Here is a 57,671-nt window from a genome sequence, read left to right on the forward strand (position 1 = left end):
ATGCTGTTTCTGTTTTATCTTCTGCTGATGTTTCTGCTGGTTTTACTACTGCCCTAAACTTAGGCACAAAGGCAGGTTTGGGCTTGGGTGCGGTTTCCTCTGCCTTAACAGGCATTTCCAACTCAATATCTTCTGCTTTAGCCTCAACAGATGGTACTATATCAGCCGCTGGCAATGCTGTTTCTGTTTTATCTTCTGCTGATGTTTCTGCTGGTTTTACTACTGCCCTAAACTTAGGCACAAAGGCAGGTTTGGGCTTGGGTGCGGTTTCCGCTGCCTTAACAGGCATTTCCAACTCAACATCTTCTGCTTTAGCCTCAACAGATGGCACTATTTCAGCCGCTGGCATTGCTGTTTGTGTTTTATCTTCTGCTGATGTTTCTGCTGGTTTTACTACTGCCCTAAACTTAGGCACAAAGGCAGGTTTGGGCTTGGGTGCGGCTTCTTCTACCTCTGCCTTAGCAGGCATTTCCAACTCAACATCTTCTGCTTTAGCTTCAATTGTTGGCACTATTTCAGCCGATGGTAGTGCTGTTTCTGTTTTATCTTCTGCTGATGTTTCTGCTGGTTTTGCCACGGCCTTAAACTTAGGCACAAAGGCAGGTTTGGGCTTGGGTACGGCTTCTTCTACCTCTGCCTTAGCAGGCATTTCCAACTCAACATCTTCTGCTTTAGCATCAACAGATGGTACTATTTCAGCCGCTGGTAATGCTGTTTCTGTTTTATCTTCTGCTGATGTTTCTGCTGGTTTTGCTACTGCCCTAAACTTAGGCACAAAGGCAGGTTTGGGCTTGAGTGCTTCCTGCGTAACTTCATCAGGCGAAATGCTTTCAGGTTCTGAAGTTTCAGGCTTTGAAACCGCCTTAAACTTAGGTGTAAACGCCGTCTTGGGTTTAGGCGCTGCTTCCTGTGCTGCTTCTTCCGGTGCAATACTCTGTGGGGCTTCTGATTCCGGTTTAACAGCCGGTTTAAACACAGGCTTAAATGATGTCTTAGGCTTCGGCGTTTCTTCCTGCTTTCCGTCTTCCTGTATTACATTTTCCGCATCGGCAATTTTCGGTTTCATTACAGGCTTAAATGCCGGTTTGAAGGCCGGTTTCGGGGCATCTGCTTTTGTTTCAGGCTCTTTATCTGAATCTTCTTTTTCTGCGGCGGGTTTCACAACCGGCCTCATGGCAGGCTTAAAGGTTGTTTTAGGCTTTTTCTCGGGCATTTCAACTTCCGGAATACTCTCTTTGGGTATCGCCTTAAACGCCTCTTTAGCAGCCATATAGTCGTTATATAATTTCTTCTTCTCTTCTGCCTGCGCGGGCGAAAGATTTGAAAAAGCAAAGTTCATATCGGCCACATCTACCACGCTGAAATTGTACTCGTTGGTCATGGTCAGGCATTCTGTAGGGCATACAGTTGTACAAAGACCACAGAAACAACATTTGGCCATATCGATATCAAATCTTCCGGCATATAAACGTATCGGCGAGCCGTCAGAGGCATAATCAATAATGCCGGCTGATTTAATGGGTTCAATATCAATACAGTCAACCGGGCAAACTTTGGCACACTTATCGCACACAATGCAATCATCAATCTCACAATCCAACTGATATCTGCCGTTATCAGGTACTGCAATTGTTTCGTGCGGAAACTGAAGCGTTGCAATGCCCACATCCTGCTTAAAATAATCAGGGTCCTGTACAGATATAGGGTTTCTGCTCTGGCGTGCATTCAAGAAGTGACGCAACGTCAGGCTCATGCCTTTCACGGTGGTCTGTATTCCTAATTTTATATCTTTAAAATATCCCATTTCTATATCCTTCCTATCGGCTAAATCCTTACGCAAATATAAACTCAAATTTGCCATTTAATCTTTAAAACCCTAATTTTGACAAAAAGATTTACACATAAGGGTTTACTGCCAGCAGAAGACCTTATTTTTTTTGACATTTAAAGGATAAACACCTTTCAACCATGCGCAAATTACTCACGCTTACCCTTGAGCCGGAGGTGGCTCTTGATGATACCTCCCTACGTCATTTTGTTCTTCAACAGGTTTCTTTTCCTGCAACTACCGAAGACGTACACATTCAGAAACTCCGCCAGTCTATTGATGCCCGCAACCGCCAGGTGAAAGTAAACCTGGATCTGGAATTATATATAGGAGAAAAACCTGCTCCGGTAATGGAGTTTCAGAAGAATTATGCAGATGTGAGCAGCCACAGGGAGGCTATTGTAATAGGCGCCGGGCCCGCAGGTTTATTTGCTGCCTTGCGACTGATAGAACTGGGTATTAAACCAATTGTACTGGAAAGAGGCAAAGACGTACAGGCACGCAGAAGAGACCTTTCGGCCATTAATAAGGAACACATAGTTAATCCGGATTCTAATTACTGTTTTGGAGAAGGCGGCGCTGGAACTTATTCTGACGGCAAGCTATACACCCGCTCTAAAAAGCGTGGAGATGTGAGGCGTATTCTTGAAATACTGGTTGCGCATGGGTCTACCCCTCAGATTCTGGTAGATACGCACCCGCACATTGGTACCAATAAGCTGCCCAATGTAGTAGCCGATTTACGCAACAGTATTCTGGCTGCAGGTGGCGAGATTCATTTCAACACCAAAGTAACTGATTTAAAGATTGTTAACGACCAGATAAAAGGAGTTACCACTGCCGATGGACAGGAGTTTGAGGGCATTGCGGTGATTCTGGCTACAGGCCATTCGGCACGAGATATCTTTGAGCTGCTGCACCGTAAAAACATTCTGATAGAAGCCAAGCCCTATGCTATGGGGGTGCGCATTGAACACCCGCAGTCATTGATAGACCGGCACCAGTATCACCGCCCCGAACGAGGGATACTACCGGCTGCCGCTTATAGTCTGGTAGCGCAAACCTATTATAATAATGTACAAAGGGGGGTCTTTAGTTTTTGTATGTGCCCCGGTGGTTTTATTGTACCGTCGGCAACAGACGAGGGCGAGCTGGTGGTTAACGGGATGTCACCCAACCGCCGGGATTCAAAATATGCTAATTCAGGCATTGTTGTAGCCATCAATGAAGCCGATTGGCATAAAAATAAAAACCTGGGGCCTTTGGCCGGACTTGAACTGCAAAAAGAAGTAGAACAACGGGCTTTTGATTTTGCGCTGAAAAGCAAATCATTTGCTTTAATGAATGAAGAAAACAAGTCTGACACCGAAAATCGCCATTGCCAGTTAGCACCTGCCCAGCGGCTTTCTGATTTTCTGAATGGCAAGATTTCAGCCTCCCTGAATCCTACCTCCTACCAACCCGGATTAGCTTCATCAGATATGGCAGAAGTGCTGCCTGATATCATTGCCCGACCGCTTCAGGATGGATTCCGGCAATTTGGCAAGATGATAAAAGGGTATGTTACCAACGAGGCACAATTGATTGGTATTGAAAGTAGAACCTCTTCTCCGGTCAGGATTCCTCGTGATAAAGAATCATTGGAACATCTGCAAATTAAAGGACTTTTCCCTTGTGGAGAAGGGGCAGGTTTTGCCGGAGGGATAGTTTCAGCAGCTATGGATGGCGAAAGATGTGCCGAACAATTGGCCCGACTTTATGGTAATTAAGGTTAAATGATAGAGATTTTTGCTTATATTGCAGAAACTAAATATTAACCTAAAGTCTATTTACCCCCGTGACCTTCGCTGAATTCATTAGTAAACTCTCCGACAGATTAAACAATCAACCCTTGCCGGGTCATGATGAAATCGTAAGAAAGATGTCGCCCAACCGTATGCGTTTGAAAGGAGAGCCTAATGATAGCACCCGGCGAAGCGGCGTTTTAATATTGTTTTACCCCAAAGGAGAAGACATACTGGTTCCGCTTATTTTACGCCCACAATATGACGGTGTGCATGGCGGACAAATGGCGTTTCCGGGTGGACGTGCCGAACTGAAAGACAAAAATATTCAGCATACGGCTTTAAGAGAAGCGCAGGAAGAAATTGGCATCAAGGCATCTGATGTAAAAGTTCTGGGTAATCTGACAGAACTATATATAGTACCTTCAAATCTGCTATGCCAGCCTGTACTTGGATACATTAATTATAAGCCCGATTTTTATCCGGATGCCCGCGAAGTAGCCGACATACTTGAAATACCGCTTTCCGTTTTTATCAATCCTGAAACCGTGCAGACGCGACAGGTAGAAACCAGAGGCTATAAATTTGAAACGCCGGGTTTTGTGGTAGATGACCAAATTGTATGGGGTGCAACTGCCATGATGATAGCCGAATTGGTAGAAATTATTAATCTTCTGGAGTCATAAAAAAACGAGAGGCATTAATCCTCCCGTCCTTCTTTTCTGGTGGTTTGAGCATCAGCCATTCTTACAATTTTTGGGGTAAACCTAGCCAATACGTCAACTAATTCAGTTTGCGAGGCAATCACGGCTTCAATATTCTTGTAAACCATAGGTGCTTCATCTAAATCTCCGCCAATCAGATAAACATTTTTTTCGGCCAGCACTTTCTTTAAGGCACTGTTGGTAACAGAGCTCAAAGCTTTTTTTCTCGACATCAATCGCCCAGCCCCATGCGAAGCCGAATTGAGAGCCTCTGCCTCTCCTTTTCCTCTTACTACAAAGCCGGGGTCTGTCATAGAGCCGGGGATAATCCCCAAATCGTTACGACCCGCAGGAGTAGCTCCCTTTCTATGCACTATTACTTCTGTACCATCGGCCAATACCTCTTTCCATGCAAAGTTATGGTGGTTTTCAACCATTTTTATAGGCTTCTCACCTAAAGCCTTTGCTATCTTCTTATGTATTTCATGATGGTTAGCCGAAGCGTAATCACCAGCCAGATTCATGGCTATCCAGTATTCCTGCCCTTCTTCGGTATTCATGTCTAACCACGCCAGATGCGCCGCTTCTTTGGGCAGCCTTGTTTTCTGTCTGGCAATCTGTGAGTAATGGTTAGCAACTGCTCCACCAAACCCTCTCGAACCTGAATGAGACAACAAAGCCAGATATTCACCTTTGGGTATTCCCATCAAATCATCGTCGGCAAATACCTCAACAATTCCCCATTCCACAAAGTGATTACCTGTGCCCGATGTACCCAATTGTCTGTAGGCTTTATCTTTTAGGTCTCTGATTACCTTTGTGGCTTGCCATTCGGCTTTATCCATTATGGTTTCATCAAATTTATGCGCGGTTTCTCCACCCATACCGAATTTTGTGTTTTCAACCAATGCTTTTTTTAGCAAGCCGGGCTGGCGTTTTAAAAAATCACCGGGTAAATCAAATACTGAAAGGCACATGCGGCAGGCAATATCTACGCCTACTGCATAAGGTATAACCGTATTGGCATTAGTAGCCAGTACGCCCCCAATAGGTAAGCCGTAACCCTGATGCGCATCAGGCATTAATGCGCCTGCTACTGCCACAGGCAGGCTCATGGCTGTTTCCATTTGTGCAACGGCTCCTTCTTCTATATGTTCTGCGCCATATATCTTATATGGTATTGTGGCTGTTGCTAATTGAAACATGCCTTCTTTTTGTTTCTCCTTTCTATCTATTGCAAAATGAGGAATTTCTTCAGGCAGGTAGTTTTTTCCTTCTTCTGAAAGTTCCACTTTATTGCCTTGCTTTTGCAACAGATAAAGCTCTTTTGCCAGATTCGTTACTTTGTTTTTTGAGTTGGCAAATTTCTTAGGATTTGCCAGCATCTCTGCAAAGAGTCTTAATACCTTTTCTTTAGGGTATTCAGCTTTTTGAATGAGTCCATTGGCGATTCTCATAAAAACCCCATGCAGGTTTTCAGGGATGTTTCCGAGTACTAATATTTCATCTAATGAAATAGTTGTTTCCATTTTAATACTTTTTATGTAGGGGCACCATTCATGCCCCTGTTCTATTTTCAATTCTTAACGAAAATCTGCTTTAATTGATCCAAGATTTGACCGTTACCAGAAACAGAAATGTTATTGATTTTGTCTGCGATTTTCTCCACATACTCCATCTCTTTCAATTTCCACAAGGTTTCGTTTTCTTCCATCAATTTGGCAGTGTTCAACAAGCTACGCATCGAAGCGGTCTCTTCTCTACGCATAATGATGTTCGCCTGCGCTTTTTTCTCAGCCATCAACACCTGATTCATGATGTCTTTCATGTCTCCGGGTAAGATAATGTCACGGATACCAAAGCTCCTGATCTCAATACCTAAATCTGCTACTTTTTCAGATGCATTTTTCATGATGAAATCACCGATGCTGTCTTTTTTATCCAACAACTCATCGAGGGTCAATCCACCAATGTATTCCCTCAAGGCTAATTGCAACAAAATATAAACTTGCCTATCGCAGTCCTTGTTTTCATACAAGGCCTTTACAATATCAGTGATACGGTATTGAACAACCCCATTCAACCGGATGTTGGCTTTGTCTTTAGTGAGAATCTCCTGTCCGGAAACCTCTAATTGTAAATTCCGCATATCAGCTTTGGCAACCTGAATACTGATGCTGTTTTTCCACCAGTAGTAAGTACCCCCTTCAAGAATGCCTGCAAATTTTCCTCCTACAATCAATACCGCTTTCTCATAAGTCTCTACTACATGAACTCGTACATAAGGCAATAATTGAGTGCTGATTAATTGGATACTGAGTGGCTCGGTAATTTCAATCTTGCCGGTATCTATCATGGTGAAGGTATAGTTTTTAATACCTTTCCAGAAGGCATATTTTCCGGCTCCTAATACCGTTACGAAACGATTGTCTTCAAACTGAACGGCCAACTCATTATCTTTTACCTCTACTACCTCTAAAGCATCGGCCACTTCGGCGTGTTGCAATAAGGCGTTTAATTCAATAGGGGCGTTAAAAGCAGTTCCTTTATTATAGAGGTAGAGTTTTTCCCTTCCCCAGAAGGTGTATGCACCTTGCTCAAGCAATTGCATGAAAGCGTCGTCTTTCAAAACCAATCCAATCTGATTGGCATTTACTCTTATCCTTTTCATTTTCTTAAATAATTACATGGTTAAAAAATCAGTCCTACGTTATTCCATTCATCGAAACGGAAATCAGATTGAGATAAACTTCAATAATTGGTTTGTTGACCCTAGACCCGGAACGGGTGGTTATTCCTTTCAATCGGTGCATCAATCCGGCTGGTGAGTGATGGTCATCAGACAACAAAGCAATTAATTCTGCTTATCGGTATCCTCCTCTTTTCTGGCTTTTCTGAACTGCGTTTTCCAAAGAAAACGCCAGAATAATTTCAGACTGATGGTTTTGTTAGTAGGATAAATTATCCATTGCGTTACCACTTCGCCTCAAGCCCTTGTGGACCCGGCAGGATTCGAACCTGCATTTTAGTCTGTTGCTCTACCACTGAGCTATTCCTTGCGAGGAAGAAGGATTTGAACCTTCGGCCCACAGATTTTACGGTAATAGAAACTTAACCGACAGCATATTGGTCTTCGTCACCAATACTATGGGGCTATACAGAAACCCTCATCAGGTTCAATTTCATTTCTATCGCGAAACATACGGGACTCGAACCCATAACACTACCCTGCCAGGGTAACGTGATAACCATTTCACCAATGTTCCACCAATCACAGCTAATTTTGAGAGATTTAAAAACAAAAAGCCCGACCTCGTTGGTATCAGAGGCCGGGCTTATGCTATTGTTCCATTCAGAACAAATCTATGTGCATAAACACTTATACCTCAGTCTTTTTGCTTTACCAAAACTTCTATCACGCTTATCAAAAAACCCGCTACCGACATTTTTATTTGGGCATAGAAATTCCTCGTTGAATCGTTGCGGATTCTGTGAATTGATATGCTGCGGATATGTGTTTCTGATTGCCATAATAAAATTTCTTTACTGGTTATTTTGCATTAAAAAAGCCCGACTTTCCAGGAACGTCGGGCTTTGTATATTTCGGTGTATGAATTCTACCTCAATTTACTTATTACCCAACATGTATGTATATCAAACGGAAGCACTCTTGTGCTACTGCCCTTTGCTATATTTAGTTTCAATAGATACATGTTTGTCTTTGTTTTTTGCACTGCAAAGATAGCGGATTTTATTTTCTATTATCCAAATATTTTTTCAGTTTTTTTTAAAGAAATCCATAAAACACTATCTATAAGTATTTTACATAATAGAAATTCTTAAAAAAAGCTTAAAAATAAAACCCTGCCGAATACACAGTGCTAATTTGTTACCCGAAGATTTTACAATGAATTACTCTTGCTATCTTGTCAATTGCTATAATTAATTATATCAGTTTTTGCACTATAGCATTTGGTAATTTTAACAGCAGACTACTTGTGTTGAACTTCAGGAAAATTGTACTTTTCTAATATTCACTACATCAAAAAAAACTCTCAATCAAGCATAAAAAATGGGGCTTTCTAATGCCTTTTAAAGCATCATAAAGCCCCATCGTTTATTGCTATTACTTAATTATTTCTCACGATACAACACCTCGTCAATCAAGCCGTATTCTTTGGCCTCTTCGGCTTTCATCCAGTAGTCGCGGTCAGAATCCAACTCAATTTGCTCCAAAGTTTTACCGGTGTGGTTAGCCAGAATCTCATACAATTCTCTGCGTAGTTTAATGATTTCTTTCACCGTAATTTCCATATCGCGCGACTGGCCTTGTGCACCACCGCTTGGTTGGTGAATCATGACACGGGCATGAGGTAAAGCAGAACGTTTACCTGCTGCACCACCTGCCAACAACACCGCACCCATAGAGGCCGCTAGTGATGTACAGATAGTAGCTACGTCAGGACGTACATACTGCATGGTATCATACATACCCAACCCGGCATATACCGAACCACCGGGGCTGTTGATATACATTAAAACATCTTTTTTGGCATCAACCGACTCCAGAAACAACAACTGAGCTACTACTACGTTTGCAACGTAGTCGTCTACCGCCGTACCTAAGAAAATGATTCTGTCCATAATCAGACGCGAAAACACATCAATGGCTGCAAAACGCATCGGGCGCTCTTCAATGATGTTGGGCGTCATGTTGGTAACGTTATGTTTCATGTAGTCATCAAGCGCCAGACCACTCATACCCATGTGGTTAACAGCATACTTACGAAATTCTTCTCCAAAATGCATAGTACAATATTCTATTAAATTTCTGATTATATAATTCTTCAACACGAAACCATAGCACGAAGTTCGGTTTTAAGAACTTTCTATATTTTCGTTTTGTTCGATACAAAGATGTAATTTCTTTCAGTAAATTGTTGTCAGAAATACAGATATTTTATCAGAAATTCCGATTTTACGGCTGCCCGGGTTTTAAAACTGCCATGGCAACCCTAAGCAATATAACATCGGAGCTGTTTTGAACACATTTCAATACAAAAAACGTTTATCTATAAAAGACCGTTTTACCGCACTATTATCACTTTACGTTTTGTTTGCAATTTATAACTATGAATATCGGAGAAAAAATTCGTCAGGCACGCCAGAAAAAAGGTTTTTCGCAAGAAAACATGGCCGATATGCTGGGCATTTCTACCACAGCCTATGGCGATATTGAACGCAACAAAACCGAACTGACCATTGCCAGGGCCACTGAAATAGCAGGCCTTTTGCAGGTAAATATTATGGAGCTGATGGGCATAGACTTGCAGCCGGTAGATTTCAGTATGGAGAAACTGCAAATGGAAAATGAAAAGCTGAGATCGGAAGTAGAAAAATGGCAACTGGCAGCCCACTACTGGCGTGAAAAATTTGAACAGCAACGTTTGCTGGGCGATTTACTGCGCATTGGCACGCAACAACCACAGGAAGAACGGCAAAAGATTGGCTTCTGAAAAATTCATCACATTTTCGGGTAGTTTCGTAACATTATTATTTTCAGCGAATGATTGAGCCATAGTTTTGTTGAAAATTTATGAAAAAGCTATGCAATCATTTCGAAAGTTCAGAAATTACGAGTTTTGGTTTATCCTTCTGGCATTTACCATTTACATTACCCGTAGACTATTTGAAATGGCCGGTGGGTTCGATAGAGATATCGAACTCGCCGAATCTTCAATGTTTGGCGCTACGGTATTTTCCAATTATACGCATAACATCTGGAATGACCTTGCCGGGTATAATCATGAAATTAATACTATTTTCCCTACCATAGCCGGTGGCGTGCTATCTTTTGCAGCCTGGGCGTGTTTTCATTACCTGGCATACCCGCGATTAAAGTCAAAAGACCACAAACAAGATGAAATAATTGCCTATTTATTTCTTACGATTCTACTTAGTGCGGCCAGTGTTTTTTTCTATGATTATTTTAAACTTTACTGGCGTTTCAGAACAGACGACTACGAACAAATTATCGGTTTCAAAGTTTATTCGCTTTTCCGCAAGGTAAATTTGGTAAGCAATACCATTGCCTTGCTAACCCTGATTGGCATTTACGAAGCGGCTTCACAGTTTTATTACTTTCTTAAAAACAAACTTTACGAAGAGCCTGAGAAGAATTATCAGTATTTAGATTTCCTGCTGGTGGCTTTCGCTGTTATAGCCATTACGGGCTTTGCATTTTGGGGGCAACTGCCGGTTAGTTTCTGGAACAGCGATTTGAGAGAAGGTGTTTTTATACCACTTTTTCTGGCAACTGTTTACATAGCCCAGAATGTATTTATTGAAAGAATTATACCCAACATTTCCGATTTCGGCTCTAAAGGATTTTCAGCCGGTATTATTCTCTTCGCTATTGTATGTATCTTAGGCACATTCGCGCTTCTGGTTGTCAATCAGATTTTCTGGTTGTCAAACGGCCATCATGGGTTTTATCTCAGCGCACGCGATTTTCTGGTGCCGTTTTTTTTAATCGTATTCCTATCGGCCATTGGCGCGTTTCTCAGAAGTATATTTTTTAAGGAGAAGTTAAAATTAACCGAACTTTTTACCCGTAAAACAGCCGAGCTTTCTTCACTCAGATCCCAGATTAATCCGCATTTTCTGTTCAATGCCTTAAATACACTCTACTCGGTTTCGCTGAAAGAAAATGCAGAAAAAACCGCTGACGGCATACAAAAACTGGGTGATATGATGCGCTTTATGCTTAACGAAAACAACCAGGACCGGATTCCGCTCTATAAAGAGATAGAGTATCTGCAAAACTATATTGAGATACAACAGATGCGCATTGCGGAGTCAGACAATATTGAGATAAAAGTGAATATTCAGCCCACAGACCGGGAAATATTTGTGGCCCCGATGCTGTTGAATCCATTCATTGAAAATGCCTTTAAACACGGCATCAGTTTCCGGAATCCTTCCTGGATTTATATTACGCTCACATACGACGACACCCGTTTATATTTCAAGGTTCATAACTCGCTTCACGCCAGGTCAGAGGCAGACCCTGAAAAGAATAACAACGGCATAGGCCTTGAAAACGTCAAGAAACGCCTGGAACTGATTTACAAAAACCGCCACACACTCGACATTCAGCAAAGCGAACAAGATTTCTTTGTGTCTCTTACTATTACCTACTGGTGATTTAACCTTACCACAATTATGAAAAAGCTAACATTAACAACTGTTATTTGTTTTACCCTGGCGTGTGCACAGGCGCAAAACAACATAACTACCAGATTAGACTCGCTGTTTACCTGCATAAGCCAAAACGGAGACTTTAACGGAGGAATATTGATAGCCGAAAAAGGCAAAATTGTTTACCAAAATGGGTTTGGCTATGCCGATTTCACAAACAAAACACTCAATACAACTGATTCTCGTTTCAACCTGGCATCTATTTCAAAAACGTTTACATCTGTGGCTGTTTTACAATTGAAGGAAAAGAAAAAACTTAAGTTAGAAGACCCTTTTATTAAGTACTTCCCAGACTTTCCCTTCCCCGATATCACTATCAGGCACATGCTTTCGCATACCTCGGGGCTGCCCAATTTGGAGCTGTACGAGTCCACAGTAGCCACTAAACACGATACCGTAATTCGTAATAAGTCTATCATAGCCATACTTAAAAGCCGGAACAAGTCTTTGTATTTTACGCCGGGCGAAAAATGGAGCTATTGTAATACAAATTATGCCTTGCTGGGCCTGCTGGTTGAGAAAATAAGTAAAACGCCCTTTAGCGCTTATCTGCAAAAAAACATTTTTGAGGTAGCCAAAATGCCTGATACCTATCTGAAAATGGATAAACCCGATAGTGACCCCAAAAAAGTACTCAGCCACAGAATGGTAACCTGGTTTGATAGCCAGTTTAAAAATGCAGATTCTATAAAAACCGGCAGTATATACTATTGTACTTACAATTGCGGCGGCACCTATGGCGACAACAATATAATAAGTACTACTGCAGATATGCTTAATTATGACCAGGCTCTTTACAGTGGCAAGCTACTCAGCCAAAGTAGCCAGGATGAAGCCTTTGCCCTTACCAAACTCAATAATGGCAGCACTTTTTATGATACCTTCGGTTCAGAATATACACAATTGGGTAAAAATTCATACGGTTTGGGTTGGGAGATTTATGAAAGTGAAGACTTAGGTAATGCCGTAGCTCACGGAGGTCGCCTGTTTGGTTTATCGACGTTCTTTTATAGAAACCTGAGCAAAAACCAGACAGTGATTATTTACGAAAATCTGGAATTAGAGGGGCATGCCTTCTACGATAAAATAAAAGCTGCTTTAGATATTCTGAATGAAAAAACACCTGCCAAGATACAATACAAAAAATCATTGGCGCGCAAATTTGGGTCTGCTATAATGCAGGAGGGCATTGATAAAGCGGTAGCCACTTTTAATGACATGAAAACCGATAGCATCAATTATTATCTATCAGAAAAGGAAATGAACTGGCTGGGTTACGACCTTCTTCATAGAGCTAAACAACAACAATATGCACTGGAAACATTTAAAATTAATACATTTCTGTTTCCGAAAAGCTTCAATGTGTATGACAGTTATGCCGAAGCGCTCAATGCTAATGGCAAACGTGAAGAGGCTATTATAATGTATCAGAAATCAATTGCCATGAATCCGAAAAACGAGGAGGGCAAAGAAAAGTTGAAACAAATTTTAATCAATAAAAAATAAAATGATGAAAAAGCAATTTAAAACACTTTCTATTACAGTTTCAGTTATTTTTGTTGTTATGGTTATTGGTGCTTTTTCAGCCAATAAGTATTATGAGTCTCACCTTGAACCTGAAATAAACATAGAAGAGGCCAAAGATGTAACAGAGTTAAAACAGATACTCGACAAACATAAAGGCTCATTGCTTTATATCGACCATTCCTCGGTTAATTGTGGAGCCTGTTTTGTTGAATTGAAAAATTATGTTCCTCAACTGCAAGCACGTTACAAAAACAAACCTATTAAGTTTGTCTATATCTGTTCTGAAAGCAACTATCCGTTAAAAACAGTGAGCAACAGTGTGCTATGGCGCCGGAAGTTAGCTGCTGCTAAAGCTAAAGGGCATCATTATCTGGTCAGCAATGAATTCAGCATGAAGCTATTCAACCAGACAGTGAGCAAGAACGAAATGCCTTATTATCCCTGGCAGTTTATTGTAGATGAAAACGGTAAAATCATTAACAGGCATGCCATTCGCCCTAGTAATCTGCCTCAATTGTATCAGCAATTAGACAGTTTGCTATTGACAAGACAGAAGAAAATGATTTAATTTCAGCAGTATTTTAACAAACCTACATGCTTACCGCCATAGCCATAGATGATGAACCCCATGCCCTGGAAGTAGTGCAGATGCACGCGGCCAAAGTACCCTTCCTGGAGCTGAAAGCCTCTTTTACAGATGCGTTTGAGGCAATACCTTACTTGCAGCAAAACAAAATAGACTTATTATTTCTGGATATAAAAATGCCCGACATTTCGGGCATTGAGTTTATCAATATACTGCAAAAAGCGCCAATGGTGGTGTTTACAACGGCTTATTCTGAATACGCCGTAAAGGGCTTTGAATTAGATGCCATAGATTACCTGCTGAAGCCCTTCTCGCTGGCAAGATTCACCAAAGCCTGCAATAAGGCATTGGAGATTAGCCAGCCAACCCGCGAAACCACCATAGATTTTATATTTTTAAAAACAGGCTATGAAGAAGAAAAAGTCTTTTTTGATGACCTGCTTTACATAGAGGCCGAGGGCAATTATATGGCCTATGTGCTTAAAAGTAAAAAGCTGCTGAGCCGACAGAACATCAGCGAAGCGCTCCAGCTATTACCAGCCGGGCAATTTATCAGAATCCACCGCTCTTATATCGTTAACATTAATAAAATACAAAAACTTACAAGGCAGTCGGTCTGGATTGCCGACAGAGAGATTTTCATTGGGGCTTCTTATGAAGACCGTTTACCAGAAATAAGAGAGAAGTTAAAAAAATAGAACAATAGATTTGCGACCAATTACAACTTTTTAAGGCAATTCTTCATGCCTTTTTCAATAATGGCGTAGTCTTCAATTTTCTTGCCTACATAAATAAATGCAATGTAATATTGCCCGGGCAGCTGTACTTTATGAAGCCGGTAGGCTTCTTTCATGCGTCGGCGAATCAGATTTCTGTCAACCGCATGCTTAAATTGTCTCTTGGGTACCGAGAAAAGCACCTGAGTAGTTTCTTCTTCCGAATGCCGAAAAACAGCCCTTACCGGATACGCAAAAACACCATCATTGGCAGAATCTTTTCTGTCAAAAAGGCCGCCAATTACCTTGGTGCTGCATAGTCTTTCGTTCTTTCTGAAAGTTTTCTTAACCATTCAGTAAAAATAATTACCCGTAAAGCTAATAAAAAAAGCCACCCAGAGGTGGCTAAATATCTTGATTACGTCGGGTTTACAAATTGTAAAATCGAACTATCAAACTGCTGCAAACGAGATTATTTGTGTTTTTTCTCGTCAGAAACAGTCAATTTCCATCTGCCACGTGCACGACGTGCAGCCAATACGCGTCTGCCATTTGCAGATTCCATACGCTCACGGAATCCGTGTTTGTTACGACGCTTTCTGTTTGATGGTTGGAATGTACGTTTCATTATATTTATTTATTTTTGTTCTTTTAATTCGCAATAACCCGCACCTTTCATAAGGGACTGCAAAAGTACGCAATAATTTTAATAAAGCCAACAGCACAACAAAAAATTGTTTCATGCACTACAAAATTTATTCTAAAAACTGCCATATACATTTTATTGATATAGAATGCTTTATCACTGATATTCAGGCCGATACACTTGAGCTGCAGTTGCCTGCATGGCGCCCGGGCCGATACGAACTACAGAATTTCGCTAAAAATATTCAGCAATTTGAGGTTACCGACACAAACGGCGAAACACTGGCCTGCAAAAAATTAACCAAAGACCGCTGGCTGGTAGAAACAGAGGGCATCAGCAGCGTTATTGTGCGCTATAACTATTTTGCGCATATAATTAATGCCGGTAGCAGCTACGTAGACGAACACATATTGTATGTAAATCCGGTAAATTTATGCCTGTATGCGGAGGGTAGAATAAATAGCCCCTGCACCATTGAGCTGGAACTAAGCGAAAACCAGAAAATTGCCGGCATCAATACGATTACCCATCACCCGGGTTCATCAGTACACCTCTTACATTTTGACGATTTTTATCACCTGGCCGATAGTCCTTTTATTGTAAGCGCCAGCCTTAAACATGATTTCTACGAGATTAACGGTGTGAAATTCAATCTATGGTTTGAAGGCAACATTGACCCGGATTTTGAACGTATCAAAACCGATTTCAGCAAATTTACACAGGCACAAATAGCTATTTTTGGAGAGTTCCCTCTGCCTGAATATCATTTTCTGACCTGGGTTCTACCAGTACCTTATTATCACGGGGTTGAACACCGTAGCTCAACCATGCAGGTGCTTGGGCCTGATAATCAGAACTTTGAAGAACTGTATATTGACTTACTGGGGCTGGCCTCGCATGAATTATTTCATACCTGGAATATCTGCCGCATTCGGCCGGTTGAGCTTCTGCCTTATGACTACACCCAGGAAAACTATTTCCCGACCTGCTTTGTGGCCGAGGGCGTTACTACCTATTACGGAGATTTGATATTAAGCCGTTCCGGAGTTTTTAATGAAGCGCAATACCTGAAAGAACTGGAAGTTTGCTGTAAAAGACATTTCGACAACGCCGATAATGCAGCACAATCTTTGGTTGAATCATCGTGGGACCTCTGGCTGGACGGCTACACACCAAGTATCCCCGGCCGTAAGGTGTCTGTTTATCATAAAGGTGCCATTGCTGCCCAGATATTAGACCTGCACATCAGAAAAGTTTCAAGCCACACCCGCTCGCTCGACGATGTGATGAAACAAATGTGGGAGCAATTCGGCAAACCCTTCAAAGGCTATTCGTTTCAGGATTATCAAGTCATTTGCGAAGAAGTAGCTAATGAAAAATTAGACTGGTATTTTGATGTCTGTATCAACGGCAGAGAGTCATTATCTGACTTACTGAACCGGTACCTGCAATTAATAAATCTGGAGATGGTCAGAAACGAAGAAGGTATGCTTTGCCTTATTAAAACAACAACCTAAGGCATTTGTATAAAATAAGGCAAGGCTTTAAGTATATTGCAAAAAATAAACATCTATGAAACTCAATTTATCTACTCTTGCACGCGTGGCATTTATCTGTATGGCTTTTGTGTATAGCAGCTCGCTGGCACAAAAAAAAGAGGCAGACCTCATAGTGCATAACGCAATTGTGTACACAGTTAATAGCCAGTTTGTTGTGGCAGAAGCCTTTGCCGTCAAAAACGGCAAGTTTGTTGGTATTGGCAGCTCTAAAGATATACTGGCGGGCTATACAGCCAGACAAACCGTTGATGCCGGCAAGAAGCCGGTTTACCCGGGTTTTTATGACCCCCACAGTCATTTCCTGGGTTTGGGGCAGATGCTGGGACAATGTGACCTGGTAGAGACGAGGTCGTACGAAGAAATAATTGAGCGACTAAAAAAGTTTGCCGCCGAGCACCCTGAAAACCAATGGATTATTGGCCGGGGCTGGGACCAGAACGACTGGGATGTAAAGGTTTTCCCGACTAAAGATTTGCTCGATAAGGCATTTCCGGACAAGCCCGTTCTGCTTACGCGCATTGACGGGCATGCAGCGCTGATTAACTCCAAAGCCATTCAACTGGCAAAAATTTCGCCCGCCAGTAAAGTAAGTGGTGGTGATGTAGAAGTAATGGATGGCCAGCTGACAGGTATACTGGTAGACAACGCCATGGGATTAGCCAGAAGGGTGATTCCGTCAGCCACAGAAAAAGAAAAGCAAACCATGCTACTGGCTGCACAAAAAGAATGTGTAAAATATGGGCTTACCACGGTTTCGGATGCAGGGTTGAATCAGGATGATATTGAACTGATTGATAAAATGCAGAGACAGGGATCTTTGCAAATACGTAACTATGTAATGGTTTCATTGGGTATCCGCAATCTGGAATACTTCATCAAAAAAGGGATTTACAAAACCGACCGCCTGAATGTGCGCTCGTTTAAATTGTATGCTGATGGAGCATTGGGTTCAAGAGGCGCCTGCCTGCTGAAACCTTACAGCGACGAACCCTCAAAAACCGGATTTTTACTACTTAGCCCTACCGAACTGGAACGCAGCCTTACAGCCATTTATAATTCAGGCTATCAGGCCAATACACACTGTATCGGCGATTCGGCCAACAGACTGATTCTGAATATTTATGGCAAGTTACTGAAAGGCAAAAACGACCGCCGCTGGCGTATTGAACATGCGCAGGTGGTTTCAACTGAAGATGTACCCAAATTTGGGCGATATTCAGTCATTCCGTCAATTCAGGCTACTCACGCAACTTCAGATATGTACTGGGCAGGTGACCGATTAGGCAAAGAGCGGGTAAAGACCGCCTATGCTTTTCAGGACCTGTTGAAACAAAACGGTCTTATTGCCAATGGCAGCGATTTTCCGGTAGAATACGTCAACCCCTTGTTTGGGTTTCATTCAGCCGTTGCCCGCCATGACGATAAAAACTACCCCAACGGCGGCTTTCAGATGGAAAATGCCTTAACCCGCGAACAGGCCCTGAAAGCCATGACTATCTGGAGTGCCTTTGCCAATTTTGAAGAGAAAGAACGGGGCAGTATTGAACCCGGCAAAATGGCTGACTTTGTGATTCTTGAAGCAGATATTATGAAAGCGCCAAAAGAAAAACTTCGTAGTATTAAAGTTATTAATACCTTTATAGGCGGCCAAAAAGTCTATTAAATATTGATTAAAAAGGGCTTGCTGAGAAACATTCTTCAATTTTAAACGCTTAATAACTGTACAAATTCATTTTAAAACTATGGTAAAAGTATTATTCGTTTGTTTGGGAAATATCTGCCGCTCACCAGTGGCTGAAGGTGTATTTAAAGACTTAATACAAAAACACGGGTTGGAAGATAAAATAGACTGCGATTCGGCCGGAACTATGGGCTGGCATGCAGGCCAGGCGCCTGACCACCGGGCTATTAAAAGTGCGCTCAACCACGGCATTGCGCTTATCCACAAAGGCAGAGAGATTACAACTGCCGATCTGGATGATTTCGACCACATTGTAGTAATGGATGAAAAAAACTTTAAAGATGTGCATGCACTTTACTACAAGGTAAAGCAAATACCACCACCTGCCGAGAAACTCTTTTTAATGCGCGACTACGACCCAAACGTAAAGGGTGTTTTTGAGGTACCAGACCCCTACTATGGCTCTGAAAAAGACTTTGAAGAGGTTTTTCAGATTGTAGAAAGAAGCGGTAAAGAATTGCTCGGGCATCTGATTGAAAAATATAAGCTTGTAAAAGAAAAGGAGCTGTAAGATTTGCTGATAGAATGAATATCGAAAAAGAGCTTACCCTTCAGTTTTCAAAAGCCAGGGTTAAGCATATTGCCGATTTAATAGGTGCCAATGAAGAAAGATTTGCCATATTAATGCGAATCTTTCTTCAGGGTAGCTACGTGCTTACACAAAAAGCTGCCTGGGTACTCAGCGAATGTGCCGTCAGACATCCTTTTCTCATTATTCCTTATTTCAGAAAGTTTATTGATAAACTTCATGAGGCCGATGCTTCTGACGCCGTTAAAAGAAACGTTATACGGGTTTGGCAGTATACAGATATACCGGAAGAATATACAGGTGAAGTGTATGATATCTGCTTCGGTTACCTGAATAGTAATGAAGCCATAGCGATAAGAGCCTTTTCTATTACCGTTTGCTATAATATAGCCCGTAAACTGCCTGAACTAAAACCTGAGCTACGATTAACCCTTGAAGACCTGTTGCTGAAAAACCAGGATGGCTCGCCGGCAATTAAAAGCAGAGGAAAGAAGATTTTAGCAGAGTTGAAGAAAAAATGAGTAAATTTGCCTTGCAAACAAAGCTAAGAAATTCATGAAACTTTCATGCCATTAACCCTACCCCAAACATGAAAAGTTTCTAATACAAACCTACTTATACAGGTGCCGGGGTAAAACATTATGAACAAGAAAGTAATTTTGATAATCCTTGATGGTTGGGGGATTCCTAAACCGGGTGAAGAATGGCGCTCGGCCATTGATGCAGCCAACGTACCCTATTTCAGAAAATTAATAAAAGAGTATCCGCACAGCACATTGGAAGCCTGTGGACGCGCCGTAGGATTACCTAACGGACAGATGGGTAACTCAGAAGTAGGACACATGAACCTGGGCGCAGGGCGCGTGGTTTATCAGGAATTAGAAAAAATCAATATAGCAGTAGAAGAAGGACATTTAGCTAAAGAACCAGCTTTGGTTAAGGCTTTTGAATACGCCAAAAACAATAATAAAAAAGTACACTTTATTGGTCTTGCATCAGACGGTGGCGTTCATTCGCATATAGACCACCTCAAAGGCCTGTGCACCGCCGCTGCCGACTTCGGCTTAAAAGAGGTGTTTGTGCATGCGTTTACCGATGGCCGTGACTGCGACCCAAAAAGTGGTAAGGGTTTCCTGGCCGACTTGCAGGCGCATCTGAGCAAATCAACCGGTAAAATTGCCAGTGTGATAGGCCGTTATTATGCAATGGACCGAGACAAACGCTGGGAGCGTGTAAAACTGGCTTATGATGCCATGGTGAAAGGTCTTGGTGAAGCCACCCTTACCATTGAGCAGTTGCAGGATGCCATTCAGATTTCTTATGAGCAAAACGTTACCGACGAGTTTCTGAAACCCATTGTAATTACTGAAAACGGCGTACCGGTTGCAAAAATTGAAGAAGATGATGTAGTGATGTGTTTCAACTTCCGTACTGACCGTGGTCGTGAAATAACTGAGGTATTGACACAGCATGATTTTCCTCAGTATGAAATGAAAGCTTTGAATCTGTATTATCTTACCATGACAAATTACGATGATTCGTACAAGAACGTACACGTAATTTATGACAAAGATAACCTGACCAATACACTGGGTGAAGTACTTGAAAGAGCAGGTAAAAAACAGATTCGCATTGCCGAAACAGAAAAATACCCGCACGTAACCTTCTTCTTCTCTGGTGGCCGTGAAGAACCGTTTGCAGGCGAAAGCCGCTTGTTGTGCCCCTCTCCAAAAGATGTGCCAACTTATGACCTTAAACCACAAATGGCGGCATTTGACATAGACAACACCATTCTGCCGGAATTGAAAAAACAGGAAGTTGACTTTGTTTGTCTCAACTTTGCAAACCCCGATATGGTAGGCCACACAGGTGTGTTTGAAGCCGTAATAAAAGCGGTAGAGGCCGTAGATAAATGCCTTGAACAAGTAGTTGATACCGCCCTTGAAAATGGTTATACATCAATTGTGATTGCCGACCACGGAAATGCCGACTACATGATTAACGACGACCAATCGCCTAATACACAACACTCGCTGAATCTGGTGCCATGTATAGTTGTTGATAAAACAGACCGCTATGAGGTGAAAGACGGCAAGCTGGGTGATATTGCGCCAACCATACTTACTTTGTTGGGCGTAGAAATACCCAAAGAAATGACCGGAAACGTGTTGATTTCATAATCAACACCCCGTATAAAAGCAAGAATCCCCGTAGTGCAATACCTCGGGGATTCTTTTTATGTACTTTTTGCAAAAGCTCAGGCATAAACCTCTTCTGCAATTTTGTTAAATTCGTCAACCTGTACGGTTTTCTTTTCAACTGTCAGATTTGCCTTCAGGAATTCGCGAACTTTTTTACCAAAGGCACGGTCGGTATATTTACGCACAGCGTTGTCTTTGTTCTCCTTAAGGGTTTTACGAGCCATGTTGTCTATGATATCTTCCAGGCCTTCGTACGAATAAGCTCCGAAATAATTACGCATTTCTGCTTTTACTTCATCCACTATATCGTTGTACTCCAGTTTGATTTCATTATTAGCAGCCACTTCGTTACGGATTAAATCCATACGTAAACCACGTGCAAACGCATCATAATCTTTATCAATATCTTCTGCAGTAAATTTACCTTCGTTGATAATCAACAACCAGTCTTTCAGGAATGCATCAGGTAATTCAATATGAATATTGTTCAGAAGCGTTTTCTCTACTTCAAAATCAAGCAGATAATTGCTTTCACGGTCGTAGTTCTCTTTTACAATTTTCTTTATTTCAGCTCTGAACTCCTCCTCGTTAGTAACCTTACCTTCACCCAAGGCTTTATCAAAAAACTCCTGGTCAATATCAGCGGCAGCCACTCTGGTTATTTTCTCAACAGTAAATTCAAACTCGCCAGCCATAGCAGCTGCTTCTTCTTCACTTTTACCGGTAGCATAACCAAGGTCTTTTACATTAGCAAAAATTGACTGAATATCAAATTTCACACTACTGCCTTTTTCCAATCCTTTAAAAATATGGAATGCATCTTCGTTTACGCGGCCGGTAGAAATGGTAGCATCCTTGATTTCAATTTCAGAAGCCTCTTGTTTTAAAGTACCAAAAACCAGATCTTCTTTTTCTACTTCTTCAGCTTCTGCGTCTTTTCCGAAACGACGACGGATATCTTCAATGGCTTCGTTTACTTTATCTTCAGTTGGCTCAATGTCGTAATTGGTAATGGCAGGAATTGCGCTCAAATCAACCGTAAAATCAGAAGCCAGACCTAAATCATACGCAAAAGTAAACTGTTTACTGTTATCCCAGTCAACATTAGCTGAAAGCTCATTATCAGGCTTAGGGTCGCCTACTACGCGCAACTTATTCTCAGTAATATAGTCGTTAGTTGATTTTGAAACCAGATTGATTACCTCATCAACCAGAATACTTTTACCGTATAATTTCTGAATATATTCTTTAGGAACCATACCCGGGCGGAAACCTTTCACCTGAGCTGTTTTTGTGTATTGCTTAATTTTTTTATCAACTTCCGGCTTGTAGTCTGCTTCTGTAACATTAACTGTAAGTCTGCCGGTGGTTGCAGAAGTTTTTTCAAATATTGTTTCCATTATGTCGGAATATGAGGTTTAAGAATTAAAATCGCCGCATTCGGGGCGAAGCCGGAATGAAGCGAAGAAATAAAGTCTGAAAACTGCTATTATTAAAAAACCCCCTGACCGGGTGAGGTTCAGAGGGTTGTCTGTACGGGCGGAGGGACTCGAACCCCCATGCCTTGCGACACCAGATCCTAAGTCTGGCACGTCTACCAATTTCGCCACGCCCGCATCTCAATTTTTACGTCCGTTTATCATTGAACGGGCTGCAAAGGTAGTAACGATTTTAACTCTTGTCAAGAGTTTTCTCAAAAAAAATTAAAATTTTTAAAACTTTTTTTTCTGGCTCTAAAAAAACAGAAATTTACACCCCGCCTTAAAAATAATTTGCTGGTCAGTCGGCAATTAATTATATTAGTCTTTAGGAATACAATAAACCATAAGAATGACAGCAGACGTTGCAGAAAAACCGGAAACCAGAAGTCAGTCTGAGCCAATGATAAATCTTGAAAAAGAACGAGCCGAGATATTAACCAAGTATCGCAGATTACTCAGGGCTGCCAAACCTACCCTGAAAGGCGACGATGCCAAGCAAATAAAAAAGGCGTTTACTATTTCGATGGAAGCCCATAAAGATATGCGGCGGAAATCCGGGGAACCCTACATCTATCATCCGCTTGAAGTGGCTCAGATATGTGTTGAAGAAATTGGTCTGGGGGCTACATCTATTATCTGCGCTTTGCTGCACGACGTGGTTGAAGACACCGATATGACGCTGAAAGAAATTGAAAAAGAGTTTGGTAACAAAGTAGCACGCATTATTGACGGCCTTACCAAAATATCAGGCAATTTTGAACAGGGTACGTCTGCCCAGGCAGAGAATTTCAGAAAAATGCTGATAACGCTTTCAGAAGATGTAAGGGTGATTCTGATCAAACTTGCCGACAGGCTGCATAACATGCGCACACTGGGCAGCATGGCGCGTAACTCTCAGCTTAAAATTGCGCATGAAACTATTTTTATATATGCGCCTCTGGCACACCGCCTGGGTTTATATAAGATAAAATCTGAACTGGAAGATTTATATCTGAAATACACCGAACCGGAGATGTTTAAAGAGATAGCGCACAAACTTAAAAGTACGAAATCTACCCGCGACCGATTCATTGATAATTTTATTAAACCCCTTAAGAAAAAACTGCTGGAGGCAGGTCTTGAGTTTGTTATTAAAGGCCGGCCGAAACATATTTATTCAATCTGGAACAAGATAAAAAAACAGAATACACCATTTGAAGAAATATATGACCTCTTTGCCATCAGAATTATCCTGACGCACGTACCTACCGAAAAGGAGAAGTCGGCCTGCTGGCAGGTTTATTCTATCGTTACAGACCAGTACAAGCCTAATCCGGACAGGCTCAAAGACTGGATATCTATTCCAAAGGCCAATGGATATGAATCTTTACATACCACAGTTATGAGCCATACGGGGCAATGGGTGGAGGTGCAGATTCGTACCGAACGCATGGACGAAATCTCAGAAAGAGGTTATGCGGCACACTTTAAATACAAAGGCAACGATACGTCTATGAATGCCCCGCTCGACCGCTGGATTAATCAGGTGCGGGAAACCCTTACTTCAGGCGACAAATCGGCAATTGAATTTCTTGAAGACTTCAGAGGCAATTTCTATAACGAAGAAGTTTTTGTTTTTACTCCTAAAGGCGACCTCAAGGTGCTCAGAAAAGGAGCCACCGTGCTTGACTTTGCTTTTGAAATACATACCGAAATTGGCAGAAAATGCACAGCCGGTAAGGTAAATAATCAGCTGGTACCCATCAGTTATGTGCTTCAGAACGGAGACCAGCTTGAAATTCTTACCACCAAGAGCCAGAAGCCGTCAGAAGACTGGCTCAGATTTGTAACCACAACCAAAGCCAAAGCACGTATTAAGGACCTTCTCAAGGAAGAAAACAGAGTTTATTACAGCGACGGCAAAGAAATTATAACTAAAAAGCTGAAAACCCTGGGGCTTGAAAACAACCTGGAAACCCTGAACCAGCTGAGGGCTTATTTCAACAAAAAAGATTATAACGACCTCTACTATGCTTTTGGAAAGGCATACATAATGCCCGATGAGATTAAGAAGTTTAAGCATGAAAGAGACGTAAGGCTTAATAAAACAGCAAAAATTGAGATTGACAACAAGGCTTTTATTGATGCCAAAAGCTTTGAGAAAGAATTTAAAAAAGTTAAAGGTGATGATACCCTCTTTATTGGAGACGACCTGCAGGAAATTGATTTCACCCTGGCCAGATGTTGCAACCCTATACCGGGCGACGACGTGTTTGGTTTCCTGACTGTTAATGAGGGCATCAAAATACACCGGAACTCCTGCCCTAACGCACAACAGTTGTTGTCTCAGTACGGCAACCGGGTTATTAAAGCCAGGTGGTCGTCGCAGGTAGCTAAAGCATTTGTTGCTACCATTCATCTGGATGGCATTGACCGCATGGGCATGATACAGGATATCTCTAAGGTTATATCAAGCGAACTCCATATTAATATGCGCTCTTTGGCAGTTGATACAAATGATGGTATCTTTACGGGCGTTATCAAACTGTATGTTCAGGATACCAGACACCTTGAAACCCTCATGAAACAATTGGGCGAAATAGAGGGCGTTCATCAGGTTACCCGTGTGGATGTTGAATAAAATCTGAAATTACCCAAAAGTATCACCCAATCAAACCTAAAACTTAATGAAACCCATTGCTGTTATAATAATCTTATTTTTTACAGGTTTTCATTGCTTTGCACAGACAACCGATACCCTTGTTACCAAAAGAGTATTTGTTACTACTGTTATTTACCGAAACGGCTTTAAACTACCCCACAAAAGAGTAAAGAGTTTATTTAAAGATACCTGGCAACCCAGGGTAAAGTATAATTGGGGCATCTTGGTGGCTCCGGTTGGTACTGCAGTAACCGCCGCCGGATTAGGCCTGACGGTAGTTGCCCTGAAAGGCACCCCTGCTACTACTTTTGCCGAAGGCCGGGATGTAAATTATACAGTGCGGAGCCTGCCGAAAGTATTGATGGGCATCGGAATCGTGACGGTAGGTGTTTGCCTGATTGAAGCCTCTAATGAGTGGGTACAAAGTTCAGTAAATATATACAATGCGCGCCAGAACAACCTCCGAGCCAGAACTTCGGTTATACAGAAAGTTAATCTGGGTTTTACTGATAGTAATGGCCTGGGGTTAAGCATGAGGTTTTAGAGTAAAACTCCTGCTTAACAGACCAAACCTGCTGTTTAATGCGAGCTATGTATTCCGGTTGCTGTGTATCTGTTAAGATTTCAAAACCTGCGCCAATTGCCATTATCATTACCGGCTTCTGAAAATGTGCATTTATCAGTTTTACTACCTGCAACACCGAAGGCCTGATGCCGGGGCTTGGGCTATTTTACAATCCCATTTTCAGAAAATTAATCAATGATGTGTTCATTTTCGGGTTTTATCTATTTTCTTTGTAACTTGATTGCTAAACAATAGTCAAACACAGCGGATATTATGGTTCCTAATCCATCAAATTTTGACTCAGCCAAGCGCATATTTACCGCCTATCTGGAATCTAAACAACTTAGAAAAACGCCGGAAAGGTATGCTATACTGGAAGAAATATACTCTCGTGACGACCACTTTGAGGTGGAAGACCTGTATATTTCAATGAAAAACAAAAAATATCAGGTAAGCAGGGCAACCGTTTACAATACCCTTGATTTGCTGGTTGAGTGTGACCTGGTAACCAAGCATCAGTTTGGTAAAAACATGGCTCAATACGAAAAAGCCTACGGTTACCGCCAACACGACCACCTGATTTGTGTTGACTGCCATAAGGTTATGGAGTTTTGCGACCCCCGTGTGCAGAACATCCAGAGCATGGTTGGCGAAATGCTGCAGTTCAGAGTAATGCACCATTCGCTTATATTTTATGGCAACTGCCAGCGTGAAAATTGCGAAAACAGAAATTAATTTTATCAGTTACAATACAAGACATATTCTTTTTACAAATAATGATTGACATACTTTTAGGTTTACAATGGGGCGATGAAGGCAAAGGAAAGATTGTTGACGTACTTGCCCCTGAATATCAGGTTGTTGCACGTTTTCAGGGTGGCCCCAATGCCGGCCATACACTTGAATTCGACGGTATTAAACACGTTCTTCACCAGATTCCCTCGGGTGTTTTCCGTAGCGACTGCCTCAATATCATTGGCAATGGTGTGGTGCTTGACCCTATCGTTTTCCGTAGAGAAATAGAAGGCTTGGCCAAATACAACCTTGACCTGAAAAAAAACCTGATTATTTCAAAAAAGACAGCCATTATTATTCCATCGCACCGCTTGCTGGATGCCGCTCTTGAAAAATCAAAAGGTGATTCAAAAATCGGCTCTACCTTACGCGGTATCGGCCCGGCGTATTCAGACAAAGTATCACGCCAGGGGCTTAGACTGGGAGACATTCTGTCGCCAAATTTTGAAGAGAAATACCAATCACTGGTTGATAAACACAAACAGGTATTAGACTTCCATGAATTTGCTTATGACCTCTCAGAGGCTGAGCAAGAGTTTTTTGCATCTATAGAATTCCTGAAAGGATTTAATATCCTCGATACTGAATATATAGTAAACGATTCTCTGAAAAAAGGACAGAAAATTCTGGCAGAGGGCGCTCAGGGTTCTTTACTTGATATTGATTTCGGTTCTTATCCGTTTGTAACCAGCTCAAATACCACAGCAGCAGGTGTTTGCTCTGGCCTGGGTGTTGCACCAAGGCAGATTGGAGAAGTGTACGGTATTTTTAAAGCCTATTGCACCAGAGTAGGCAGCGGGCCTTTCCCTACTGAATTGCACGATGACCTCGGAGAAGCCATACGTCAGGAAGGCAGAGAATTTGGCGCTACAACGGGGCGTCCACGCCGCACTGGTTGGTTAGATTTACCAGCGCTTAAATACAGCATCATGTTGAATGGCGTTACGCAGTTAATTATGATGAAGGTAGACGTTCTGAATTTCCTTGACGAAATTCAGGTATGCACGCATTACCGCCTGCCAGATGGCACTTTAACAGAGCAAATGCCTTTTGACTTAACGGATATTGCAGTTGAGCCGGTTTATAAATCATTTAAAGGATGGAAATGCTCATTGGCCGACTACCATACTTATGATGAGCTTCCGGCTGAATTATCGGCATACATTAATTACTTAGAAGCAGAATTAGAGATTCCAATCAGTTTCATCTCAACAGGCCCGGACCGTGAGGCCATTATCCTGAGAGAAGCCATTGCATCTTAATCAAACATAGTTCAAAAGTCTCACGGCCTTCAAAACTGTGAGACTTCATTTTTTTTTCAATGAACAGCATTCTGGCACAGTATCTTTTCAACAAAGAAATCATTTACAAAAACCCATCGGTTCAGGAAGCTCCTGTATCGAAAGAAAGCGTAATGACCAAAGAAAATACCCAAGCCATTGCTGTTGCCCCCGCACAGGCAGTGAAAGAGAATCTGCAACCGGTTGTTTCAAAACCTGCTGCTTTGCAGCTGACACAAGAGGTACTGATATTAGCCGAGCGGATTTCGGAAGATGAAAAAGCGTTTCTTGGTAAAATCCTTTCGGCAGTAGGTTTATCTCTGGCACAGGTAGACCTGATTGATGTTCAGGTAATGCCCACTATTGATTACCCCTCTTTTCTGGCTCAGAAAACAACCAGTAAATTAATAAGCTTTGGCGTAGGGTTTAGCAAGCTGAACTGGGATGTGGTACTGACGCCGTATCAGCTAAAAAGCCTTTCGGGTATTACCTTTTTGCTTGCCAACAACCTGCAAACCATTTCAACTGATACCGCACATAAAAAAAACCTTTGGGCTGCCTTACAGGTTATGTTCAATAAATAAATCAGCTTCCAGATTTCTTTTGCCTGCTTTACTCCGGCTTCTGTCATACTTTTAACAATTTTGTCAGGTAATACTGAAAATTTGTCAGAAAACCTTACCTTTGCGGCTCCTTGGCAAAAATCTTGTTCATAACAGAACAGTCTCAATATCAGACATTACTGTCTGGTTTTCACAAGTACAATTATTAAAACCATAAAAATCAAAAATAACTATGTCAGTAAACGTAAAGCCATTAGCAGACAGAGTATTAATTGAAGCTGCTCCGGCGGAGGAAAAAACGGCATTCGGTATTATCATTCCCGACACTGCTAAAGAAAAACCACAAAAAGGTATTGTAGTAGCAGTAGGTCCTGGCAAAAAAGATGAGCCTCTTCTAGTAAAAGTTGGCGACAGCGTTCTATACGGAAAATATGCCGGAACTGAAATTACCGTTGAAGGCAAAGAATACCTTATCATGCGTGAATCAGACATCTACGCAATTGTTTAAAAACCGGACCCCGGGTTCGCCATTATAGGTAGTGCGGGTTTATCCCTTCTGCCATAAAAACCAATCCTATTCAATCATTTTCATTCACTAATTAATAATTAGTAAAAACAACATGGCAAAGCAAATCATTTTTGATACAGAAGCAAGAGAAAAATTGAAGCGTGGTGTTGACACACTTGCAAACGCTGTAAAAGTAACGCTTGGACCAAAAGGCCGTAACGTTATTATTGATAAAAAATTTGGTTCACCTGCAATCACTAAAGACGGTGTAACTGTAGCAAAAGAAATCGAATTAAAAGATTCGATTGAAAACATGGGAGCACAACTGGTAAAAGAAGTTGCTTCTAAAACTGCTGACCAGGCTGGTGACGGTACTACAACCGCTACAGTATTGGCGCAATCAATCTACACCATCGGTGCTAAAAACGTAGCTGCCGGTGCAAACCCAATGGATTTGAAACGTGGTATCGACAAAGCCGTTTCTGCAGTAGTTGAGGCATTGAAAGGCCAGTCAAAAGCCATCTCAACTTCAAAAGAAATTGAGCAGGTGGCAACTATCTCTGCCAATAACGACCACGAAATCGGTCAGATGATTGCGCATGCAATGGATAAAGTTGGTAAAGAAGGTGTTATCACTGTTGAAGAAGCACGTGGTACTGAAACCGAAGTAAAAACTGTAGAAGGTATGCAGTTTGACCGCGGTTACCTTTCGGCTTACTTTGTAACCAATGCTGAGAAAATGGAAGTTGAACTGGAGAAACCGTTCATCCTAATTTCTGAGAAAAAAATCTCTTCAATGAAAGAGTTACTTCCTGTGTTGGAAGGCGTTGCACAAACTGGTCGTCCGTTGTTAATTATTGCTGAAGATGTAGATGGCGAAGCCCTTGCTACACTTGTAGTTAACAAAATCCGTGGTGCATTGAAAATATGTGCAGTAAAAGCTCCTGGTTTCGGCGACCGTCGTAAAGCTATGTTGGAAGACATCGCAATCCTGACAGGTGGTACTGTAATTGCTGAAGAGCGCGGATTCAAACTTGAAAATGCTGACTTGTCTTATTTAGGACATTGCGATAAAATCATCGTTGATAAAGATAATACAACTATCGTAAATGGTTCTGGCGACCAAGAGCAAATTGCTGGTCGTATCAACCAGATCAAAGCACAAATCGAATCAACAACTTCTGATTACGACCGTGAGAAACTACAGGAACGTCTGGCTAAATTGTCAGGTGGTGTAGCTATCATATACATCGGCGCTGCTACAGAAGTAGAAATGAAAGAGAAAAAAGACCGCGTTGATGACGCCCTTCATGCCACACGCGCTGCGGTTGAAGAAGGTATCGTAGCAGGTGGTGGTGTAGCGTTAATCCGTGCGCAATCTGCTCTTGCAGGTCTTGAAGGCCTTAACGGTGACGAAACCACCGGTATTGCTATCATCAGATCAGCTATCGAATCACCATTACGTACTATCGTTGCCAACGCAGGTGGCGAAGGTTCAGTAATTGTGCAAGCTGTAAAAGGTGGCGAAGGTTCGTTCGGTTACAATGCCCGCGAAGACAAATATGAAGATATGTTGGCAGCCGGTATCATTGACCCAACTAAAGTGACCCGTCTGGCACTTGAAAACGCCGCTTCTATTGCAGGTCTGTTGTTAACAACCGAAGCTGTAGTTTCTGATATTGCAGAAGAAAAAGCTCCTGACATGGGCCATGCTCATGGTGGTGGTATGGGTGGCATGATGTAATCATCTGCCTTCTCAAGATATATTCAAAAGCCCCCGGATTGCTTCGGGGGCTTTGTTTTTGTAGCCGGTTATGCCGTTTTCAAACTAAATTTTCAGCACCTCTCCTACTTTTAAGGCCTCCAGTTCTCCATTAATTTCACCATCCGACTCCAGTCTTTTTAAGACCCTCAGCGGGTCGCCCAGTGGTTCGTCGGCCAAATCAAAAGTGCCATAATGCATGGGTATCATTACCTTTGCCCTGGTATCATGAAAAGCCCTTACCGCATCAGCGGGTGATGTATGGCTTTGCGCCATAAAAAATTCAGGTTTATAGGCGCCAATACCCAACATACAATAATCAATATCCGGAAACACCCCGCCGATGTCTTTAAAATGGCCTCCGTAGCCGGAATCTCCGCCAAAATAAATGGTTTTACCGGCTCCCTCAATAACAAAACCACCCCACAAGCGTTTGTTTGTATCTGTCAGGAATCGCCTGCCCCAGTGCCTTGATGGCACATAAGAAACCTTAACAGCCGGATCTGTCTTGTATTGTTGATACCAACCTGCTGCCTGTACCTGGTTACTTTTTGTAAAAACCGGTAACAATGCATCCAGTTGCAAGCCTGTCAGATACATGGCATCGGGGTTATTGGCTGCCAGTAGTTTCAGGCTGTTTTCATCACAATGGTCGCGGTGGTCGTGCGAAATCAGAATGTAATTAATACCCCTTAAATCGCCAGCCTCTATGGGTAAGGCTGATTGACGCCTTAACAGAGAAACATTAAATAGCACGGGGTCAATCAAAAAGGTAAAACCTGCCAGCCGGATAAAATACGAGGCATGTCCCAGCCACACAATGCAGTCATCCTTTGAAGTCATAAACCCCTGGTTAAACATAACTTCTGCACGCCAGGTATCATTTTTCTTTTCCAGTTTTTGAGGATTAACCGTGGTTTGCCATTTTATCAGGTCTTTGAATGAATCAACAAACGGAAACTCATGGTTAATGAATCTCCCTTTGCTGTCAACAGGCGTACCACTCCACGCAAACGGTAATGTCAGATTTACTAAATCAGGATTAGAAGTGTAAGGCATTTTAATTGCAAGGTTTCTTCATACAAACCAAAGTGCCTTATAAAAGTTCCATTGCCCAAGGCCTGTAATTTGAAGCATAAATTTTGCGGGTGTATTGAAACTTTTACTGATATTTGCTTAAACAACCAAGCCTGATATGCCTACATTTAAAGCATTTTTTGTCAGCGAAAACGCCGACAAAAGCTATTCTAATCAGATTATTGAGCGCTCTGCTGCTGACCTGCCGGAAGGCGAAGTATTAATACGCGTTAAGTATTCATCACTTAACTATAAAGATGCGTTATCGGCAACCGGCAATAAAGGTGTTACGCGCAATTATCCGCATACACCCGGTATTGACGCAGCAGGTATAGTGGAGGAGTCGGCCACTGACCAGTTCAGCAAGGGCGAAAAAGTATTGGTAACCGGCTTTGATTTAGGAATGAATACCGCAGGGGGTTTCGGCCAATATATTCGGGTACCAGCCAGATGGGTAGTAAAGCTGCCGCGTGGACTGCGCCTGAAAGAAAGCATGATTTTTGGCACAGCGGGTCTGACTGCCGCATTGTGCATAGATAAATTATTACAAAACGGCCTTACCCCTGATAAAGGCAAAGTAATTGTTACCGGCGCAACCGGAGGCGTAGGCACTTTGGCCGTAATGATACTGGCCAGATTAGGCTTTGAAACCGTGGCCGTTACGGGTAAACCAGAAGGCGCTGCTTACCTGAAAAATCTTGGAGCAACAGAGGTACTTAATCGGGATGCGGTAAACGACCATTCGGGCAGGCCACTGTTGAAAGGCCTGTATGCCGGCTGTGTTGATACGGTAGGCGGCGCAATTCTGGCCACTATCCTGAAAACCATGCAATATAACGGTGTTGTTAGTATTTGCGGGCTGGTACAATCGGCTGAGCTACCTACAACAGTTTATCCATTTATATTGCGGGGTGTTTCTATGTTTGGTATTGACTCGTCAGAATGTGATATTGAATGGCGAAAAAAGATGTGGAAGAACCTGGCCGGCAAATGGAAACCAACAAAAATTGAGCAGATTGCCAGAACAGTAACACTAAAAGGCCTAAGCAAAGAAATAAAGAAGATACTGAAAGGCGGGCAAATAGGAAGAGTAATAGTAAGGTTATAAGAGCAACTGAGCCCTGTCGGTCAAGGGGGCTCAGTTGCTATACCATTAAAGACCATATTTATCAATCAGATAAACCAGTGCTGCCATTGAGGCGGCACCTAGTTTCAGTTCTCTTTCATTAACGGCATCCAGGTTATCAGTTTGCGCATGATGAAAATCAAAATACCGTTGCGAATCAGGTTTGAAACCAATCAATAAAGTACCCTGATTACCCAAAGGGCCAATATCTGCCCCACCGCTACCACGGCCAATTTCTGCCAGCCCATAAGGCGCCAATAGCTTTTTATACACTTCTACTTTAGCTATCTGCTCGTTGGTTCCTACCATGCCAAAGCCACGTGGCGCAAAACCGCCGTTGTCTGACTCAATGGCTGCAATGTGTTTTTCATTGTTTTGTTTGGCCAGGTCGGCATATTTGGTTCCACCTCTCAAACCATTCTCTTCGTTCATGTACATCACTACTCTTATGGTACGCTTTGGTTTTATTCCCAGTGCATTCAGTGTACGCAATACTTCAATCGCCTGTACGCACCCCGCTCCGTCGTCCTGGGCTCCCTCTGCCAGGTCCCAAGAGTCTAAATGCCCGCCAACTACAATAATCTCATCCGGTTTTTCGGTGCCTTTAATTTCACCAATTACATTGTGTGATGGTGCATCGGGCAGTGTTTCGCAACTCTGTTTGAAATAGAATTTCAATTTCGGGTTCTCCTTTAATAGCTTACTCAGCTTATCAGCTCCGTTAGTGCTGATGGCCGCCGTAGGTATCATTGGTATGCCCGGTGCATATCTCATACCTCCGGTATGGGGGTTATCGTCTTGCAGGGTAGTCATTGAGCGTATAATAGCGCCTACTGCACCGTATCTGGCGGCTTCAGAAGCGCCATTACCACGTTGCTGCACAGCCCCTGCGTAAGCCTCAAAGGTATTAATTTTGGTAGGGTCCATCGGGCGGTTAAACAACACTATTTTGCCCTTAACTTTTGCTTCTCCCAAAGCTTTCAGTTCTTCAAAGCTTTTCACTTCAATTACCTCTGCCTTAATTCCGGTAGGCGGAGTAGCAACTGAGCCGCCCAGGGCTACAATCGGCACCTTCATTTTGGCCTTTCCGGTTTCAATGTAGGCATCTTCCTTCGCGCCTCGCACCCAGTGCGGCACCATTACATCTTGTAAAAACACTTGTGGAAAGCGGTAATCTTCCATTACTTTTTTGGTGTATTGTACAGCCTTGGCTGCCCCGGCAGACCCGCTTAGACGCGGCCCGATATTCTTACACAGGTAAGTCAATACGTTGTAACATTCGCCTTTTGTCAGAATCTCATCATAGATTTTTCTGATTTGCAGGCTGTCCGGATTTTGCGCAAAGCCCATGTGGGCTAGTAAAAGCAAGGGAAAGAAGATTTTCTTCATACGTGTCTGTCAGGAAGTGTTTATAGATTTCGTTTTTTCAAAAATACATTTTTTAGGCAAGATTACCAATCAACCTGCCTGTATATGCAACGAAGAAAACACGAATTCCTGAAAAACAACATAATGTGGCAAATACGAAGTACTGCCCTTACATACAAAATAATTAACGAAGATACTTACGGCACTAAAACTCCCAGACGGTAGGGTTTTTATGACGACGCAGATGCTTTCTGGCTTCCATCCAGAATGCCAGAACAAGGTAGATGATAATCGGCGAACCGAAGGTAAAAAAAGAAGCGTAGATAAAATACAACCTCACGCTACTTGCTGAGAAGTTAAGCTTCTCTCCCAGACGGGAACAAACCCCGAAAAGCTGGTTTTCTACTAGGTATCTTAGGCGTATCATTTCTTTTTTTCACAAAGTTATTACGAATCTACTAATAATATCCTTATAAACAATAAAACTACAATTTTTTAATATTGCCCGATACATTTTTGTGCAAATAAATATGAGTTTTGTCCTAATAAATTTATCAAAAAACTTGCACTATCATTAAAAATATGTACATTGCGATTCAATTTTTCATTTTCTTTTAATTTTCAATTTCAATGCAAACAGGTGTAGTAAAATTCTTCAACGAGACCAAAGGCTTTGGATTTATCGTTGATGACGCTTCAGGGCAAGAGATCTTCGTTCATGTGACTGGACTAGGCGGCAGAAAAATTCGTGAAAACGACACAGTTGAATACGAAGTTGTCGAAGGCCGTAAAGGTTTGAATGCAGTCAACGTGAAAAAAATATAATTTTTTTCTAAGTACGATTGAGCTCATTTCAGAAACCTCACTATTGTGAACAATAGTGAGGTTTTATTTTTTGGTTTTGCGTAAAAACCCTTAATTCATCAGGGGTTTTTACGTATTTTAACAATTCTTTTAAAACTAACTGATATATTTCGGTGAGTTTCTAAACGCTCCAAAACAATTATCCTTTTATTTAACCATTAAAACAACTTACTATCATGGCAGACAATTGGCCTTACTCCCTAAAAGAAGCTGAAAACATTGGAAAAATATGCTCAGTTTCTGCAACAAACGATTACTCGAAACAATTCAAAAAAGATGTGGCTACCCCTAGCAGACAAAATTCTTATGATTCAAGATTTATAATTGATGGCTCAATAAGAGACGCCGAGTTTTTTGGTATCAGCAGCATTGAAAATTTGATTGCAGCAGCAAGACAACAAGCTACTGTTATTGGCATAAGGATTTATTACGGGCTTGCCTATGAAAAAATTAACCCCGAAACCGGATTAACAGAAATTTCGACACAGCCAATTGAAGGCGGAGACCCTGAAATGAGGCCAAGATTATTTCTTGTTGCTGTTGATGAAAAAGGCAGTGACATTATGATTGGCCTTGGCGGAAACGGCGATGACCCGAATGGCAATGGATTGGGAGGCGGTTCTCCTCAACCACCGTACGGCCAAAATTAAATTTAAAAGGACGAAACTAATCGAATGAACGGACTAATGCTCTTTTCAACGGTTTCAGAAGTAAGTATTCTTATTCCGGCGTTAATCATACTATTTAAAAGAAAATATCTTAGCGCCGAACTAAGAATACTTGCTGTGTATGTTATAATTACACTTCTCAGAAACACTATTGGAGTAACATCAGATATACTCTATTACTCAGGACTTAAAAACTTTAACACTTTATTCTTTTATAACTGGCAGTCGGTGTTGGGTTACTATCTTATTGTATGGTTTTACTACAGGCTACTGCACTATAAATATTGGCGTTTATTTATTATTTCAGCCTCTTTCATTTTCACTATCTGTGCCATTCTTGAAATCCCCTCTGGCTCGCTTACCAAATTGAATACCGGCTCTTTTAATCAATATACCTACACAGCATCAAGCCTGATTATACTCGTAATTGTGTTGGCTTATTTCTATGAGCTGCTACAGGATTTAAAAGTCGAAAATATCACAAAATTTTCCTACTTTTGGGTCAGTGTTGGGCTGTTATTCTATTTTGGTGGAAGCCTCTTTGTGAACTTGTTTCTGGTAAAGGCTGCCATATCCACCACGCAAATTACCTGGGGAATTAACTCAGCCCTTAGTTTTGTATTCCATTTTACGGTCTCGCTGGCATTTTATTACAGTAACTTTTTGTACAACAGTCATAAAGATGAGTGACCTGCAATTGATATTTCTGGGTTCATCGGGGCTTCTGGTACTAATTATCTTTTGCATTTTGTTTGTGGTCTATTATAAGAAAAAACAAGCAGAGCAAAAGATGAATATTCAGGAGCTCAAGGCCGAGATGCACAAACGTTTGCTTGAGTCGTCGCTGGAGGTTCAGGAAGTTGAAAGACGGCGTATAGCCAAAGACCTGCATGATGAGGTAGGCGCCATGCTTTCGGTAACCAAGATGAGTTTTAATCAGTTACTAAAAAAAATAGATACCTCAGGTGAAGTGATTGAGCAGGGCCAGCAAACCAAAGAGTTTCTGGAAGAATCAATCAGCCAGGTGCGAAGAATATCACGCGAACTGGTACCCAGCACGCTTGAAGATTTTGGATTAATTATTGCCATTGACGAGTTTATTCAGAAAATACACATAGCCACCGGAGTACTATTTATTTTTAACCATGAAGGCATAGACGACACCCAAAGGTTTGATAATAAAATTGAACTGACCGTGTACCGGATAGCCCAGGAGCTGGTTAACAACGCCCTGAAACACGCCGAAGCACAGGAAATAACCCTCAAGTTGTCGCTTCTGAACAAAAAGCTTAGTTTTGTTTTCACTGATAACGGTAAAGGATTTAACCTGGAAGCGGTAAAAAAAGACGTAAAGTCTGGTTTGGGGCTGCGGAACATAGAAAGCCGTCTGAGCGTAGTAAATGGTACATTTGCTATTCAGTCTATTCTGGACAAAGGAACGAGTTCAACCATAGAGATTCCGTTATTATCTTAGTTATTTGTTATGTCAAATATCAGAATTGCAGTAGTAGATGATCATAGCCTTTTCAGAAAAGGCATGATTTCGATTCTGGAACAGGTTTCCGGTTTTGAAGTGGTAATGGAAGCTACCAACGGCCTTGAGCTGCTTCATAAGCTGCAACATACAACAGTTGATGTTATTCTGATGGATATTCAGATGCCACAGCTAGATGGCACGAAAGCTACTGAGATTGTTAAGGAGAAATTTCCGAAAACAAAGGTGCTGATACTCTCTATGCATGATGAAGACAAATATGTGATGCACATGATGGAGACAGGCGCAAGTGGTTACCTGCTGAAAGACAGTGACCCTGAAGAGGTAGAAAAAGCCATTAAAAAAGTAGTGGAAACGGGTACTTATTTCAGCGATTTTGCAAGCAAGGTAATGCTACGCAAAATGACCAGAAAGAACCAACAGGAAAAGAAAATATTCAACTATAAAACAGACCTGTCTGAACGTGAAGAAGAGGTTCTGAAACACATCTGCGACGGCCTTTCAACCGTAGAAATCGGCGACAAGATGTCTCTCAGCCCCAGAACTGTAGAAGGGCACCGGCTACGGATGATAGAAAAACTGGGCGTAAAAAATACAGCGGGGCTGGTGGCTTTTGCTATTAAAAACCACCTGGTCTGATTACTTGTTTTCCAGGACGGCAGAGAATTCAATCTCAACCAGATAATCTTCGCCAATCAGGGCTTTAACTTCTACCATGGTTGTACATGGTTTTATAACGCCAAAAAACTCGCCATGTGCTTTGCCTATGGCTTCCCATTTTGAAATATCAGTTGTAAATATACGCGTGCGTATTACGTCTTTCAGGCTTGCCCCCAGTTGCTCAAGCACCTTTTCTGCCTTTAGAATAATAAACTTGGTTTGAATATATACATCGTTTTTACCCACAAGCTCCCCACTGTTATCGGTAGCCACGGTACCGGTTACTTCAATAACATTACCAATTTTTACTGCTCTGGAATACCCGACAATGTCTTCCCACTTTGCACCTGTAGATATATTGATTCGACTCATAAATTTTATTAAGATTTGGCGGGCAAAGTTAGAAGAAAAAAAGCCTTTTACAAATTCTGCATCATTTTTATCAATCTGATAACACTGCCGTAATATTGAGCTTAATTTTTCTTACCAAAAAAGTGTACGGGTAATAAAAAAAAGCAACAGCCGTTTTCATGAGCGGTTGTTGCTTTTGACCAGGCCAATTTGATTAATTAGCTACTTTTTGCGACTGCTGGCGGTCATAGAAATTAAGAAAATCTTCAATTTTTTCTACAGGAATCCTTCTCGCTATTATTCTTTTGTTTTTATCAAGTATATAATTGGTTGGCGTTGAGTAAACATCAAAGTCTTTTGCATAAACATATCTGTTTCTGGTGTCCCAGACGTTTATCAGCTCATGGGTTTTGTAGGTGTTTATAAAACTGCTGATTTTCTTCCTGTCGTTTATGATACTTATGTTGTAAACCGTAACCTTTCCTTTATTAGCATTGTAAAAATTTACCAGCTTCGGGGCGGAGTCGCGGCAATGGCCGCAGTCTGGGTCATAAAAATAAACAACGGTGTATTTGGTTTTGCTTTGCATGGGTGTGTGTTCTCTACCTGTTGAGTCAGTAACAATCAACTGCGGAAACACCAGCCCGGTTTGTAGCGGTTTCATTATATCCACTCTCTCTTTGAATTTAGCTCTCTGGGTTGAATCCAGCCAGGGCGCGTTTTTCAGATAATAATTTTCAGCCAGATGCACAAATACGCCATCAAGCCCCACTATTTCAGAGTTCTCATATTTATTGGTTATCTGCCACAGCACAAATCTGTAAACTTCTGTATTTCCCTTAGCCAGCTTCAAAACCCTGTCGGCATCTCTATTGATAGAGTCAGTTACCTGATAAACCAGGTCTTTAAAGTAACGTTCGAGCCTTGAATGCAGAAAAGGCGAGCGCAACAGGCGCTCATCGGCAAAATCAATATGATCAAAAAAGTGGGCTTTATAATAATTAAACAAATAGGTAGAATCTGGCCTGCCGTTTGCCTTTTTAGGTAAAACTGTGGGCAGCTCGGGTTCAACATTGCTTTTTACAACCTTTGCTACAAATGTGCCGGCATTGTTTTTGGTAAAGGCTTTCATGTATGCCTCAACATCAGCCTGAATCTGCGCCATTTGTTTTCTTACGTTATCCTGGGTGGCCGGGTCATTTTTTCCTCTGGCAGCATTATTCACAGCCTCTGCCTCTTTGTTTTTATCTTGCAGAAACCTGCGGTAGGTAAAAAGTAAATCGTTTTCTTTTGAACCTTTAAATTTTACTTTACCCACAAAGTCGGTGGTATCGCTCTCTATTTCCATAAACTGCTCTTTGCCATCAACTGCAAAATCGTAATATTTGGTGGGCGATAAAACAATCAGATAGATACCACCTTTCAGAGGGTCTTTGCCTTTAAAATCAAGCATACCGTTTTCTACCCTGGCCGAGTCAACCTTTATGTATTGATTATACCCGAAAAAATGCGCCAGATGGCAGGTTCGGCCTTCGGGCATACCTTTGAGCCTTACTTTAATAGAATGCCCCGGTTGCTGGGCAGATAAGCTGACAATTGAAAACAAAAATGCAACAAGAAACAGGTGTGTCCGGTGTTTTACAGAGAGCATATTCTTATTTTTTAGTCTTAATATGTTAAATAGCAAATATAAGTGCTTAATTTATGAGTTCGAGTTAATTGCTTGTTAAACTCTCAAATATTGTCATCAAATTTAACGGCGGGGCATGTTTCATATTGTTTCAAAGATTTTTGCTTTTGTGCTTATGCCGGCAGGCATTATACTTATTCTGCTTGTGCTGGCTTTTATTTCAAAAAACAGAAACCAATCGAGGAAACTGCTGCTTGCGGCCCTTCTGTTTTTTTACTTTATTTCTACTCCTTTCTTTGTTGATGAAATAGCCCGGCTTTGGGAAATACCACCAACATCTATTGCGGCTGTGCCGCCTCATGATATCGGTATTCTGCTTACGGGCGGGGTAATTAACACCGCCAAAACACCTGAAGAAAATATATTTCTGGGGGGCTCAGCCGACAGAGCGGCTCAGGCCATTCAATTGTATAAAGCTGGTAAAATAAAAAAAATCATTATCAGTGGTGGCGAGATACCAATACTTGGCGAAAGGCCCACCAGGGAAATTGACCAGATAGCCAGATACCTGGTTGTTTCTGGCGTGCCGGCGAATGACATTTTTAAGGAAGACCAATCAACCAACACCAGAGAAAATGCCGTAAACACAGCCGCCCTTTTGCGAAAACATTTTGCAGGCGAAACCTGCCTGCTTATTACATCGGCATTTCATCAGAAAAGAGCCACTGGCTGTTTCATAAAAGCCGGAGTAAAGGTTACTCCTTATGGCTCTAATTACATTTCGAGCAACAGAACCTGGGCCCTGGTACAGTTCGTGCCCGATACATCGCCCATGCGAACTTCCCATTTAGTTATCAGAGAAATGATTGGTTATGTAAGCTACAAACTGGCTGGCTGGCTATAAAACACGGAGGGGCCTCTTTTCAGAAGCCCCTCCGTGTTTATTGCTTTGGGCAGGTTATCTGCTTAATCTTGAATAGTGTTTGTTGTAGATTGCCTCATACTTTTTGGCGGCAGCTTCCTGACCGTTACGATTGCATACATTTGAAATAATCTGCAGGTTTCTCAGGCTGATTTCAATAAACTGTTGTACGTTATCCGGCATCCATTCAGCACTTGTTCTGTTCGCTTTTTCGGTAAAATAAGCCAGGTTCTCGTCGGCACGTTTGGTTATTACTTCGGCAATTTCCATTGCTTTTTTAGGGTCGCCCACTTCAAAGTAATACATTACGTAATTGGTACAAAGCTGGTCGTAAGGAATAGCCGCATCCGGCAGAACCCTGTTGGCATAATCTAATACTTCTTTGGCTTTGTCTTTTTTACCTTCTCTTATTAACTGGTCGGTCAGTCTCAGAAATGCCAGACGAGCCGTGATAATAGGAACCTTCAGATACGTTTCAGAATCGTAATATACTTTCGGATTATTCATCTCTCTCCATGTCATTTTCTTTAGCATCTTTTCATACATTACGTCTGTATTTACAAAGCCGTCTTCACCATCCGCTACTTTAAATGGCATCAGGCGGTAAGCGTAGCCCTCCAGCTGCATGTATTCGCGCAGGTTCAGGTAATTGTCGCTGGCCAGTGTACCTGCAAAATAGATAGGTCTTTTCCAGTTGTTCTGTGCAATCATTTCCAGTTGCATCAAATCATTTTTCAACAAATCACGTTTGCCTATGTTCCACACCATTTGTCCATTCAGATACGGCTCATACTGTTTGGCTACAAAGCCCAGTTTTTTTACATCCTCAACATTGTAGGTCAGGAAGAGGCTGTCTGACGGCAAAGAGTTAATACTCTCGCCGGTTGTCAGTGGTATCTGTATAGCAGGATCATTTTTCTTTACCAGTTCCAGAAACTCTTTCAGGTTAATGGGTGCCTGCAAACGCTCTACGAACGGAATCTGGTCATTTACACCACTTAGTAGCTGGTCGGTTGAGAACGTAATCGGCAGTGGGTCTGACTCATACGTTTTGCGTTTCATCTGCTCGCAGTACCAGTCGGTTCCTAACAGGCTCAGGTTACAAACACGCACGTCTGTTCTGAAACCTTCTACCTCCTGCACATACCATAGCGGGAAAGTGTCGTTATCGCCACCTGTAAACAATATGGCATCTTTGTCACAAGAGTTAAGCAGGTTTTTAGCAAAATCTATCTGGTGATACCGGTTCGAACGGTCATGGCCTCTCCATGCCTGTGGCAACATAATTAAAGGCACTACCAAACCAACAGCCGTTGAGGCAATGGCTCTTGACTGCACATTTTTTATAAACTTGAACACGTAGTCGAACAAGCCCATTACACCCAAGCCAATCCAGATTGCCCAGATATAGAACGAACCCACGTAGATATAATCACGCTCGCGTGGCTCAATCGGTGGTGCATTCAGGAATACCACCAGTGCCAGACCTGTAAACAGAAATAACAGGAATAACACGAGGGCATCTCGCTCACGACGGAAATAATGGTATAATAAACCAAGAATACCCAAAATAACAGGCAAACCAAAGAAGTTGGTTCTGGCACGGTTTTCTTTTACTGCCGGAGGCAATGCACTCTTCGACTCAAAAATATTAGTCGGCCCGGCCCCTTCAATGTCGCTTGACCGCCCCCAGAAATTCCAGGTAAAGTAACGCCAGTACATATAACCCATCTGACGTTTGAACATATACATGACATTGGTTATAAGCGTAGGTTTTTGCTCAGGCGACAAGCCCATTTCCTGACGGTACACCGCCTGGTGGTTGGCATCTGTGCTCCACATACGCGGCAAAAGGCTTTCGCTGTTTGGCCCCCATATATAATTAGGCTTGTGGTCGTAAACCTCATATTTATCTTTACCTATTTTGTAGATAGGGTCACCGTTTTCGATAGACTCCAGCTTGCCCGTAAATACAGGGCCGTATAACAAAGGGCGGCTGCCATATTGCTCACGTTTCAGGTACGATACGTAGGTTAATACGTTACTCGGGTTGTTTTCGTTGATAGGCGGATTGTAATTTGAGCGTATCAAGGCAATGGTGTAGCTTGAATAGCCTATCAGAATAAAAGCAAACGAAACCAGTGCCGTGTTGGCAACTACCAAACCTTTTTTGTTGGTATAAAATATAGCATAGGCAAGCACACCAACCAGAAACACCACAAAGAACAAACTACCTGAGCTGAAAGGCAAACCAAACACGTTGACAAACAATTTCTCGAAACTGAACGCCAGCGACGGTATACCGGTAATAACGCCAACATTAACAATGCCCAACACCACCATGCCTATCAGAAAGGCAATAATGCCACCTTTCCATGTTACTTTTTTGGTCTTTTTATAATAATAGATTAAGGCCAGCGCCGGAATAGTTACCAGATTCAGTAAGTGCACACCGATTGACAACCCTACCAGATAGGCAATGAAAATCAACCAGCGGTTAGCGTCTGATTCATCTTCTATCAACTCCCATCTGAAAGCCGCCCAAACCACAATGGCCGTAAAGAACGACGACATACCATAAACCTCTGCTTCAACTGCCGAAAACCAGAACGAGTCAGAGAAAGCATACACCAGGGAACCAACAGCACTAGCACCTAAAACCAGAATAATCTCTGATGAATTGAGTTCTTCACCTTTTTTGCCGAACACCTTACGTGCCAGCAAAGAGATGGTCCAGAACATAAATAAGATGGTGAATGCACTGGCTATAACCGACACCATGTTTATCATCAGTGCCACTTTGGTTACGTCGCTACCTGCCAGCAAAGAGGCCATGCGGCCAATTAACAAAAACAACGGAGCACCGGCAGGGTGAGGCACCTGTAGTTTGTAGGCGCAGGCAATAAACTCGCCGCAGTCCCAGAAACTGGCTGTGGGTTCAACCGTTAAAGTGTAAGAAATCAATGAAATGGCAAATATAGCCCAGCCTACAATATTATTAAGCCTTTTAAAATTGTTCATTTGATAGTAAATAAATGTTTAAATGCTTTAGTTCAGGATAGTTTCGGTTCCCAAATCACAATGAGGCTCAAAAATAGAGAATTTAGGGCAGAGTACCGTTAAAAACGAACTTAAATTATGTTAAAAGGGGGAAATCATATTGCATTATTAAGCCTTTTTTATGCCTTAAAATAAATTCTATACTATTGAGTTTCATTCTGCAAGATTATTATTATTTTGAACTGCATTTGTTACAATCATTCATCTATGAATCGTCATTTAATAAACCTTATTAAGTTAGGTCTTTCCTTAGGTGCTTTCGCTTTGGGGGGAATAGTTATTCCTGGTTTGGATAAACTAGTTAATACTGACTTAATTAAAAATATTTTACAAGCAATATCCGGAAATCTCGCTTCTAATTTTATTGCCAAGTATGTACCAGAAGAGATATTCAAAGAATTAATCAATAAAAAGCATGATCTGAATCATCATATTGAAAAATTGATGATTCGTTCGGTTCCTGAAGCTATAAAGTTAGTAACTGTAAAATACCTGAACGAAAATAAAGATAGCGATGAAAACACAAAAGCTATTCTCGATAGCCTGATTGCAGAGGCCAAAAGCATCACTTACCATGAGGCAGATTACACTAAAATGTCTACCGACAAGAGAGCCTGGTTAAATGACATTCACGAATGTATCTTTCAAGGAAGGGTAGATACTGATGGAAAATTGAAAAAGATAGAAAACTTTTTTATTAACCATCTCGAAGAGTGCTACAAATTAGTTTTCATAGAGGGTTTGAAAGATGAGAAAGATGAAAAACCACTCAAGGCCTTTTTAATTAAAAGTCTGGAAAGCCTTGAGCGGCAATTAGCAAACAATGGACAGAGCCTAGCCGAAATAAAAGAAGAATTACAATTATTAAGAGAAGACATACCATGCAAATCGATATCAATTGCTAGAGATTATCTGGAAACAGAATTTAAAAAACTCAATGAAAAACTGGATGAACTGCTTCAAATAAGCAGGCAATCGGCTGGGAATATTGAAAAAATACTAGCGCTTTTGATACAATTGGAAAAGCTTCTAAATTCTCAACCCAACAAGCCACCGCACCACCTTACCCGTCCTCCGTTCGAACCTGAAGTATTTTTAGGAAGAGAAAAAGAGTTAACAGCTATTCATCAGAAGCTCTCGGAAAGTAAAAACTCTTTACTATTAGTAAATGGAGAAGGCGGTGTAGGTAAAACCTCATTGATAGCAACCTATTATCATGACTACGCCAAAAATTATCGTCATGTAGCTTGGGTAGTAAATGCACAAAGCATCACGAATGCCCTGCTCAAATTAGCAGAACGTGAGCAACCTCTTTACGTGAAATTTGAAGAGAACATTACACAGGAAGAACGTCTGAATATACTGCTTCTAAAAATGGCTTCCTTACCCAAACCTTGTTTACTTGTGATTGACAATGCCGATGACCCGGACGACCTCAATGCCAGTTACCAAACTTTACGCCGATGTAGCAATTTTCATATTTTACTTACCACGCGTGTTACCGAGTTGAGAAATGCGCAATTTTATAAAGTACGTGGTTTACCAGAAAAGGAAGCACTTGCTTTATTTAAAAAATATTATGACAAGCATGATGCCAGTGAAGAAGAACTTTTCAGGCAAATCTATCTGGCTGTGGGTGGTAATACGCTGGTAATTGAGTTACTGGCTAAAAACCTTCATGTTTTAAACAAATTAAAAAAGAACTACCAGTTACAAGATTTACTTTCTGACTTGCAACAGAAAGGCTTATTAGGCTTAAGCAAAAATAAGGAAGTAGATACCGACTGGCATGAATTTAAAGAAGCCACACCGGTTGAAATCATCTCGGCCATGTATGACTTAGGAAGCCTAAGCAGTGAAGAAACCGCCCTACTTTCAGTTTTTTCGGTATTACCTCCTGAAAGTATCTTTTTTGAAACACTTGAACAATTGCTTCCTGAAAGCAAAAACCTTGAAGATACCCTGCTATTACTGGCACAAAAAGGCTGGCTGGACTATAACAAAACCGAAGCCGCCTTTAAATGCAGCCCGGTAATACAGGAAATAACCCGAAAGAAAAACGAAAATCTTTTTGAGGATTGCTCAGCTTTGGTATTAAACCTGATAGAAAAACTGGATTATGAAGCCGGTACAGGAAACCTGATTAATATCACTTATCAAGCGTCTTTAGTATATAGCCGCTATGCTGAAAGCGTAATCAATAGCCTTTACAATATATATTTTAACATCGGGTGGCTATGCGAAAGAATAGGTAAATACCACCAAACACATGGGAATTTAGAAAAATCAATAATCTATTTTCAAAAGTGCTTAAACATAAACGAAGAACTTTGCAGAATTGATTCCGGGAATAGTGATTATAAAAATAATCTGGCCATTTCTTATTCCAAATTAGGCGACCTCAACCAGTCAATGGGTAACCTGCCAAACGCTTTAGAGTTCTTTCAGAAGTATAATCAACTCAGTGAAGAACTCTACAAAGATTATCCCAATCAAGTTAATTTCAAAAATGGTTTGGCCATTTCTTATTCCAAATTAGGGAAACTCAACCAATCGCTCGGTAACCTACAAGCCGCTTTAGAGTTCTTTCAGAAACAAACAACCCTTTTTGAAGAACTCCACAAAGACTATCCCAATCATGTTGATTTCAAAAATGGTTTGGCCATTTCTTATTCCAGATTAGGCGACCTTAACCAGGCAATGGGTAACCTGCCAAACGCTTTAACCTTCTTTCAGAAATATAATCAGCTAAGTGATGAACTCTACAGAGACTATCCCAATCAAGTTGATTTCAAAAATGGTTTGGCCATTTCTTATTCCAAATTAGGGGAACTCAACCAATTGCTCGGTAACCTACAAGCCGCTTTAGAGTTCTTTCAGAAAGATTTTATAATAAGTGAAGAACTCTACAAAGAATTTCCCAATCAGGTTTCTTTCAAAAATGGTATGGCCATTTCTTATGAAAAATTAGGGGTACTCAACCAATCGCTCGGTAACCTACAAGCCGCTTTAGAGTTCTTTCAGAAATATAATCAGCTCTGTGAAGAACTCTACAAAGACCATCCCAAGCAGGTGTCTTTCAAAAATGGTTTGGCCGTTTCTTATTCCAAACTCGGCACTTTCTATAAAAGTACAAATTCAAAAGAAGCATTCAATTATTATAAAAAAGCGGAGAAACTCTGGTCTGAATTGGTAGAAGCAGTCCCCCAAGCTAAAGAATATCAGAATAATCTTAATTGGGCACAAAACGCCTTAACCGAACTAAATACCCCATAAACAACAAAGCCCTCCATTCAGAGGGCTTCATCATCTTAATGAAAGAAATCTTTCATTCTGTCAAAGAAACTTTTGTCGTTTTTGGTAGCTCTGGGCTGGAAATTCGGCGCTTCCCTTAGTTTTTCCAGTATGGCCTTTTCGTCGGGGCTTACGCTGGTTGGGGTATAAATATTAATATGCACCAACTGGTCGCCAATGCTGTAGCTGTTTATTTCTTTCAGGCCTTTGCCTTTCAGGCGCAGTACTTCTCCGGGTTGGGTACCCGGCTTGATATTGATTTTCACCTTGCCGCCAATGGTGGGTATTTCGGCATCTTTGCCCAATACGGCATCAGCAAAGTTCAGTTTCAAATCAAAAATAATATTGCTGCCGTCGCGTTTCAGTTCGGGGTGTTCTTCTTCTTCTATTACTATCAGCAGGTCTCCGGCCACACCACCACGGGTGGGTACGTTACCCTTGCCTGTCATAGACAATTGCATGCCCTCGCCTACCCCGGCAGGTATTTTAATAGAAATCAGGTCTTCGTTCAGTACACGGCCTTCGCCAAAACACACTTCACAACGGTCTACAATTACCTTGCCTTCGCCATTACAGGTATGGCAGGTACTGGTAGATACCATCTGGCCCAGCATGGTGCTTACCACCTTGCGTATCTGCCCCGAGCCGTTACAGGTCTGGCAGGTCTTGAGCGAGTTACCGTTCTTCGACCCATTACCGCTACAGGTATTACAGGCCACATAGCGTTTTACTTTTATTTTTTTCTCAACACCGTTGGCAATTTCTTCCAAGTCCAGTTTCAGCTTGATACGCAAGTCAGAGCCTTTTCTTACCGGCTGGCCACCACCTCCGCGTCTCCCACCACCTCCAAAAAAGCTACCGAACGGACTGTCGTCACCAAAGACACTGCTGAAGATATCCTCCATATTGACACCTGCGCCACCATAGCCACCACCGGCACCACCTACACCCTGATGCCCGAACTGATCGTACCGCTGACGTTTCTCGGCATCAGACAACACCCCGTAGGCTTCAGCTATTTCTTTAAACTTCTCCTCGGCAGCCTTGTCGCCCGGGTTTTTATCCGGGTGATACTGTATAGCCAGCTTACGGTAAGCCTTTTTCAGCTCATCTTCAGTAGCGTTTTTACCTACTCCTAATACTTCGTAATAATCTTTCTTTTGTGCCATAATGATTGTATATACTTGCGATGAGTAAATGGGTCAGATACACCGCCATTTGCTCATTTATATTCGCTCAAAAAATATTGTTTGCTTAGCTACCCACTACCACCTTGGCGTAGCGAATCACCTTGTCGTTCAGGAAGTACCCCTTCTCAACCTCATCAATCACCAATCCTTTTTTGTCGTCACCGGCTGCAAACTGGGTAATGCACTCGTGTAGTTCGGCATCAAAAACCTGGTCTTTTGCCTCCATCGGCTTTAAGCCTTTGGCTGCCAGCGTTTTTTGCAACTTATTAAATATCAACGATATCCCCTCTTTCAGAGGTTCAATTTCTGTTACGGTTTCAAAAGATTTGTTGGCTCTTTCAAAATCATCAATTACAGGAATCAACTCTTTAATCAAGCCCTCAGAGGCATTCTGGATGGTCTCAATTTTTTCTTTAGCTGTGCGGCGGCGGAAGTTCTCAAACTCAGCATACAAGCGCAGGTATTTATCTTTAGCCTCGGCCAGCTGGTTTTCCAGCAAAGCCTGTTTATCTTCTGTTTCTGTGCTTTCAGTAGCCGGGGTTTCTGCAGCAGTTTCTTCTGCCAGATTTTCACTGTTTTCTTGTACTTGGTCGTCAGTTATTTCTTGTCCTTCTTTATTCTCTGCCATTTTTCCAACAATTTTGTTTTTGCAAAAATCGTCAATTATTTTGCCAATACATAATTTACTGACAAGATGGCAGAATTTTATATACCATATCGTTCGCCTCTAAACCGGTATTTTACTTAACTTACCACAAAATTCAGCACTATTCCTGTTATGCAGACCGTTATAGCCCATGCCACTATTCATACCGGCACACAAGTACTTCAAAACCATACCCTTATCATAGAAAACGGCGTTGTGCAGGCCATTCAGCCTGTTGATAGTTTCGGGCATGAAAAGGCACGCACCATAGACCTGGCAGGCAGGCATATTGCCCCCGGTTTTATTGATACGCACATTAACGGTGGCGAAAAGCACTACTTTACCCAATACCCAACCGAAGCAACCATACAGGATATTTATGAGGCCAGCCTGGCATTGGGTACTACGCATGTGCTGCCCTGTCTGATAACCTCACCGACAGAAAATATTCTGAAAGGCATAGAAGCCACCAGAAACTTTATGCAGAAAAACCCTGATGCGGGCGTATTAGGTATGCACCTGGAAGGGCCGTTTCTGAATATGGCTAAACGTGGGGCGCATCTGGCAGCTTATATAAGAAAACCCACCAACAGCGAGCTGGAAGAGATTATCAGCTACGGCAAAGATGTAATAAAAATAATGACCATTGCTGCCGAGAACTTTACCGACGAGCAATTGGAAATGCTGCTCGATAGCGGCATCAGGTTATCATTAGGCCACTCTAACGCTAGTTATAAACAGGCGCATTATGCCTACCGGAAGGGCATCAGCCTTTGCACGCACCTGTACAATGCCATGACACAGATGGGCCACCGTGAACCGGGGGTTGTTGGCGCAACGTTTGATAATCCTGATGTGTACGCCCCTATAATTCTGGATGGTTACCATTGCGACTACGCTGCGGCAAGAATAGCCTATAAAATCAAAAAAGATAAGCTGTTTCTGATTTCTGATGCGCTTTTTGTGGGTGGTAAGGTAACGCATTTTCAATGGGAAGCATTTGATGCCTACCTGAAAGACGGACAATACCGTAACACAGAGGGGAACCTGGCAGGTGCGGCCATATCTATGGCTGACGCTGTGCGCAATGCCGTGCAGCAAGTAGGTATCAGCCTGGAAGAAGCCATCAAAATGGCTACCATACGGGCTTCCAGAGCAGTAAATTTGGAGCAATCGGTTGGGCAAATTGCAGCGGGGTATCCGGCTAAGTTTGTGGTTTTTGATGAAGCCCTCACGGATTTTGAGCCGCTGGTAATCAGATAGTTGAAAAAAAAACTCATTTTACTGAATGATGGCGGTGGAATAGAATGGTATTTTAAAAGGCTGTCATCTCCCCATCCCCTTCTTGCACTAAACTTGCAATTTCCTTGAAAACCCGCTCATATAAACCTATATTTACTTTTCAATACTATTATGAAACATTCAATCTGAAACTTATTAAATTTTTACAGCAAATGAGCGCTATCTCTCGCCGAAACTTACTTAAAAACACATTAGCGGTTGGTGCAGGCCTTGGTCTGGGTTTGCCGGATGCAATGGCCGAAACCCACACCAAAGCCAAACACAATTTTAAATTCTGTTTAAACACCAGTACCATCCGTGAGCAGAACCTCGGGCTGGTTGGTGAAATAGAAACAGCTGCCAAAGCAGGCTATGATGCCATTGAAATATGGGTAAACACCGTTGAAAAATATAAGGCACAAGGTGGCAGCCTGAAAGATATTAAGAAACGTGCTGCCGATTTGGGTATCACCATTGAAGATGCCATTGGATTCTCGAAATGGATTGTGGATGATGCCGCCGAACGTGAAAAGGCTCTGGAACAAAACAAAAGAGAAATGGCCATGCTGGCCGAAATCGGCTGTAAGCGCATTGCAGCCCCTCCGTTTGGTGCCACTACCGGCCAGGTACTTAACTTACAGGCCGTAGCAGAAAGATATGGCAAATTGCTGGAGGTAAGCGATAACTACGGCGTAATACCTCAACTGGAAATGTGGGGCTTCTCAACCAATCTTCATCTGGTTGGTGAGGTACTATTTGTGGCTTCTGAGAGTGGCCACCCCAAGGCTTGTGTATTGACAGACGTGTACCACCTGCATAAAGGAGGTTCCAGCTTTAACAGCCTGAAAACCATCAACGGCTCGTCGGTTCAGATGTTCCACATGAACGATTATCCCGGCCAGCCTCCCAGAGAAAGCATCAACGACGGCGACCGTATTTTACCCGGCGATGGCATTGCTCCTATGACCCAGATACTGCGCGACCTGAACAGCAAAAATACGCCCATTGTGTTATCTTTAGAGCTATTCAACAAAGAATACTGGAAAATGGATGCGCTGGTAGCTGCCACTTTGGGGCTGTCTAAAATGAAAGCCGCTGTTGCCAAAGCTACTGCCTGATTTATGAGAAGCGCAGACAAACTGTTACAGTTTAGCCAGAATATACTTCAACAAGCCGGGCTGGATGCAGAAAAGGCATTCCATACGGCTGATATTCTTTTGGAAGGTGAGCTACTCGGCCACCGCACACATGGCTTGCAGTTGCTGCCTGCCTATGTTGGCGAGTTAGAAAAAGACGGTATGACCAAACAAGGCCAACCCAATATCATTAATGATTTTGGTGCAGTGCTGGCCTTAGATGGCAACTATTTACCCGGCCCCTGGCTGGTAGTGAAAGCCATTGAAGAAGCTACCAAACGCGCTGAAGCCTTTGGCACGTCTATCATCACCATTCGGCAATCGCATCATATTGGTTGTCTGGCTGCATATCTTGAAAAAGTAGCCCGGCAAGGTTTGATGATTCTGCTGGCCTGTTCAGACCCCCGTAACAAAACCGTGGCTCCGTTTGGCGGACTTACCCCGGTATATAGCCCTGACCCGCTGGCGGTGGGGTATCCGACGGAATCTGACCCGATTATGATAGACGTAAGTATGTCTGCCACTTCTAACGGACTGGTAGCACGTGCGCACCGGAATCAGGAGATGCTGCCTCATCACTGGCTGCTGGATGCCCAAGGCAATGCTACGAACGACCCTGCCACATTCTTTGCCAATCCGCCCGGTTCAATTCTGCCTCTTGGTGGGCTTGACAGCGGTTATAAAGGTTTCGGGCTAGGCCTGATGGTAGAAGCCCTCACCAGTGCCTTAGCTGGCCATGGCCGTGCCGATGAGCCTACCCTTTGGGGTGCATCTGTTTACTTACAAATAATCAGTCCGAAAGGCTTTGCCGTTGAATCGGCTTTTAAGCGTGAAGCGGAGTATCTGAAAAACCAATGCCTGGCATCAGAACCTGCTAACCCCGACCAACCGGTAAGAATGCCCGGTGCCAGAGGATTAACGCTGAAAAAACAGCAACTGGCCAACGGCGTGAATCTGTTGCCTGAAACTGAAAAGGCATTGCTTGAACTGGGTAGTAAATATGGTATCAGCCTAGGCTAAGAATGGCAAGGATTAATAGTAGAATATTTTCCCCACTTGCAATATCAATGTCCTTAAAACAGCCTCATAAATATGATTTGTGGAGCGATTACCACAACTATACGTAATATGGCGCAGGCGTAGTTTTTTTTCGTCGTATATTGAAATAATAACACTCTATATAATTCAGAAACACGCATGAATAATTTACTACGAGGTCTGCTAGCCGGTTATGGCGCAAAGAAATTAGGTGGCGGTTGCTTTGGCACCATTATCGTATTTGTTGTTTTATGGTATATTCTGGGTCAATGCAGCTAAGCATTTAAGGCATTACAAAAAGGGTCATTTCTTTGCAATCTGCCATAGAAATGACCCTTTCTTATATCCTCATTAAAAAATCATTATTTTCTGCAAATAAAATCAGCACACAAACCATTTGGGCGTTAAATCCGTTATGCTTATAACACGCAAAATCAGCAGCATTCGCATTATGGCATTCGACAAAAACTTATTGAAAATTAAAACACTGGGTGAACTGAAAGCCAGTAATTATCGCCCAAAATCTATTAAACAAGAATTAAGAGACAATCTGATTGAAAAACTAAAGAATAAAGAAACGGTTTTTCCGGGTATATGGGGTTATGAAGAAACCGTAATACCTGATGTAGAGAAAGCCATTCTTTCTATGCACCATATTAACTTACTGGGTTTGCGCGGACAAGCCAAAACCCGTATTGCCCGCCTGATGGTAAATCTGCTGGATGAATACGTGGCCGTAGTAGAAGGCTCTGAACTGAACGACGACCCGCTTGAACCGCTCTCACGCTATGCCAAAGACCTGATTGCCGAAAAAGGTGATGCTACGCCTGTAAGCTGGTTGTCTCGTGCCGAACGCTATAATGAAAAACTGGCTACGCCTGATGTTTCTATTGCCGATTTAATTGGTGACGTTGACCCTATCAAGGCTGCCACTTTGAAACTGCCGTATTCTGATGAACGTGTCATTCACTTCGGCATGATTCCGCGTTCGCACCGTTGTATTTTTGTTATCAACGAGTTGCCCGATTTACAAGCCCGTATTCAGGTTTCGTTGTTCAATATTTTGCAGGAAGGTGATATTCAGATTCGTGGATTCAAACTGAGAATCCCACTGGATATCCAGTTTGTGTTTACGGCTAACCCTGAAGATTATACCAACCGTGGTAGTATTGTAACGCCACTGAAAGACCGTATCGATAGCCAGATAGTAACCCACTATCCGAAATCGATTGAGATTGGGCGTAAAATCACCCAGCAGGAAGCTATTATCAAGCCTGAGCAAAAGAAAATTGAGGTTAACGATATACTGAAAGACCTGATTGAACAAATAGCCGTTGAAGCCCGTAATAGTGAATATGTAGATGCAAAAAGCGGGGTTTCTGCCCGGATGACCATCTCGGCCTACGAAAACCTGTTGAGTTCTGCCGAAAGACGTTCACTCATCAACGGTGAGAAAAACATACATGCCCGGGTGTCTGACATCTACGGAGCCATTGCTGCCATAAACGGTAAAATAGAGCTGGTGTATGAAGGTGAGGTTGAAGGCCCTGTGTATGTGGCGCAAAGCCTGATTGGCAAAGCCATGCGGACGGAGTTTCTGAAGTACTTCCCGAACCCCGAGGCATTGAAGAAAAAGAAAGCAGGCAAGAATCCGTTTCAGCAGGTATCGACCTGGTTTGGAGAAGGCAATGTGATTGATTTTCTGAATGATTTGACCGACCGTGAATACAAAGCCCGACTGAAAACCATTGACGGGCTGGACGAACTGGTGGAGAATTTCCACCCGCGCCTTAACGAAAACGACAAGCTGTTTCTGATGGAATTTGCCCTGCACGGCCTGGCCGAATATTCATTAATCAGCAAGCAGGCGCTAGACACCGGTCTGCAATTCAAAGACCTGCTCGACAGCATGTTTGACCCCAACAAAATGAAGTTTGATGATGAGGACGAAGATAATGACGATTTTAAGCGGTATTGATTGATAGAAACTAATTTAAAAGCACATCTGCACTCAGGTGTGCTTTTTCTTTTACTGCCTGTATAGTCCGACCTTTTCAGTACCAGACCTCAGCAGATAATCGGCTAAATCAAGACCACTGTTGCGGTCTTGTTCGGTAGCTATTTTTTCAAGCACATCAGATACCACCCATTGCCTGCCCCACCAAAGTTCCTGCGTTTTAGCCTGCCATTTGTCATAGGCGTTCACATCAGGAAAAAAGTACACTTTTCTTCCTTGCAGCACCCGACATTTATCGGCAGAAAGGCTGTTAAGGCTACCCGCAGCCAGCCAGGTAAACCGCGGCTCGTACAGGCTTGCTATCAGAGCGGTTTTTTCGCTTTCAACAATGGCTACGGGTTTGGTGTTGTTGATGAGCAGATGCTCACCAAAAAAGCATTGCTTCAGGTTGAAATCGGGTAGATTGAGTACGCTATGCACCCAGCTGATAAGGCTGACAGGCTCTTTGATTCTTTTGCCTGTGGCCGTATTGTACAACATGATTTTACCCGAACGGATTCTCCGCCGCGTATCTATCTGCCAGAAAACCGTAGCCCCTGCCCAATGCTTTGACGTACCAATAAAATAGCGTTTAATAAGCAGATTGGTTCTCACCTCGCCAAAAGTATGCCTTAAAAAAGCCAGTAAATTATTAGGTTGATTAGGCTTGAGGCTGGCCAGAAAAACATCGTTGTCTATATACGACACCGGCTTTTCGGGCAATGGTTTATAAGGCCTTACCTTAATGGTATCAGTAGGGTTATCCTGAAAATACTGCCTGGGTGTATAATGATACCCACATTTTATCTCGCGGTTGCAACGGCCAACGTCGTCGGCCAGATGCTCGCCGGTTTCAGCATTGATGTATCGGGTAAAAGCGTGTTTTTCGCCACAACTGGGGCAGGTGTACCGGGTTTTCATGCCCTTGTAAGGCTCCAACAAAAATTGATAATTCTCCATATCTCTTCCTCTGCTACTAATATACAACAATTTTTGGTGAATTGGAAGTGGGGTGGGTGGTGTTTGTAGTGGCTGAACTTTCCACACTTTCTGTACTTCCCGCACTTTTCCGCACTTTCCGCACTTTTCCGCACTTTCCGCACTTCCCGCACTTTTCCGCACTTCCCGCACTTTTCCGCACTTTTCCGCACTTTTCCGCACTTTCCGCACTTCCCGCACTTTCTGTACTATGGTGCGGAAAGTGCGGTTTTATGATACTGGTTCTGTTTAAACCCAAGATAGTTAAGAGTACTCTCAATAAGAGCGTTCTTTATTATTTATTTATCTGAAGTCTTAAGAAAGAATGACTTGATGAAGGAAGGCTTTTTATGTGTGTTTAATTCTAAAAGAATTAAAAAAAGAGAAATAGAATTTATAAACCAATATTATTTTAAACGGTCAATTTCACGAGAAATCGCATTAAATTGAGTTTCACTGTATTCTTTAGCTATAAGACAAATATAGTGATTACCCTCCGGGTCTTCAATAACAATATCTTTACAATAAAAATCCTCAGAATTGTATCGATTAATTAAACACCAGAACAACTTGCTTCTGAAAAGTTGAGGTGAAATACTTGAGTCTCTTCTTGAAACTTCGCTTGTATCACAATAATAGTATAAAATTACATTATGCTCTAATAAGTATTTTTTGATAATCTGGGCAATACCTTTAAATGAAGTAATGGTATTCGGGGAAAGATGGTAATTTGCAGCTATGAGAGAAACATCTACAATATCAATTCCAATATTGTCGAGATTGATAAATTTTTTAAATTTTATTAGGTAGTCATTGCCATTTTCTGTTGTATATGGAACAACCAATTCTAAGTCATTCACAACACTACTTTTTACTAAAATATAAATCCTTTTTTGATAAAATCTCTTTTTTATCTTGCTCTTTATTATCCTTCATTTTTCTAACAAATGCTAACAATTTGTCAGATGGGTTCTTGATTATTAATTTATTTTGTGCCATTTTCTTAGATACTTATATATATATATGACAATGCAATTACTACTTTTAAAACCTTTTATAGTATAACAAAGTTCGTCATTACCATGTACAAAGTCAAGTTATTAATGTGCTTTTATTCTTCGTACCACTTACAATCAATTCATCTATATTTTGTATAGTAATAAAATGATAACTAAATTCATCTCTATATCTATGCTATTGATACTCATTAAAACACCCGCACTTTCCGCACTTCTGTACCAAAAGTGTGGAAAGTGCGGAAAGTGTGGAAAGTACAGAAAGTGCGGGTTTTTACAACACGTCTTTTTTAAGGATTTTTCTAACGCCACTCTCTGAAAGCCCAAATTTATTAGCAATCTGAATAATAGAAACCCCCTGCTTCCTCAACTCCATAATTTGGCTCGTCCTCTCATCTTTTTCTTTCACAGACACCTCGCGCAGATGTTCCTTTTCGTAGCCGAAGCCGGTTAATTCAAATTGCAGAAAATTATCTGCTTTGGCTATCTGGCAAACGGCTACGTTGTCGGTGTCATACATAAATTCGCTTTGGCGTACTTTAATCTGTTTCAGGTAGCGGATACCTTTGTCGCGCTGGCTTTCACCAATGGCAAAAGACGAATCTGTAAAGCTCATCAAGGCCTTGCTGCCCTGCAAATCGTTCTGGCTGATGGGCTTGCTTAAATCGCGTTTGGGGGTATGTGCCAATGCCAGCAATGAAAGGCTAAATTTACTTTTGAGGGCTTTCAGGTGCTTCATCAGCGGCATGGCATTTACGGCTTTTTCGGTCTCGGTTTTCAGGTACGTGAGGTTGTCAATAATCAGCACCTTTGCTCCGGTTTCAATCAGGCTTTTTTCAAGGGCGTTGCTCAGAAACTCCTCAAAAGTCTGCTTGTCGGGTATCACGGCATCAGGGTTCAACTCTACTCTTTTAAAATTCTCATCGAAACGATAAGGGTTCTGAAAATCAACCGAGTACCGGTTCTGAAACTGCTTGGCCGACAGCTCAAAATCAAAATACAGCACCATCTGTTTTTGGGCATCAAGCCTGAACCCCCGCACGGCCTCTCCTTTACTGATGCTGTTACCAATCTGCACCGCCAGAATAGATTTACCGAGGTTGGTATCGGCAAACAGAATGCACAACTCGCCTTCAAACCAGAACTCATCAAAAAGCATTTCGGGTTTTGGCTGGCTGGCCGCCAGTTCAAGCCAGCTA

General features: G+C 42.0%; 49 protein-coding genes and 3 tRNA genes (2 of these 52 only partly in view). 31 read left to right on the forward strand and 21 right to left on the reverse strand.

What is annotated here, in order from left to right:
- Positions 1-1,840 carry the 5' portion of a 4Fe-4S dicluster domain-containing protein gene (locus C0V77_RS04645; protein ID WP_229236198.1) on the reverse strand. Its footprint begins 62 nt before the window's first position, so 1,840 of the gene's 1,902 nt are visible here — the first part of the coding sequence; it begins with the start codon at positions 1,838-1,840; its stop codon lies off the left edge, out of view.
- 128 nt (positions 1,841-1,968) lie between these two features.
- On the opposite strand from C0V77_RS04645, the gene C0V77_RS04650 reads away from it, so the two are divergent.
- Entirely contained in the window at positions 1,969-3,597 is a 1,629-nt protein-coding gene (locus C0V77_RS04650) for an NAD(P)/FAD-dependent oxidoreductase (RefSeq protein ID WP_101725172.1), read from the forward strand.
- A 68-nt stretch (positions 3,598-3,665) separates the two neighbouring features.
- Entirely contained in the window at positions 3,666-4,298 is a 633-nt protein-coding gene (locus C0V77_RS04655) for a CoA pyrophosphatase (RefSeq protein WP_101725173.1), read from the forward strand.
- A 14-nt stretch (positions 4,299-4,312) separates the two neighbouring features.
- On the opposite strand, the gene C0V77_RS04660 is transcribed toward C0V77_RS04655, so the two are convergent.
- The 5 genes from C0V77_RS04660 to C0V77_RS04675 form a co-directional block, all read right to left on the reverse strand.
- Positions 4,313-5,845 (reverse strand): RtcB family protein, encoded by a 1,533-nt coding sequence (locus C0V77_RS04660; RefSeq protein WP_101725487.1) that lies wholly within the window; start codon positions 5,843-5,845, stop codon positions 4,313-4,315.
- A 47-nt stretch (positions 5,846-5,892) separates the two neighbouring features.
- Positions 5,893-6,987 carry a slipin family protein gene (locus C0V77_RS04665; protein ID WP_101725174.1) on the reverse strand — a complete coding sequence of 365 codons (1,095 nt, stop codon included), beginning with the start codon at positions 6,985-6,987 and terminating at the stop codon, positions 5,893-5,895.
- A gap of 326 nt (positions 6,988-7,313) precedes the next feature.
- Positions 7,314-7,372: transfer RNA gene (locus C0V77_RS23015), tRNA-OTHER, on the reverse strand.
- 138 nt (positions 7,373-7,510) lie between these two features.
- A tRNA-Ala gene (locus C0V77_RS04670) sits at positions 7,511-7,582 on the reverse strand.
- A gap of 868 nt (positions 7,583-8,450) precedes the next feature.
- Entirely contained in the window at positions 8,451-9,125 is a 675-nt protein-coding gene (locus C0V77_RS04675) for a ClpP family protease (protein WP_101725175.1), read from the reverse strand.
- 323 nt (positions 9,126-9,448) lie between these two features.
- Here C0V77_RS04675 and C0V77_RS04680 point away from each other — a divergent pair, with 323 nt between their 5' ends.
- The 5 genes from C0V77_RS04680 to C0V77_RS04700 all read left to right on the forward strand — a co-directional run bounded on the left by C0V77_RS04680 (position 9,449) and on the right by C0V77_RS04700 (position 14,387).
- Entirely contained in the window at positions 9,449-9,832 is a 384-nt protein-coding gene (locus C0V77_RS04680) for a helix-turn-helix domain-containing protein (protein ID WP_101725176.1), read from the forward strand.
- A gap of 91 nt (positions 9,833-9,923) precedes the next feature.
- Entirely contained in the window at positions 9,924-11,522 is a 1,599-nt protein-coding gene (locus C0V77_RS04685) for a sensor histidine kinase (RefSeq protein WP_143706004.1), read from the forward strand.
- Positions 11,523-11,540: 18 nt separating this feature from the next.
- On the forward strand, positions 11,541-13,082 hold the full coding sequence (locus C0V77_RS04690) for a serine hydrolase domain-containing protein (protein ID WP_101725178.1): 1,542 nt from the start codon (positions 11,541-11,543) through the stop codon (positions 13,080-13,082).
- A 1-nt stretch (position 13,083) separates the two neighbouring features.
- The gene (locus C0V77_RS04695) at positions 13,084-13,671 is read left to right on the forward strand and encodes a hypothetical protein (RefSeq protein WP_101725179.1); all 588 of its coding nucleotides are present in this window, start codon (positions 13,084-13,086) and stop codon (positions 13,669-13,671) included.
- A gap of 26 nt (positions 13,672-13,697) precedes the next feature.
- Complete coding sequence (locus tag C0V77_RS04700) at positions 13,698-14,387, forward strand: LytTR family DNA-binding domain-containing protein (protein ID WP_101725180.1); 690 nt, start codon at positions 13,698-13,700, stop codon at positions 14,385-14,387.
- Between the two features lie 20 nt (positions 14,388-14,407).
- Here the strand turns inward: C0V77_RS04700 and rnpA are convergent, their stop codons facing one another.
- Together rnpA and rpmH are read right to left on the reverse strand one after the other, a co-directional pair.
- Positions 14,408-14,758, reverse strand: coding sequence for a ribonuclease P protein component (rnpA, locus tag C0V77_RS04705; protein WP_101725181.1), 351 nt, complete (start codon positions 14,756-14,758; stop codon positions 14,408-14,410).
- A 119-nt stretch (positions 14,759-14,877) separates the two neighbouring features.
- The gene (rpmH, locus tag C0V77_RS04710; RefSeq protein WP_101725182.1) at positions 14,878-15,033 is read right to left on the reverse strand and encodes a 50S ribosomal protein L34; all 156 of its coding nucleotides are present in this window, start codon (positions 15,031-15,033) and stop codon (positions 14,878-14,880) included.
- A gap of 113 nt (positions 15,034-15,146) precedes the next feature.
- Here rpmH and C0V77_RS04715 point away from each other — a divergent pair, with 113 nt between their 5' ends.
- The 5 genes from C0V77_RS04715 (at position 15,147) to gpmI (ending at position 21,060) form a co-directional block, all read left to right on the forward strand.
- Positions 15,147-16,568 (forward strand): M61 family metallopeptidase, encoded by a 1,422-nt coding sequence (locus C0V77_RS04715; protein ID WP_101725183.1) that lies wholly within the window; start codon positions 15,147-15,149, stop codon positions 16,566-16,568.
- Between the two features lie 55 nt (positions 16,569-16,623).
- Positions 16,624-18,273, forward strand: coding sequence for an amidohydrolase (locus tag C0V77_RS04720; RefSeq protein WP_101725184.1), 1,650 nt, complete (start codon positions 16,624-16,626; stop codon positions 18,271-18,273).
- Positions 18,274-18,352: 79 nt separating this feature from the next.
- Positions 18,353-18,862, forward strand: a complete 510-nt coding sequence (locus C0V77_RS04725; protein WP_101725185.1) for a low molecular weight protein-tyrosine-phosphatase — start codon at positions 18,353-18,355, stop codon at positions 18,860-18,862.
- A gap of 14 nt (positions 18,863-18,876) precedes the next feature.
- On the forward strand, positions 18,877-19,401 hold the full coding sequence (locus tag C0V77_RS04730) for a hypothetical protein (protein WP_101725186.1): 525 nt from the start codon (positions 18,877-18,879) through the stop codon (positions 19,399-19,401).
- 120 nt (positions 19,402-19,521) lie between these two features.
- A complete protein-coding gene (gene gpmI / locus C0V77_RS04735) occupies positions 19,522-21,060 on the forward strand; it encodes a 2,3-bisphosphoglycerate-independent phosphoglycerate mutase (RefSeq protein ID WP_101725187.1) in 1,539 nt (512 codons plus the stop codon).
- Positions 21,061-21,137: 77 nt separating this feature from the next.
- Here gpmI and C0V77_RS04740 read toward each other — a convergent pair whose 3' ends face one another.
- Complete coding sequence (locus C0V77_RS04740) at positions 21,138-22,481, reverse strand: trigger factor (RefSeq protein WP_101725188.1); 1,344 nt, start codon at positions 22,479-22,481, stop codon at positions 21,138-21,140.
- A 134-nt stretch (positions 22,482-22,615) separates the two neighbouring features.
- Positions 22,616-22,697, reverse strand: a tRNA-Leu gene (locus C0V77_RS04745).
- A gap of 214 nt (positions 22,698-22,911) precedes the next feature.
- Here C0V77_RS04745 and C0V77_RS04750 point away from each other — a divergent pair.
- From C0V77_RS04750 to groL, 7 genes are all read left to right on the forward strand, one after another.
- Positions 22,912-25,182: a bifunctional (p)ppGpp synthetase/guanosine-3',5'-bis(diphosphate) 3'-pyrophosphohydrolase gene (locus tag C0V77_RS04750; RefSeq protein WP_101725189.1), complete on the forward strand. Its 2,271-nt coding sequence runs from the start codon at positions 22,912-22,914 to the stop codon at positions 25,180-25,182.
- A 46-nt stretch (positions 25,183-25,228) separates the two neighbouring features.
- Positions 25,229-25,747: a hypothetical protein gene (locus C0V77_RS04755; protein ID WP_101725190.1), complete on the forward strand. Its 519-nt coding sequence runs from the start codon at positions 25,229-25,231 to the stop codon at positions 25,745-25,747.
- Between the two features lie 294 nt (positions 25,748-26,041).
- The gene (locus tag C0V77_RS04760; protein WP_101725191.1) at positions 26,042-26,503 is read left to right on the forward strand and encodes a Fur family transcriptional regulator; all 462 of its coding nucleotides are present in this window, start codon (positions 26,042-26,044) and stop codon (positions 26,501-26,503) included.
- Between the two features lie 41 nt (positions 26,504-26,544).
- Positions 26,545-27,825, forward strand: a complete 1,281-nt coding sequence (locus C0V77_RS04765) for an adenylosuccinate synthase (protein ID WP_101725192.1) — start codon at positions 26,545-26,547, stop codon at positions 27,823-27,825.
- A gap of 59 nt (positions 27,826-27,884) precedes the next feature.
- Entirely contained in the window at positions 27,885-28,427 is a 543-nt protein-coding gene (locus C0V77_RS04770; protein ID WP_101725193.1) for a hypothetical protein, read from the forward strand.
- A 211-nt stretch (positions 28,428-28,638) separates the two neighbouring features.
- Complete coding sequence (gene groES / locus C0V77_RS04775) at positions 28,639-28,914, forward strand: co-chaperone GroES (protein ID WP_101725194.1); 276 nt, start codon at positions 28,639-28,641, stop codon at positions 28,912-28,914.
- A gap of 112 nt (positions 28,915-29,026) precedes the next feature.
- Entirely contained in the window at positions 29,027-30,658 is a 1,632-nt protein-coding gene (groL, locus tag C0V77_RS04780; protein WP_101725195.1) for a chaperonin GroEL, read from the forward strand.
- Between the two features lie 84 nt (positions 30,659-30,742).
- Here the strand turns inward: groL and C0V77_RS04785 are convergent, their stop codons facing one another.
- Complete coding sequence (locus tag C0V77_RS04785) at positions 30,743-31,735, reverse strand: MBL fold metallo-hydrolase (RefSeq protein ID WP_101725196.1); 993 nt, start codon at positions 31,733-31,735, stop codon at positions 30,743-30,745.
- A 136-nt stretch (positions 31,736-31,871) separates the two neighbouring features.
- Here C0V77_RS04785 and C0V77_RS04790 point away from each other — a divergent pair, with 136 nt between their 5' ends.
- A complete protein-coding gene (locus C0V77_RS04790) occupies positions 31,872-32,861 on the forward strand; it encodes a YhdH/YhfP family quinone oxidoreductase (RefSeq protein ID WP_101725197.1) in 990 nt (329 codons plus the stop codon).
- A gap of 45 nt (positions 32,862-32,906) precedes the next feature.
- On the opposite strand, the gene C0V77_RS04795 is transcribed toward C0V77_RS04790, so the two are convergent.
- Both C0V77_RS04795 and C0V77_RS04800 read right to left on the reverse strand, forming a co-directional pair.
- Entirely contained in the window at positions 32,907-34,268 is a 1,362-nt protein-coding gene (locus tag C0V77_RS04795) for a M20/M25/M40 family metallo-hydrolase (RefSeq protein ID WP_101725198.1), read from the reverse strand.
- Between the two features lie 184 nt (positions 34,269-34,452).
- Positions 34,453-34,674: a PspC domain-containing protein gene (locus tag C0V77_RS04800; RefSeq protein ID WP_101725199.1), complete on the reverse strand. Its 222-nt coding sequence runs from the start codon at positions 34,672-34,674 to the stop codon at positions 34,453-34,455.
- A gap of 203 nt (positions 34,675-34,877) precedes the next feature.
- Between C0V77_RS04800 and C0V77_RS04805 the strand changes: the two genes are divergently transcribed.
- The 5 genes from C0V77_RS04805 to C0V77_RS04825 all read left to right on the forward strand — a co-directional run bounded on the left by C0V77_RS04805 (position 34,878) and on the right by C0V77_RS04825 (position 37,913).
- A complete protein-coding gene (locus tag C0V77_RS04805) occupies positions 34,878-35,072 on the forward strand; it encodes a cold-shock protein (RefSeq protein WP_101725200.1) in 195 nt (64 codons plus the stop codon).
- Positions 35,073-35,287: 215 nt separating this feature from the next.
- On the forward strand, positions 35,288-35,761 hold the full coding sequence (locus C0V77_RS04810) for a hypothetical protein (protein WP_101725201.1): 474 nt from the start codon (positions 35,288-35,290) through the stop codon (positions 35,759-35,761).
- Between the two features lie 24 nt (positions 35,762-35,785).
- A complete protein-coding gene (locus tag C0V77_RS04815) occupies positions 35,786-36,469 on the forward strand; it encodes a hypothetical protein (protein WP_143706006.1) in 684 nt (227 codons plus the stop codon).
- A complete protein-coding gene (locus C0V77_RS04820; protein ID WP_101725203.1) occupies positions 36,462-37,253 on the forward strand; it encodes a sensor histidine kinase in 792 nt (263 codons plus the stop codon). The genes C0V77_RS04815 and C0V77_RS04820 overlap by 8 nt, the downstream gene beginning before the upstream one ends.
- Positions 37,254-37,262: 9 nt before the next feature.
- The gene (locus C0V77_RS04825; protein ID WP_101725204.1) at positions 37,263-37,913 is read left to right on the forward strand and encodes a response regulator transcription factor; all 651 of its coding nucleotides are present in this window, start codon (positions 37,263-37,265) and stop codon (positions 37,911-37,913) included.
- On the opposite strand, the gene C0V77_RS04830 is transcribed toward C0V77_RS04825, so the two are convergent.
- Complete coding sequence (locus tag C0V77_RS04830; protein ID WP_101725205.1) at positions 37,914-38,306, reverse strand: RidA family protein; 393 nt, start codon at positions 38,304-38,306, stop codon at positions 37,914-37,916.
- Positions 38,307-38,499: 193 nt separating this feature from the next.
- Positions 38,500-39,936: a TlpA family protein disulfide reductase gene (locus C0V77_RS04835; RefSeq protein ID WP_101725206.1), complete on the reverse strand. Its 1,437-nt coding sequence runs from the start codon at positions 39,934-39,936 to the stop codon at positions 38,500-38,502.
- Positions 39,937-40,051: 115 nt separating this feature from the next.
- Here C0V77_RS04835 and C0V77_RS04840 point away from each other — a divergent pair, with 115 nt between their 5' ends.
- Positions 40,052-40,819 carry a YdcF family protein gene (locus tag C0V77_RS04840; protein ID WP_101725207.1) on the forward strand — a complete coding sequence of 256 codons (768 nt, stop codon included), beginning with the start codon at positions 40,052-40,054 and terminating at the stop codon, positions 40,817-40,819.
- Between the two features lie 54 nt (positions 40,820-40,873).
- Here the strand turns inward: C0V77_RS04840 and C0V77_RS04845 are convergent, their stop codons facing one another.
- Positions 40,874-43,858 (reverse strand): DUF2723 domain-containing protein, encoded by a 2,985-nt coding sequence (locus C0V77_RS04845; protein ID WP_101725208.1) that lies wholly within the window; start codon positions 43,856-43,858, stop codon positions 40,874-40,876.
- 246 nt (positions 43,859-44,104) lie between these two features.
- On the opposite strand from C0V77_RS04845, the gene C0V77_RS04850 reads away from it, so the two are divergent.
- Positions 44,105-47,173: a tetratricopeptide repeat protein gene (locus C0V77_RS04850; protein ID WP_101725209.1), complete on the forward strand. Its 3,069-nt coding sequence runs from the start codon at positions 44,105-44,107 to the stop codon at positions 47,171-47,173.
- Positions 47,174-47,208: 35 nt separating this feature from the next.
- Here the strand turns inward: C0V77_RS04850 and dnaJ are convergent, their stop codons facing one another.
- Positions 47,209-48,360, reverse strand: coding sequence for a molecular chaperone DnaJ (gene dnaJ, locus C0V77_RS04855; RefSeq protein ID WP_101725210.1), 1,152 nt, complete (start codon positions 48,358-48,360; stop codon positions 47,209-47,211).
- A gap of 85 nt (positions 48,361-48,445) precedes the next feature.
- The gene (locus C0V77_RS04860; RefSeq protein ID WP_101725211.1) at positions 48,446-49,009 is read right to left on the reverse strand and encodes a nucleotide exchange factor GrpE; all 564 of its coding nucleotides are present in this window, start codon (positions 49,007-49,009) and stop codon (positions 48,446-48,448) included.
- Positions 49,010-49,159: 150 nt separating this feature from the next.
- Between C0V77_RS04860 and nagA the strand changes: the two genes are divergently transcribed.
- The 4 genes from nagA (at position 49,160) to C0V77_RS04880 (ending at position 54,460) form a co-directional block, all read left to right on the forward strand.
- Positions 49,160-50,290, forward strand: a complete 1,131-nt coding sequence (gene nagA, locus C0V77_RS04865) for an N-acetylglucosamine-6-phosphate deacetylase (RefSeq protein WP_101725212.1) — start codon at positions 49,160-49,162, stop codon at positions 50,288-50,290.
- 191 nt (positions 50,291-50,481) lie between these two features.
- Positions 50,482-51,426 carry a sugar phosphate isomerase/epimerase gene (locus tag C0V77_RS04870; protein WP_101725488.1) on the forward strand — a complete coding sequence of 315 codons (945 nt, stop codon included), beginning with the start codon at positions 50,482-50,484 and terminating at the stop codon, positions 51,424-51,426.
- 3 nt (positions 51,427-51,429) lie between these two features.
- Entirely contained in the window at positions 51,430-52,464 is a 1,035-nt protein-coding gene (locus C0V77_RS04875; protein WP_101725213.1) for an Ldh family oxidoreductase, read from the forward strand.
- A gap of 469 nt (positions 52,465-52,933) precedes the next feature.
- Positions 52,934-54,460 (forward strand): magnesium chelatase, encoded by a 1,527-nt coding sequence (locus C0V77_RS04880; RefSeq protein ID WP_101725489.1) that lies wholly within the window; start codon positions 52,934-52,936, stop codon positions 54,458-54,460.
- A 51-nt stretch (positions 54,461-54,511) separates the two neighbouring features.
- Here C0V77_RS04880 and C0V77_RS04885 read toward each other — a convergent pair whose 3' ends face one another.
- From C0V77_RS04885 to C0V77_RS04895, 3 genes are all read right to left on the reverse strand, one after another.
- Positions 54,512-55,438 (reverse strand): DUF6371 domain-containing protein, encoded by a 927-nt coding sequence (locus C0V77_RS04885; protein ID WP_101725214.1) that lies wholly within the window; start codon positions 55,436-55,438, stop codon positions 54,512-54,514.
- Positions 55,439-55,863: 425 nt separating this feature from the next.
- Complete coding sequence (locus C0V77_RS04890) at positions 55,864-56,316, reverse strand: hypothetical protein (protein WP_101725215.1); 453 nt, start codon at positions 56,314-56,316, stop codon at positions 55,864-55,866.
- A 430-nt stretch (positions 56,317-56,746) separates the two neighbouring features.
- Positions 56,747-57,671, reverse strand: the 3' portion of a protein-coding gene (locus tag C0V77_RS04895; protein ID WP_101725216.1) for an AAA family ATPase. The gene runs 188 nt beyond the window's last position; the window shows 925 of its 1,113 coding nt (coding positions 189-1,113); its start codon lies beyond the right edge, outside the window; its stop codon occupies positions 56,747-56,749.

Origin of the sequence: Emticicia sp. TH156 (assembly GCF_002855535.1) — a bacterium.
Taxonomy (GTDB): Bacteria; Bacteroidota; Bacteroidia; order Cytophagales; family Spirosomataceae; genus Emticicia; species Emticicia fluvialis.

What these genes read in the sequence shown, in the direction of transcription:
- C0V77_RS04770 (WP_101725193.1), top strand. Translation starts at nt 27,885, where the DNA reads ATGAACAGCATTCTGGCACAGTATCTTTTCAACAAAGAAATCATTTAC.
- dnaJ (WP_101725210.1), bottom strand. Translation starts at nt 48,360, where the DNA reads ATGGCACAAAAGAAAGATTATTACGAAGTATTAGGAGTAGGTAAAAAC.
- C0V77_RS04790 (WP_101725197.1), top strand. Translation starts at nt 31,872, where the DNA reads ATGCCTACATTTAAAGCATTTTTTGTCAGCGAAAACGCCGACAAAAGC.
- C0V77_RS04835 (WP_101725206.1), bottom strand. Translation starts at nt 39,936, where the DNA reads ATGCTCTCTGTAAAACACCGGACACACCTGTTTCTTGTTGCATTTTTG.
- C0V77_RS04885 (WP_101725214.1), bottom strand. Translation starts at nt 55,438, where the DNA reads ATGGAGAATTATCAATTTTTGTTGGAGCCTTACAAGGGCATGAAAACC.
- groL (WP_101725195.1), top strand. Translation starts at nt 29,027, where the DNA reads ATGGCAAAGCAAATCATTTTTGATACAGAAGCAAGAGAAAAATTGAAG.
- C0V77_RS04750 (WP_101725189.1), top strand. Translation starts at nt 22,912, where the DNA reads ATGACAGCAGACGTTGCAGAAAAACCGGAAACCAGAAGTCAGTCTGAG.
- C0V77_RS04800 (WP_101725199.1), bottom strand. Translation starts at nt 34,674, where the DNA reads ATGATACGCCTAAGATACCTAGTAGAAAACCAGCTTTTCGGGGTTTGT.
- C0V77_RS04695 (WP_101725179.1), top strand. Translation starts at nt 13,084, where the DNA reads ATGATGAAAAAGCAATTTAAAACACTTTCTATTACAGTTTCAGTTATT.
- C0V77_RS04720 (WP_101725184.1), top strand. Translation starts at nt 16,624, where the DNA reads ATGAAACTCAATTTATCTACTCTTGCACGCGTGGCATTTATCTGTATG.
- C0V77_RS04755 (WP_101725190.1), top strand. Translation starts at nt 25,229, where the DNA reads ATGAAACCCATTGCTGTTATAATAATCTTATTTTTTACAGGTTTTCAT.
- C0V77_RS04725 (WP_101725185.1), top strand. Translation starts at nt 18,353, where the DNA reads ATGGTAAAAGTATTATTCGTTTGTTTGGGAAATATCTGCCGCTCACCA.
- C0V77_RS04690 (WP_101725178.1), top strand. Translation starts at nt 11,541, where the DNA reads ATGAAAAAGCTAACATTAACAACTGTTATTTGTTTTACCCTGGCGTGT.
- C0V77_RS04650 (WP_101725172.1), top strand. Translation starts at nt 1,969, where the DNA reads ATGCGCAAATTACTCACGCTTACCCTTGAGCCGGAGGTGGCTCTTGAT.
- C0V77_RS04830 (WP_101725205.1), bottom strand. Translation starts at nt 38,306, where the DNA reads ATGAGTCGAATCAATATATCTACAGGTGCAAAGTGGGAAGACATTGTC.
- groES (WP_101725194.1), top strand. Translation starts at nt 28,639, where the DNA reads ATGTCAGTAAACGTAAAGCCATTAGCAGACAGAGTATTAATTGAAGCT.
- C0V77_RS04680 (WP_101725176.1), top strand. Translation starts at nt 9,449, where the DNA reads ATGAATATCGGAGAAAAAATTCGTCAGGCACGCCAGAAAAAAGGTTTT.
- C0V77_RS04660 (WP_101725487.1), bottom strand. Translation starts at nt 5,845, where the DNA reads ATGGAAACAACTATTTCATTAGATGAAATATTAGTACTCGGAAACATC.
- C0V77_RS04730 (WP_101725186.1), top strand. Translation starts at nt 18,877, where the DNA reads ATGAATATCGAAAAAGAGCTTACCCTTCAGTTTTCAAAAGCCAGGGTT.
- C0V77_RS04850 (WP_101725209.1), top strand. Translation starts at nt 44,105, where the DNA reads ATGAATCGTCATTTAATAAACCTTATTAAGTTAGGTCTTTCCTTAGGT.
- C0V77_RS04825 (WP_101725204.1), top strand. Translation starts at nt 37,263, where the DNA reads ATGTCAAATATCAGAATTGCAGTAGTAGATGATCATAGCCTTTTCAGA.
- C0V77_RS04810 (WP_101725201.1), top strand. Translation starts at nt 35,288, where the DNA reads ATGGCAGACAATTGGCCTTACTCCCTAAAAGAAGCTGAAAACATTGGA.
- C0V77_RS04715 (WP_101725183.1), top strand. Translation starts at nt 15,147, where the DNA reads ATGCACTACAAAATTTATTCTAAAAACTGCCATATACATTTTATTGAT.
- C0V77_RS04685 (WP_143706004.1), top strand. Translation starts at nt 9,924, where the DNA reads ATGCAATCATTTCGAAAGTTCAGAAATTACGAGTTTTGGTTTATCCTT.
- rpmH (WP_101725182.1), bottom strand. Translation starts at nt 15,033, where the DNA reads ATGAAACGTACATTCCAACCATCAAACAGAAAGCGTCGTAACAAACAC.
- C0V77_RS04700 (WP_101725180.1), top strand. Translation starts at nt 13,698, where the DNA reads ATGCTTACCGCCATAGCCATAGATGATGAACCCCATGCCCTGGAAGTA.
- C0V77_RS04880 (WP_101725489.1), top strand. Translation starts at nt 52,934, where the DNA reads ATGGCATTCGACAAAAACTTATTGAAAATTAAAACACTGGGTGAACTG.
- C0V77_RS04870 (WP_101725488.1), top strand. Translation starts at nt 50,482, where the DNA reads ATGAGCGCTATCTCTCGCCGAAACTTACTTAAAAACACATTAGCGGTT.
- C0V77_RS04840 (WP_101725207.1), top strand. Translation starts at nt 40,052, where the DNA reads ATGTTTCATATTGTTTCAAAGATTTTTGCTTTTGTGCTTATGCCGGCA.
- C0V77_RS04805 (WP_101725200.1), top strand. Translation starts at nt 34,878, where the DNA reads ATGCAAACAGGTGTAGTAAAATTCTTCAACGAGACCAAAGGCTTTGGA.
- nagA (WP_101725212.1), top strand. Translation starts at nt 49,160, where the DNA reads ATGCAGACCGTTATAGCCCATGCCACTATTCATACCGGCACACAAGTA.
- C0V77_RS04740 (WP_101725188.1), bottom strand. Translation starts at nt 22,481, where the DNA reads ATGGAAACAATATTTGAAAAAACTTCTGCAACCACCGGCAGACTTACA.
- rnpA (WP_101725181.1), bottom strand. Translation starts at nt 14,758, where the DNA reads ATGGTTAAGAAAACTTTCAGAAAGAACGAAAGACTATGCAGCACCAAG.
- C0V77_RS04860 (WP_101725211.1), bottom strand. Translation starts at nt 49,009, where the DNA reads ATGGCAGAGAATAAAGAAGGACAAGAAATAACTGACGACCAAGTACAA.
- C0V77_RS04820 (WP_101725203.1), top strand. Translation starts at nt 36,462, where the DNA reads ATGAGTGACCTGCAATTGATATTTCTGGGTTCATCGGGGCTTCTGGTA.
- C0V77_RS04675 (WP_101725175.1), bottom strand. Translation starts at nt 9,125, where the DNA reads ATGCATTTTGGAGAAGAATTTCGTAAGTATGCTGTTAACCACATGGGT.
- C0V77_RS04760 (WP_101725191.1), top strand. Translation starts at nt 26,042, where the DNA reads ATGGTTCCTAATCCATCAAATTTTGACTCAGCCAAGCGCATATTTACC.
- C0V77_RS04845 (WP_101725208.1), bottom strand. Translation starts at nt 43,858, where the DNA reads ATGAACAATTTTAAAAGGCTTAATAATATTGTAGGCTGGGCTATATTT.
- C0V77_RS04765 (WP_101725192.1), top strand. Translation starts at nt 26,545, where the DNA reads ATGATTGACATACTTTTAGGTTTACAATGGGGCGATGAAGGCAAAGGA.
- C0V77_RS04815 (WP_143706006.1), top strand. Translation starts at nt 35,786, where the DNA reads ATGAACGGACTAATGCTCTTTTCAACGGTTTCAGAAGTAAGTATTCTT.
- C0V77_RS04795 (WP_101725198.1), bottom strand. Translation starts at nt 34,268, where the DNA reads ATGAAGAAAATCTTCTTTCCCTTGCTTTTACTAGCCCACATGGGCTTT.
- gpmI (WP_101725187.1), top strand. Translation starts at nt 19,522, where the DNA reads ATGAACAAGAAAGTAATTTTGATAATCCTTGATGGTTGGGGGATTCCT.
- C0V77_RS04875 (WP_101725213.1), top strand. Translation starts at nt 51,430, where the DNA reads ATGAGAAGCGCAGACAAACTGTTACAGTTTAGCCAGAATATACTTCAA.
- C0V77_RS04665 (WP_101725174.1), bottom strand. Translation starts at nt 6,987, where the DNA reads ATGAAAAGGATAAGAGTAAATGCCAATCAGATTGGATTGGTTTTGAAA.
- C0V77_RS04785 (WP_101725196.1), bottom strand. Translation starts at nt 31,735, where the DNA reads ATGCCTTACACTTCTAATCCTGATTTAGTAAATCTGACATTACCGTTT.